This window comes from Paraburkholderia sprentiae WSM5005 (assembly GCF_001865575.2).
Classification (GTDB): domain Bacteria; phylum Pseudomonadota; class Gammaproteobacteria; order Burkholderiales; family Burkholderiaceae; genus Paraburkholderia; species Paraburkholderia sprentiae.
Map to the genome: position 1 here is coordinate 2346535 of NZ_CP017561.2, position 57671 is coordinate 2404205.

The window sequence follows — 57671 nt, forward strand, 5'->3', positions numbered from 1 at the left end:
CGTGTCGATCGGCAATAGCGCCGACAGGCGCGCCATCATTTCGCGGGCGGCTTTGTTGGTGAAGGTCACCGCGAGGATGGTCGCGGGGGACGCGAGGCCTTGCTGGATCAGCCACGCGATGCGGGTGATCAGGACGCGGGTTTTGCCGCTCCCCGCGCCCGCCAGGATCAGGGCGGGCTCATTCGGGAGTGTGACGGCGGCGTGTTGTTCGGGGTTTAGATTGGAGAGGAGGTCGGGCATTTTTTCGCGGAGCGCAGTTCGGGGGACATTATATGCCCCGGCGGGGGCGGCGCTTTTTTGGCTTTTTTCTTGTTCTGGCCTGGTTGTGTCTTTCGTTGTTCTGGCCTCGTTGGCCTTTCCTTGATTTCTTGTCGGTCTATTGGCGTTGCCCCTGTGCGGGGCGGCACCTACTTTCTTTGCTGCTGCAAAGAAAGTAGGCAAAGAAGACAGCTCACACCGCCAATTCTTAAGCGGGTCCCTCGGTCCGCCTCCGGCAGTGGTGCATCTGGAATCCGTGCTCCCGCACATTCAGCCGTAGTGACAAAGCAGTCATTCTTCCGGCGGCGCTGCGCGCGCCGAAACCCCGTTCCCAAACCATCGGTCGGTTTCCCTCGCAGACCCGTCCGCGACGCACGCAGTGCGGAGTGGGAAGGATGACGGCTTTGTCACTGCCGTGGAATGTGCGGGAGCACGGATTCCAGATGCACCACTGCCCCTTCCAAGCCAGGGGACCCGCTTATGAGCTGGCGGTGTAAAGCTGTCTTCTTTGCCTACTTTCTTTGCAGCAGCAAAGAAAGTAGGTGCCGCCCCGCACAGGGGCAACGCCAATAGACCGACAACAAAGCAAGGAAAGGCAACAAAGCCAGAACAAGGAAAAAAGCGCCCCCCAGTCCACCCCATGCCAGCCGGCAAAAAACCCCGTCCAGCTATAATCAACCATTCCCCGAATCCAAAATCCTGCCTTTAACGAGAAACATGAGCGACACCCCGAGCGACCCCACCTCGACGCTTGCAAAAAGCTTCGAACCTCACACCATCGAAGCCCACTGGGGCCCTGAATGGGAAAAGCGCGCCTACGCCGCGCCCTCCTTCGACGCGAACCGCAAGGATTTCTCGATCCAGCTGCCGCCGCCGAACGTCACCGGCACGCTGCACATGGGCCACGCGTTCAACCAGACCATCATGGACGGCCTCACGCGCTATCACCGTATGCTCGGTGAGAACACGCTATGGGTGCCGGGTACCGACCACGCGGGCATCGCCACGCAGATCGTCGTCGAACGGCAACTCGACGCGCAGGGCGTCTCGCGCCACGACCTCGGCCGCGAGAAGTTCGTCGAGCGCGTGTGGGAGTGGAAGCAGCAGTCCGGCTCGACCATCACGAATCAGGTGCGTCGTCTCGGTGCGTCGATCGACTGGTCGCGCGAATACTTCACGATGGACGACAAGATGTCGGCCGCCGTGCGCGACGTGTTCGTGCGTCTGTACGAACAGGGCCTGATCTATCGCGGCAAGCGCCTCGTGAACTGGGACCCGGTGCTGCTCACCGCCGTCTCCGACCTCGAAGTGGTCAGCGAGGAAGAAAACGGCCACCTGTGGCACATCCAGTATCCGTTGACCGACGGCTCGGGCCATCTGACCGTCGCCACGACCCGTCCGGAAACCATGCTCGGCGACACCGCCGTCATGGTGCACCCGGAAGACGAGCGCTACGCGCACCTGATCGGCAAGACCGTCACGCTGCCGCTGTCGAACCGCGAAGTGCCGATCATCGCCGACGACTACGTCGACCGCGAATTCGGCACCGGCGTCGTCAAGGTCACGCCCGCGCACGATTTCAACGACTACCAGGTCGGCCTGCGCCACCAGCTGCCGCAAATCGAAATCCTCACGCTCGACGCGAAGATCAACGGCAACGCGCCCGAGAAGTACCGCGGCCTCGATCGTTTCGAAGCCCGCAAGCTGGTGGTCGCCGATCTCGAGGCGCTCGGCGCGCTCGAATCGGTCAAGCCGCACAAGCTGATGGTGCCGCGCGGCGACCGCACCGGCGTCGTGATCGAGCCGATGCTGACCGACCAGTGGTTCGTCGCGATGAGCAAGCCGGCGCCCGAGGGTACGTTCAACCCGGGCAAATCGATCGCCGAGACGGCGCTGGACGTGGTCCGCAACGGCCAGATCAAGTTCGTGCCGGAAAACTGGACCACCACGTACTACCAGTGGCTCGAAAACATCCAGGACTGGTGCATCTCGCGTCAGCTGTGGTGGGGTCATCAGATCCCGGCATGGTACGGCGAGAACGGCGAAGTGTTCGTCGCCAGGACCGAGGAAGAAGCGCGCGCGAAGGCCGTCGCCACCGGCTACACGGGCGCGTTCAAGCGCGACGAAGACGTGCTCGACACGTGGTTCTCGTCGGCTCTCGTGCCGTTCTCGTCGCTCGGCTGGCCGAATCAAACGGAAGAGCTCAAGCACTTCATGCCGTCGTCGGTGCTCGTCACCGGCTTCGACATCATCTTTTTCTGGGTCGCGCGCATGGTCATGATGACCACGCACTTCACCGGCAAGGTGCCGTTCGAGACGGTGTATGTGCACGGTCTGGTGCGCGACGCCGAAGGCCAAAAGATGTCGAAGAGCAAGGGCAACACGCTCGACCCGATCGATATCGTCGACGGCATCGATCTCGACGCGCTCGTCGCGAAGCGCACCACCGGCCTGATGAATCCGAAGCAGGCCGCGTCGATCGAAAAGAAGACCCGCAAGGAGTTTCCGGACGGTATTCCGGCGTTCGGCACCGACGCGCTGCGCTTTACGATGGCGTCGATGGCCACGCTCGGCCGCAACGTCAATTTCGACCTCGCACGCTGCGAAGGCTATCGCAACTTCTGCAACAAGCTGTGGAATGCCACGCGCTTCGTGCTGATGAACTGCGAAGGCCATGACTGCGGTTTCGGCCAGCCGGCGCAATGTGGCGAATGCGGGCCGGAAGGCCATCTGCACTTCTCGCCGGCCGACCGCTGGATCGTCTCGCAACTGCAGCGCGTAGAGGCGGAAGTCGTCAAGGGCTTTTCCGACTATCGTTTTGACAATGTGGCCAACGCCCTATACAAGTTCGTATGGGACGAATATTGTGACTGGTACCTTGAACTCGCCAAAGTGCAGATCCAGACGGGTCAGCCGAACCAGCAGCGCGCAACGCGCCGTACGCTTCTGCGCGTGCTCGAAACGGTGTTGCGCCTCGCGCATCCGGTGATTCCGTTCATCACCGAAGCGCTGTGGCAGAAAGTGGCGCCGCTCGCAGGGCGCTACCCCGAAGGCAAGGCCGACGGCGAGGCGTCCATCATGGTGCAGCCGTACCCCGTGGCGGACCTGTCGAAGCTGGACGAAGACGCCGAGCAGTGGGCGGCCGATCTTAAAGCGGTGATCGATGCATGCCGGAATCTGCGCGGTGAAATGAACCTGTCGCCGGCGGTCAAGGTGCCGTTGTTCGCCACCGGCAATGCGCAGCGTCTTCGCACTTTCGCACCTTACGCTCAAGCGTTGGCGCGGCTGTCCGAGGTGCAGATCATCGCCGACGAAGCCGCGCTCGACGCCCAGGCGGATGGCGCGCCAATTGCTATCGTAGGAACCGACAAGCTGGTATTGAAGGTCGAAATCGACGCGGCGGTCGAACGGGAGCGCCTGTCGAAAGAGATCACGCGATTGAGCGCCGAAATCGTCAAATGCAACGGCAAGTTGCAGAATCAGGCGTTCGTTGCGAAGGCGCCGGCGGCGGTCGTGGAACAGGAGCAGAAACGGCTTGCCGATTTCGAAGCCACCGTCGGCAAGCTGAAAGCACAACTGGCCCGCTTGCCGGCCTGACCGACGCGCCCGCCCACCTCAACGGCGGGCAAGGACTTAAACCGAGGACTCAGGGTATTCACATGCTAAAAGTTACGAAGGCGGTTTTTCCGGTGGCAGGTCTTGGCACCCGCTTCCTCCCCGCCACCAAGGCTAGCCCGAAGGAGATGCTGCCGATCGTCGACAAGCCGCTGATTCAGTATGCGGTCGAAGAGGCGATGGCGGCCGGCATCACCGAAATGATCTTCGTCACGGGCCGCAGCAAGCGCGCGATCGAAGACCATTTCGACAAGTCCTATGAGATCGAGGCCGAACTCGAGGCGCGCGGCAAGGACAAGCTGCTCGAACTGGTGCGCAGCATCAAGCCGAGCCATGTGGACTGCTTCTACGTGCGCCAGGCGGAGGCGCTGGGCCTCGGCCACGCGGTGCTATGCGCCGAGAAGCTGGTCGGCGACAACCCGTTCGCGGTCATTCTCGCCGACGACCTGCTGTACGGCACCCCGCCCGTGATGACCCAGATGATCGAGGTGTTCGATCACTATCACAGCTCGGTGATCGGCGTCGAAGAGATCCCGCCCCAAGACACGAAGTCGTACGGCATCGTCGACGGCAAGGAATGGGAGGATTCGATCATCAAGATGTCGGGCATCGTCGAAAAGCCGGAGCCGAGCGTGGCGCCGTCGAACCTCGGCGTGGTGGGCCGTTATGTGTTGAAGCCGCGCATCTTCGATCATCTGCGCTCTATCAAGCCGGGCGCGGGCGGTGAGTTACAGCTGACGGACGCGATCCAGTCGCTGCTCGCCGACGAACAGGTGCTCGCATACAAGTATCACGGCACCCGTTTCGACTGCGGCAGCAAGCTCGGCTATCTGAAGGCGACGGTCGAGTTCGCGCTGCGTCACCCGGAAGTGGCCGCCGATTTCGAAGAATATCTGCGCACCCGCTCGCCGGTGCTCGAAGGCTGAGACCGAAAGAACGGCTGAAACGAAGAAGGCGCTGTCCCCGCTTAAAAGGGGACGGCGCCTTCTTTTTTACATCGGACGGACGGTTTTACCGACTGCCGTTCACCGGCGCCGCATCAGGAACGTGAACACCTTGTCGTGCGCGGAGCTTTCGACGATCTCGTTGCCGGTCTGCTTCGCGAACGCGGCAAAATCGCGCTGCGAGCCGGGATCGGTGGCGAGCACCTTCAGAATCTGGCCGCTTTCCATGTCGGCAAGCGCCTTTTTGGCGCGCAGGATGGGCAGCGGGCACATGAGCCCGCGCGCATCGACTTCCTTGTGAATCTGAATTTGCATCGACGATGACCTTCGGGACGAGGCGTCGCTGAAGACGCCGGACAGAGGGTCAAATTCTACCGCAGACCGGGCGCCGCCGCCGGGCAGCGCGCGGCGGCGAGCGCCGCTACAGCGTCACCGCCTCGCCGCTTTGCAGTGATTGGCGCAGCGCCAGGCCGATGCGCGTCGCTTCGAGCGCATCGGCAAGCGTCGCGCCGCTCGATGCCGCATCGCCCTTGCCTGCCCCGTTTTGCACCGACGCAACGAACGCGCGTGCCTCGTGCAGAAACGCGTCCTCGAACCGGTCGAAAAAGTTCGGCGTGCATTCGTTGCGAATGCCGCTCGCGTCGTAGATCTCGACGCGATTCGCGCGCGGATTGCGGCCGACCGTCAGTGCGCCCGCCGTGCCGATTATTTCGCTATGCGTGTCGTTGCCGTGCGCCTGGGTGCGCGAGGCGTAGAACATCGCGAGCTTGCCACCCTCGAACTCGCAGATCGCGACGCCGTTATCGACGTCGCCGAATTCGCGCAGACCGTCGTGCAGCGCGACCGTTCCCGCCGCGAACACGCGCGTCGCACGCGGCTTGCCGAGCAGCCAGCGGGCGACGTCGATGTCATGCACCGTGCAGTCGAGAAAGATGCCGCCCGAGGTCGCCGCGAAGCGCACGAAAAAGCCGTCGTTGTCGTTTTGATCGGTGGTTTGCGAGCGCACGAGGAACGGCAGGCCGATCCGACCGGCGGCGATCTTCTCGAACGCGTCGCGGTAGCTCGGATCGAAGCGGCGCATGAAGCCGATCGTCGCCTGCAAGTGCGGATAGCGCGCCGCTTCGGCCAGCACGCGCTCGCATTCCGCGATCTCCAGCGACAGCGGCTTTTCGCAGAACACATGCTTGCCTGCCTGCAACGCGTCGACGATCTGCTGCGCGTGCAGCGACGACGGCGTGACGAGCCACACCGCGTCGACGTGCGGATCGGCGAGCAGCTCCGTGTAATCGGCGTACAAACGCGGCGCATCGAGCGACTGATGCAGCGCATCGCGCGCCCAGGCAAGCTCGTCTTGCAGCGGACTGCAGGCGGCCGCGAGCGTCGCGCCCGGCACCCGATAAGCGAGATTCTCCGCATGCCGCTTGCCGAGCCGCCCAAGGCCGACCACGCCGATCCGCAAACGCTCCGTGGCGGGCTTCATCGCGCTGCCTCGCCGAGTTTGATCGCGCGGCCCTCGCGCCAGGAACGCGTCGCGGCTTCCGCGAGTTCCAGCGCTTTCAGGCCATCGGCGACGGTCGTGCGCACCGGCTTGCCGTGCGTGAGCGCGTCAAAGAAATGCGCGATTTCGAGCGCGTACGCCGCGCGATAGCGTTCGAGGAAGAACGCCTCGGGCACGTCGGTCGAAACTTCCGTTTTCGAGTAAGCGGTGACCTCGGTCGGCCGCACGTTGCCCGCTTGCAGCATGCCGGCGCTGCCGAGCACTTCGAAGCGCTGGTCGTAGCCGTAGGCCGCGCGGCGCGTGGTGTTGATCTGACACAGGCGCCCGCGCTTGGTGCGGATCGTCACCGCGGTCGAATCGATGTCGCCCGCGTCGGCGATCGCGGGATCGGTGAGGCAACTGCCGGTGGCGTGCAGCGTGTCGGCTTCGTCGTCGAGAATCCAGCGGAAGATGTCGAAGTCGTGAATCAGCATGTCCTTGAAGATGCCGCCCGAGTGGCGGATGTACTCGAGCGGCGGCGCGCCCGGATCGCGGCTCGTCACGACCAGCATTTCCGGCGTGCCGATCTCGCCAGCGTCGAGGCGCGCCTTCAATGAGGAAAACGTCGGATCGAAGCGCCGCTGAAAGCCGATCATGCAGACGACGCCCGCGCGCTCCACGGCCTGCGCGCACATCCGCGCACGCTCCAACGTCAGATCGACCGGCTTCTCGCAGAAGACGTGCTTGTTTTGCGCGGCCGATTTGACGATCAGGTCCGCATGCGTGTCGGTGCTCGAACAGATCACGGTCGCGCCGATCGACGCGTCGCCGATCGCGCCGTCGACGTCGGCGACCTGCGCGCCATGCTGCGCGGCCAGCGCGGCCGCGGCCTCGCGATTCACGTCGACCACGTACTTGAGCCGCACACCCGGCTGCCGTGCGAGATTCGCCGCATGGATCTTGCCGATGCGTCCCGCGCCGAACAGCGCGACGTCGATCGGATTTACCGCGTCAGTCATCGTAGCCTCCAGTGTCGTTGGATTCTTCAACGTTCAGTTCGAGCTTGTACGCGAGCGCGATGAAGAGCGCCTGGCACAAGCAGATCGTGCTGGTCAGCGAGCGGAACGCGAATGCGCTGCCCTCTTTCACGTACAGCTGCGTGCTCGCGTAGCGCGCGAGCGGCGATAGTTGGCTATCCGTAATGACGAGCGTCTTCGCCTGATGATGATGCGCGACGCGCAGACAGTACTGGGTCTCCTTGCCGTACGGCGCGAAGCTGATCGCGATCACCACGTCGCCCTTTTTCACGCTGCGGATCTGCTCGCGGTACATGCCGCCGAAACCGGACACCAGATGCACGCGCTTGTGCGTATGCTGCAACGCGTAGACGATGTAGCTCGCGACCGGAAACGAGCGCCGCACACCGACCACATAGATGTTATCGGCCTGCTGCAGCATTTTTACGGCGGCGTCGAACTGCTTGTCATCGAGCCCCGCTTCGAGTTCTTCGAGTCCCCCGCGCGACGCGGCGATGAATTCACGCGCGACCGAGCCGCCCGACAAGGTGCCCGGCTTCTCGTCGATCAGCTTGCGGATGCGCTGCTGATAGCTCGGCGACGACACGCCTTGCCCGGTATACGCCTGACGAAACACCGCCTGCAGATCGGAGAAGCCGGAAAAGCCGAAGCGCTGCGCAAAGCGCACGACCGCCGACGGATGCACGCCGCAGCTCGCGGCGATATCGCTTGTGCGATCCATCATCACGCTCGAGCGATGCTGCTCGATGTACGTCGCCACGCTCTTCAACTGGCGCGGGAGCGACTCGTAGATAACCGCGATGCGCTGCATCAATTCGTCGACGCTCGGCACCGCCTCTTCGGTGATCTGTTCCGCCATGACTGCCTCTCGGGGTTTCCTGCAATGCGGCAGACGCGCCGCGAACCGCCGCAACACGCTTCGGACGTTGCCGATTATAGGCAGCGGCCTCGTCAAATGGAACGTATTTTCCATTTTTATTTATCGTGAAATTTTCTTTGCAAGGCGGCGCAAGATGACCTAATCTTGGTCGTGAGCGATGGCACCGCGGTCTCGCCAGGCGCTCCCTCAATAACGAACGACAGATCGAGAAAGGTGGAGACAATGAGACTTTGCAGAGGCAAGGCAACGCTCAGGATTCTGGTGACGGCGTTGACGTTGGCGACGGGATTCGGTGCGGCCTCGGCCGCCCGCGCGGCGGACGCCCACTTCGTGCTGATCAGCCACGCGCCGGATTCGGACTCGTGGTGGAACACGATTAAAAACGCGATCAAGCAGGCCGACGAGGACTTCAACGTTCAGACCGACTACCGCAACCCGCCGAACGGCGACATCGCCGACATGGCGCGTCTCGTCGAACAGGCGGCCGCGCGCAATTACGACGGCGTGATCGTATCGATCGCCGACTTCGACGTGCTGAAGAGTTCGATCGGGAAGGTCACCGAGAAACACATTCCGCTCGTCACGATCAATTCGGGCACCGAGGAGCAAAGCGCGAAGCTCGGCGCGATCATGCACGTGGGCCAGCCCGAATACGCGGCCGGCAAGGCCGCCGGAGAAAAGGCGAAGGCCGCGGGGATCAAGTCGTTCCTGTGCGTGAATCACTACGCGACGAACCCGGCTTCGTTCGAACGCTGCCGCGGTTTCGCCGAAGCGATCGGCGCCAACTTCAAGACCTCGACGCTCGACACGGGCCAGGACCCGACCGGCGTGCAGTCGAAGGTCAGCGCGTTCCTGCGCAATCACCCGGACACCCAGGCGGTGCTGACGCTCGGTCCGCTGTCGGCCGATCCGACGCTAAAGGCGCTGCAACAGATGGGCCTCGCGGGCAAGATCTGGTTCGCGACGTTCGACTTCGACAGCGACATCGCCAAGGGCATCCAGGACGGCACGATCCAGTTCGCGATCGACCAGCAGCCGTACTTGCAGGGCTATATCCCGGTTGCGGTGCTCGCGATCGTGAAGAAGGACCACACCACCGACCCCGCCAAGATCCGCGAGATCCTGCAGGCGAATCCGAAGTTCAAGGAGCGTCTTGCGACCTATGGGCTCGCGCCGTCGTATGGGCCGCGCAATATCGGCTCGGGCCCGGGCTTCATCACGAAGGCCAATGTCGACAAGGTACTGAAGTACGCGGGCCAGTACCGCTGAGCGCGCGCCAACGCATCGCATGAGCACGCCGCCGCGCCGGCGGCAAGGCTGAAACGGCGGTGACCGGCCAGACGCATTCCGTCTTGTCGGCACTCGCTCGCTCAGCGGATTCGCAAACGCCCACGGCATCGTGCCGATCCGCCGGTCGCGGGCGTATCAAGGAGAGCTTCAATGGGTGTCGCCGACCTGTTTCATCCCCATCACCGCAAGCAACCGCCGCCCGATCCGCAGGATCCGGCACAGTCAGGCTCGCTGTCCGCTTCGTCGCCGGCCAGCGCCGACGAACGCGTGCGCGAGGAATCCTGGTTCCGCCATCTGCTCGGCCGGCCGGAATTCGCGGCGCTCGCGGGCACCGTGATGGTGTTCATCGTGTTCGGCGTGGCCGCGGGCAACTCGGGGATGTTCAACCTCGACGGCGTGATGAACTGGTCGCAGGTCGCCGCCTATCTCGGCCTGATCTCGGTCGGCGCTTGCCTGCTGATGATCGCCGGCGAGTTCGATCTGTCGATCGGCTCGATGATCGGCTTTGCCGGCATGATGGTCGCGCTGCCGACCATGTACTTTCACTGGCCGATCTGGCTCGCGATCGTGTTCGCATTCGTCGGCTCGATGCTGCTCGGCGCGCTCAACGGCTATCTGGTGATGCGCACGCGCCTGCCGTCGTTCATCGTCACGCTGGCATTCCTGTTCATTCTGCGCGGTCTCACGCTCGCGCTGTCGGTGATGTTCGCCGATCGCACGATCATCTCCGGCGTCGGCGACGTCGCGCGTCAGGACTGGTTCGCGCACACGTTCTTTCAGGGCGTCGCGTTCCGAGGTCTGTTCGTGTGGCTTGGCCACCTCGGCCTCGTGAAGATGCTCGACAACGGCACGCCGCTCGTGCCGGGCATTCCGAAGGTGCTGCTGTGGTGGCTCGTGCTCGCCGTGGTGTGCGCGTTCACGCTCGCGAAGACCCGCTTCGGCAACTGGATTTTCGCGGTCGGCGGCGATGCCAACGCGGCCAAGAACGTCGGCGTGCCGGTGCGTCGCGTGAAGATCTCGCTGTTCGTGCTGACGGCGTTCTGCTCGGCCCTGTATGCGGTGCTGCAGGTGTGTGACATCGGGTCGGCCGCGGCCGACCGCGGTTTGCAGGCGGAGTTCGAGGCGATCATCGCCGCGGTGATCGGCGGCACGCTGCTCACGGGCGGCTACGGCTCGGTGGTCGGCGCATGCTTCGGTGCCCTGATCTTCGGCGTCGTGCAGATCGGCATCACGTACACCAACGTCGATTCCGACTGGTTCCGCGTGTTCCTCGGCGTGATGCTGCTGTTCGCCGTGTTGTTCAACCACTACGTGCGTGGCCGCGTCGCGGCGTCGCGCTAGAAGGAGGTTCACGATGAGCACCCCCGAGCAGAACGCGGACGACATCATCCTGTCGCTGGAAAACGTCAGCCGTTACTTCGGCAACATCATCGCGCTGAACGACATCACGCTGCGGCTCAAGCGCGGCGAAGTGCATTGCCTGCTCGGCGACAACGGCGCCGGCAAGTCGACGCTGATCAAGACGCTCGCGGGCGTGTATCAGCCGAGCAAAGGCACCTACCGGGTGGACGGCAAACCGGTGCGCTTCACCTCGCCGAGAGACGCGCTCGATCTCGGCATCGCAACCGTCTACCAGGATCTCGCGCTGGTTCCGCTGCTTTCGGTTGCGCGCAATTTCTTCATGGGCCGCGAGCCGCAGAGAAAGCTATTCGGCTTTCTTAAGGTGATGGACCTCGAAACCTGCGCGAGCGCCGCGCGCGACAAGCTGGCCGAAATGGGCATCAACGTGCGCGACCCGCATCAGCCGATCGGCACGATGTCGGGCGGCGAGCGTCAATGTCTGGCCATCGCGCGTGCGATTCACTTCGGCGCGCGCGTGCTGATTCTCGACGAACCGACCGCCGCGCTCGGCGTCAAGCAGAGCTTCAACGTACTGAAGCTGATCCATAAAGCGCGCGCCAAGGGCATCTCGGTGATCTTCATCACGCACAACGTGCATCACGCGTATCCGATCGGCGACTCGTTCACACTGCTCAATCGCGGCCGCTCGCTCGGCACCTTCACCAAACAGACGATCAGCAAGGACGAAGTGCTTGACATGATGGCCGGCGGCGCCGAGATGCAAAAGATGATCGGCGAACTCGAAGGCGCGACGATCTGACCGATTCGCGCGGCACGGCCGGCCTCGATGTGGTGCGCCCGGCCGGCCACCGCGCACTGTTACTCAGGACTATTCATGGCTCACTCCAGCACCTCTAGCGGCATCGCAGCAAGCGGACGGTTCGCGCCGGGGCGTGCGCGCGACATCGTGTGCCTCGGCCGGCTGGCCGTCGATCTTTACGCGCAGCAGGTCGGCGCGCGGCTCGAAGACGTGTCGAGCTTCGCGAAGTATCTCGGCGGCTCGTCGGCGAACATCGCGTTCGGCTGCGCGCGGCTCGGGCTCGACGCGGCCATGCTCGCGCGCGTCGGCAACGATCACATGGGGCGCTTCCTGACCGAAACGCTCGCGAAGGAAGGCTGCGACGTCAGCCACGTGCGCATCGACGACGAACGGCTGACCGCGCTCGTGCTGCTCGGGCTGAAGGATCGCGACACGTTTCCGCTGATCTTCTACCGCGAGAACTGCGCGGACATGGCGGTCGACGAGGCCGATTTCGACGAGGCGTTCATCGCGTCGTCCAAAGCGCTGCTGATCACCGGCACGCACTTCTCGACCGAGCAGGTCAATCGCGCGAGCCGCCGTGCGCTCGAATACGCGCGCCGCAACGACGTGCGCACCGTGCTCGACATCGACTATCGGCCGGTGCTGTGGGGACTCACGGGCAAGGCCGACGGCGAGACGCGTTTCGTGGCGAGCGAGGGCGTGAGCGCGCATTTGCAGCGGATTCTGCCGCTGTTCGATCTCGTGATCGGCACCGAGGAAGAGTTTTGCATCGCCGGCGGCAAGACCGAACTCCGCGACGCGCTCGCGATGGTGCGCGCCGTGACGCCGGCCACGCTGGTGCTCAAACGCGGGCCGCTCGGCTGTCAGATCATCGACGGCGAGGTGCCTGCATCGCTCGACGCCGCGCCGATTCATGGCGGCGTCGAAGTCGACGTGCTGAACGTGCTCGGCGCTGGCGACGCGTTCGCTTCCGGCTTCCTGTCCGGCTGGCTGCGCGATCAGCCGCTCGACGCCTGCGCGCGCGCCGCGAACGCGAGCGGCGCGCTGGTCGTGTCGCGGCACGGCTGCGCGCCGGCGATGCCGACCCCGGCCGAGCTCGACTACTTCCTGCGCGAAGCGCAAGCCGATCCGCAGCGCATGCGCCGCCCGGATCTCGACGCGAAGCTCGCACGATTGCATCGCGTATCGCCGGCGCGCAAAGCGTGGCACGAAGTGCTCGGTTTCGCGTTCGATCATCGCAACCCGTTCTTCGAGCTCGCGCAGCAGACCGGCGCCGACGAAGCGCGCATCGCCTCGTTGAAGTGCCTGTTCGTCGAAGCGGTCGCGCAGACCGAACGCGCGCTGAACCTGCAGGGTCGAATCGGCGTACTGATCGACGACCGCTATGGTCAGGACGCGCTGAACGCCGCGACCGGCCGCGGCTGGTGGATCGGCCGCCCGGTCGAGTTGCCCGGCTCGGTGCCGCTCGTGTTCGATCATGGCCGCTCGATCGGCACCACGCTGATCGCGTGGCCGCAGGAACACGTCGTCAAATGCCTCGTGCAGCTTCATCCCGACGAGCCGATCGAGCAGCGGCTCGAACAGGAAGCGCAACTGCGCGCGCTGTACGACGCGACGCAGGCAAGCGGCCACGAGTTGCTGCTCGAAGTGATCCCGCCGAAGCATGCGTCGCTGCCACAAGGACCGGACCTCGTGTATCGCGCGCTCAAGCGCATCTATAACCTCGGCATCTACCCCGAGTGGTGGAAGCTCGAACCGATGGACCGCGCGCAATGGCAGGCCGTCGATGCGCTGATCGCCGAGCGCGATCCGTATTGCCGCGGCGTCGTGCTGCTCGGTTTGTCGGCAGCGGTCGAGCAGTTGAGCGAAGGCTTTCGCGCGGCCGCGCAAGCGGCAACGTGCCGCGGCTTCACGGTCGGCCGCACGATCTTTCACGAACCGAGCCATGCGTGGCTCGCCGGCGACATCGGCGACGACGAATTGATCGCGCGCGTGCGCCAGACCTTCGAAACGCTGATCGCCGCGTGGCGCGGCGCGCGCGGCGAACCGACGGCGCACGGCACGCCTCGTCACGTTCATCAGGAGCAGGCCGCATGAACGAGCGCATCATGCAGGACGACACCCCATCCGCCGGCGGCGCGACGCAAGCTCATGCGCCTGCGGGGAGCGGCGGCACGATTCGCCTGACGATGGCGCAGGCACTCGTGCGCTATCTGGCCGCGCAACGCGTCGCGAGCGAAGACGGCCACGGCGTCGAGCCGCTGTTCGGCGGCGTATTCGCGATCTTCGGCCACGGCAACGTCGCGGGCATCGGCGAGGCGCTGTATCAGCATCGCGACGCACTGCCCACCTTGCGCGCGCACAACGAGCAGGCGATGGCGCACAGCGCGATCGCTTACGCGAAGGCGCACTTTCGCCGCCGCATGATGGCCGTGACGACGTCGATCGGTCCTGGTGCCACGAATCTGCTGACCGCGGCCGCGCTCGCGCACGTGAACCGGCTGCCGGTACTGCTGCTGCCCGGCGATATCTTCGTGTCGCGCGCGCCCGATCCGGTGTTGCAGCAGCTCGAGGATTTCAACGACGGCGGCGTGTCCGCGAACGACGCGTTCAAGCCGCTGTCGCGCTACTTCGACCGCATCGTGCATCCGGCGCAATTGCTGAGCGCGTTGCCGCGCGCGCTTCGCGTACTGACCGATGCCGCGTTGTGCGGCCCCGTCACGCTCGCGCTGCCGCAGGACGTGCAGGCGCAGGCGTGGGACTTTCCGGAGGACTTCTTTACGCCGCGTGTCGTGCGCTTTCAAGCGCCCGCGCCCCGTAGCGACGATATCGACGCCGCGTGCGGGCGCTTGCGGCACGCGAAGCGTCCGCTGATCGTCGCGGGCGGCGGCGTGCTGTACGGCCGCGCGGCCGACGCGCTGCACCGCTTCGCGAGCGCGCATGGGGTGCCGGTCGCGGAAACGCAGGCCGGCAAAAGCTCGCTCGCATGGAACGATCCGCTGAATGCGGGCGCGCTCGGCGTGACCGGCTCACCGGCGGCCAACGCGCTCGCGCATGACGCCGACTGCGTGCTCGCGCTCGGCACGCGACTGCAGGACTTCACGACCGGATCGAATACGCTGTTCACGCAAGCCGACGTGATCGCGATCAACGCGAATGGCTTCGACGCGCTCAAGCATCGCGGTTTCGTCGTCGAAGCGGACGTGAAGCTCGCGCTCGATGCGCTCGCCGGGCCGCTGCAAGGCTGGCACGCGGAGCGCACGTGGACCGCGCGGGCGCACAAGCTCGCGGCGAGCTGGCGCGACTCCGTGCAAACGCTCACGCATGCGCCGCAACGCGACGGGGTGCTGCCCTACGAGGGCGACGTGATCGGCGCGGTGCAGCGTTCGAGCGCGCACTCCGCGACCCACGACATCGTCGTCTGCGCGGCCGGCACGCTGCCCGCCGAACTGCACAAGCTGTGGCGCGCGGGCCGGCCCGGCGCGTACCACGTCGAATATGGCTACTCGTGCATGGGCTACGAGATCGCGGGCGGCCTCGGCGTGAAGCTCGCGCGGCCCGAGCGCGAGGTGATCGTGATTCTCGGCGACGGCAGCTATCTGATGATGAACAGCGAGATCGCGAGCTCGGTGATGCTCGGCGCGAAGCTGATCGTCGTCGTGCTCGACAATCGCGGCTTCGGCTGCATCAATCGACTGCAACAGGCGTGCGGCGGCGCACCGTTCAACAATCTGCTCGACGATTGCGCGCACGGACCGGAAGGCGTGCCGCGCATCGACTTCGCCGCGCATGCGCGCGCGCTCGGCGCGCAAGCCGAACACGCGGGCGATCTCGCGGAGTTCGAAGCGGCGCTGCAACGCGCGCGCGCGGCGATGGGCACGTATGTGATCAGCATCGATACCGACCCGGCTCGCACCACCGAAGACGGCGGCTGGTGGTGGGAAGTCGCGGTGCCCGAAGTGTCGACGCGCACCGAGGTGCGCGAGGCCCGCGCGAAGTACGACGCACAGCTCGCCGCGCGCGCGGCGCCGCCCGCAACACCTTCGCCGTCACCAGGCACCGATCACGAGTGAGAACCACGAGGACTCCGGCATGACTGCTTTCGACATACGCATCGGCATCAACCCGCTATCGTGGATGAACGACGACCTGCCGTCGCTCGGCGGCGAGACGCCGCTCGAAGTCGCGCTGACCGAGGGTCGCCAGATCGGCTATCAGGGCTTCGAACTCGGCAACAAGTTTCCCCGCGAGCCTGAAGCGCTGAAGACCCTGCTCGCGCAATACGACCTCGCACTCGTGTCCGGCTGGTACTCGGGACAACTGGCTCAACGCAGTGTCGCGCAGGAAATCGACGCGGTCGGCGCGCATCTCGAGCTGCTGGCGCGCAACGGCGCGACGGTGATGGTGTATGGCGAAGTCGCCGATTCGATCCAGGGCGCGCCGCGCCCGCTGTATCAACGGCCGCGTTATTTCAGCGACGCGCAATGGGCCGCGTACGCGGCACGCGTCGATGAATTCGCACGCTATACGCTGAGCCGCGGCGTTCGCCTCGCCTATCATCATCATATGGGCGCGTACGTCGAAACGCCGGCCGACGTCGATCAGTTGATGGCGCGCACCAGCGACGCCGTCGGGCTGCTGTTCGATGCCGGGCACATCACGTTCGCGGGCGGCGATCCGGTGGCGGTGCTCGACAAACACATCGCGCGCGTCTGCCACGTGCATTGCAAGGACGTGCGCCCCGCCGTGATGAAGCTCGCGCGCAATCGCAACTGGAGTTTTCTCGATGCAGTGATCGCCGGTGCATTTACGGTGCCCGGTGACGGCGCGGTCAATTTTCCGGCGCTGATCGAGCGTTTGAAGCGGCATGGTTATTGCGGCTGGCTCGTCGTCGAGGCGGAGCAGGACCCGGTGGTCGCGCCGTCGTTCGAGTATGCACAGAAGGGCTATAGAACGTTGCGGGCGCTCGTCGATGCGCCGCTCGGCAAGGAGGCAGCATGAGCTTATTGGTGAAGGCAGAGCGCGAAGGCCAGACGATCGCGCGCGTGACGCCGCAGTCGGCCTGCTGGCGCTATGTGGGATTCGCCGCGTACCGGCTCGGCGCGAACGAACTCGTGTACGTGTTCGAGCCGGCGCGCGAAACCTGCATCGTCGTGCTGAGCGGCGCGGTCGACATCGAAACCGCAGACACGACTTGGCGTTCGCTCGGTTCGCGCGATAGCGTGTTCGAAGACGCGGCGCCCTACGCGGTGTATCTGCCGCCGAATCTGCGCGCAACGGTGCGCGCGTGCCGCGACGCGGAGCTGGGTGTCGCGAGCGCGCCGGCCAAAGGCGAGTATCCGGCGCGGCTGATCGAACCTGCGTCGATGAAGCGCTCGACGCGCGGCAAATCGCTGAATACGCGCTACGTGTGCGATATTCTTCCGCAGAGCGAACCGGCGGAATCGCTGCTGGTGGTCGAAGTGAGAACGCCGGGCGGTCACGCGTCGAGCTATCCGCCGCACAAGCACGACACCGACAACGTCCCGCACGAAAGCTCGCTCGAAGAAACCTACTACCACCGGCTCGATCCGCCGCAGGGCTTCGCGTTCCAGCGCGTGTACACCGACTCGCGCGATATCGACGAATCGATGGCCGTCGAGGATCACGACGTCGTCATGGTGCCGCGCGGCTATCACCCCGTCATCGTGCCGTATGGCTACGATTCGTATTATCTGAACGTGATGGCGGGCAGCCAGCGGGTCTGGCATTTCCATAACGATCCGGTGCACGAGTGGATCATTAATAAAGATGCTTGACTAGCCTGGTGCGTGTCGCGCGTCAGCCAACCCCGAGCCACTCGCGCATCACATCGTCACGCGCCAGAAACGACGCCAGCGCGCCGTCGAACACGATCTTGCCATGCCCCATCACCGCGACACGGCTCGCGATGTCCCGCGCGATCGCGAGACGCTGCTCGATCAACAGTATCGCGACGCCTCGCTCGCGCAACGCATGAAGGCAGCCGGCGACCTGCTGCATCACGAGACTCGCGAGCCCTTCGCCGGGCTCGTCGATCAGCAGCAGATCGGGATCGCCGAGCAGCGCCCGCGCGAGCGCGAGCATCTGCTGTTCGCCGCCCGATAGCGCGCCGGCGCGTGTTCCCTTGCGCTCGGCGAGCACGGGAAACAGCGCGTAGGCGTTCTCGAGCGTGAAGCGTGGCGCGCGGCCGCGCGCACGTGAGCCCGCACCGGGTGCAATGCCGAGCAGCAGGTTTTCATGGACGCTCAGTGTCGCGAACACGTCGCGATGTTCGGCCACATAGCCGATCCCGAGCCGCGCGATCTCGAACGTGCGCAGACCGGCGAGCGAACGCCCCGCGAAACGCAGCTCGCCGTCGCAATGCACGAGGCCCATGATCGCGCGTGCGAGCGTCGAGCGGCCCGAGCCATTGCGACCGACGAGCGCAAGCACTTCGCCGGGCTCGATGCGGAGTGTGACGCCATGCAAGGCCTGGCTCGCGCCGTACCAAGCGTTCAGGTCGCGAACATCGAGCAGCGCGCTCATCGGCGTGCTCCATCGTCCGCTGCATCACCAGCCCTTGCTGCTGATCCCTGCTCCAAGCGCTCACCGAGGTAGGCGGCACGCACGCCCGCATCGGCGCGAATCGTGGCCGGCGATCCGCTTGCGATGATGCGCCCCTGCACCAGCACCGAAATGCGATCGGCGATCGCGAATACCGCGTCCATGTCGTGCTCGACCATCAGCAGCGTGCGGCCCGCGGTGGTGTCGCGGATCAGCTCGATCGCGCGCGCCGCCTCCGCGCGGTTCATCCCCGCGGTCGGTTCGTCGAGCAGCAGCGTGTGCGCGCCGCCCGCCAGTGCGATGCCGAGATCGAGCGCGCGCTGCTCCGCGTAGCTGAGCGTGCCGGCCGCGACGTCGCGGCGCGCACCGAGGCCGACCGCGTCGAGGACCTCGGCGGCGCGCGCATCGATCGCGGCCGCGCCGCTCAGACGCTGCCACCAGCGCGTGCGATCACGCTCGGTCAGTTGCGCCGCGCAGCGCAGGTTGTCGAATACCGACAGCCGCGCGAACACGCTGGTGCGCTGGAAGCTACGTGCGAGGCCGCGCCGCGCGATCGCGGCCGGCGCGAGCCGCGTGATGTCCGCGCCGAACAGATGGATACGCCCCGCGTTCGGCCGCGCGCCGCCCCCGATCAGATTGAACAGCGTCGACTTGCCGGCGCCGTTCGGGCCGATCAGCGCATGCCGCTCGCCGGGTTCGATCGCGAGATCGACGCCGCGCAGGATCGGCGTCGGGCCGAAACGCTTTTCGATGCCGTAGAGCGCGAGTGCGGGGATCATCGTGCGGCCCCGGGCGATCGTGCCGCGCGCGCGTCGATGGCGACGCGCGCATGGGCGCGCAGCGCGCGGCGGGTGCTCAGCGCGGCCAGTGCCGCCAGCGTGCCTAGGGTAAGCGCGAGATGCAGCGGCGAGGCGGCGACCGGCGCTGGCAGCGGCGCGCCGGTGACATAAGGGGCCGCGCTGGCACCGGCGCCGAACAAGGTCCCGAACGCCGCGCCCTCATCCGCGCCGAACTGCGCCGCATAGGCCCACTGCACCGCGAACACGACGGCCGCGAGCCACAGCGCCACGGCCGTCGTGCTCCACAGATACGCGGCGCGACAACGTCGCCAGCCATAGGCGGCGATCCGCGCCGTCTGCCGCGCGCCAAAACCCGCGAGCCCGTCCGGCGCGACCATGACCACGACGACAAACAACAACCCCAGATAGAACAGCCAGGCCCGCGTGACACTCGCGACCACCACGCTGAAAAACGTCAGCACGATCGCGCCCGCGACCGGCCCGAAAAAAGCCGCCGTGCCGCCGATCACGGTCGCGATCAGCACCGCCCCCGAGCGCATCATGCCGACGCTCTCGCTCGACACGAGCTCGATATTGATCAGGCCGAGCGTGCCCGCAACGCCCGCGAAAAACGCCGACAGGACCACCACGCCATAGCGAACCCGCCGCGGATAACAGCCGATCGCCGCCGCCCGCGCCGGGTTGTCGCGCACCGCCTTCGCGAGCCGCATCAACGGCGTGCGCGACAGCGCGAACATCGCGATGCACGCGATGACGCACCACAGCGCGATCAGCGCATAGGCCTCGCGCGCCGGTCCGAAGCGCCAGCCGGCCAGAGGCGGGCCGCTTGCGCGATCGATCGCGACACCCGCCTCGCCGCCGAACCAGCCCGGCAGCGTCCATGCGGCCGCGACGACGAGCTCGCCGAGCCCGAGCGTAATCATCGCGAACGCGGTGCCGGCGCGGCGCGTCGCAATGAAGCCGAACAGTACGCCGCACAGCGCGCCGCCGATGCCGCCGACGAACGGCAGCAGCACCAGCGGCATGCCGCTCGCGTTGAACACGCGCGCCGCGATCAGCGCGCCGAGGCCCGCATACGCGGCATGCCCGAACGACAGCAGCCCGGTCTCGCCGAGCAGCAGGTTGTACGACAGCGCGAACACGATCATCGTCGCGCTTTGCGCGAGATAGGCGAGCAGCCAGCTATGCGGCCAGATCAAAGGCGGCACGGCGAGAAAGGCGACCAGCGCGAGCCATGGCGCGAGCGCGCGGCTGGGCCCGCGAGGCGGCACCCCGCTTTGCACCGTGACCGGCGACCCGCTGCGCCTACGCATGGTCGTCGCGCTGTCCGAAGAGCCCGCGCGGCCGCAGCGCCAGCACCGCGACGAGCAGCAGATACGGCAGCAGCGGCGCGAGCTGCGAGAGCGTCAGCGCGTCCCATTCGGGCGGCAGCGCCGCGCCGGCGAGCGACATCACGTCGCCCAACGACAGATCGCTCGCGACGGCCAGCGTCTGCACGCATCCCACCAGCAGCGATGCGGCCAGCGCCCCGCTCAACGAACCGAGGCCGCCGATCACGACCACGACGAACCCGATCGAGCCGAGCGACTCCGCCATCGCGGGCTCGATCACGAACAGGGGTGCGCCGATCACGCCAGCCAGCGCGGCGAGCGCAGTGCCGGCCGCGAACACGCCGGTGAACACGCGCGGCACGTTATGGCCGAGCGCTTCGACGGCCTGCGCATGCGTGAGCGCGGCCCGCACGATCAAACCCGTCTTCGATACGCGCAGCAGTGCGACGAGCGTCGCGAGCATCGCGAGCGAGACGGCCATCATGAACGCGCGATAGCGCGTGAAGACCGCGCCGTACAGCGAGAACAGCGGACCGTCGAGCGCGGCCGGAATCCTTGCCGACAACGGACCGAGCCCCCAGCCGAGCTTGACCAGTTCGCCGAGCAGATACGCGGCGCCGAACGTCAGCAACAGCTCGGGTAGATGACCGTGCCCGCGCACGCGCCGCAGCAGCCAGCGCTCGAGCGCCGCGCCAAGCAGACCGACGACCAGCGGCGCGACCACCAGCGCGCTCCAGAAGCCGGCGCGCGCCGCCACCGAAAAGCCGACGTACGCGCCCAGCATGTAGAAGCTCGCATGCGCGAAGTTGAGCACGCCGAGCATGCTGAAAATCAGCGTCAGCCCGGCCGACAGCATGAACAGCAACAGGCCGTAGCTCAGGCCGTTGAGCAGAGTGATGATGAACGACTGCACGCGACTATTGCGCCGGCCCGGCGACGCACAGCGGCTCGAGCGCCGCGCGCAGTTGTGCCGGCAGTCTCACCGGACGGCGCGTCGCGCGATCGACGTAGACGTGCACGAAATGTCCCTGCGCGGCGGGCGCGGCGTCAGCGTCGCGGAACAGCCCCACCTCGTAGCGCACGCTCGACGTGCCGAGCCGCGCGACCCGCAAGCCCGCATCGATGCGATCGGGAAACACGAGCGGCGCGAAGTAGTTGCACTGTGTCTCGACGACGAGACCGATCGTCGTGCCGTGCTCGACATCAAGCACGGCCGCGCGGATCAGATACTCGTTCACGACGGTGTCGAAATAGCTGTAGTAGACGACGTTGTTCACGTGGCCGTAGACGTCGTTGTCCATCCAGCGCGAGGTGATCGGCAGAAAGTGCGGATACGCGGCGCGGCCGGCCGGGGCGGGTTTGTTCATCGGACGTGGCGGTGGGTGGATGCGGGAATGCGGGTAGAGGGGCCCGGCGGCCCCTTCTCGTTAGCGTGCTCGGGTCATGGTGCTGCCGTCACAGCGACTCGCTCAGCATGCGCCGATAGTCGTCGGCGCTTGCCTCGCGCGGATTCGTGCGATGGCAATGGTCGAGCAGCGCGCCCTGCACGACCTTGTCGAACATGCTTTCGTCGACGCCCATCTGCGTCAGGCCGGTCGGCAGACCGAGCCGCGCCGTCATGTCGAACAGCGCCTGCGCGAGATCCGCATGCTCGGGCAGAGCCATCACGCGACGCATGCGCGCATAGCGGCGCTCGGCCACCACGCTCGGCGCGCGCTCGTTAAAGCGCAGCACCGCGGGCAGCACGACCGCGTTCAGCGTGCCGTGATGCAGCGAGGTGCGGCCGTTCACCTTCAGGCCGCCCAACGGATGCGATAGCGAATGCACGCAGCCGAGGCCCTTCTGGAACGCCATCGCGCCCTGCATCGAGGCGCTCATCATGTTCAGGCGCGCGTCGCGATCGTTGCCGTCCGCGCACGCGCGCTCGATGCTGGCCCATGCGCGCTCGAGCCCGTCGAGCGCGATGCCGTCGGCGGGCGGATTGAAGGCCGGCGCGAGGAAGGTCTCGATGCAGTGCGCGATCGCATCCATGCCGGTCGCGGCGGTCAGCCCCGGCGGCAGGCCGAGCGTGAGGCCCGGATCGCACAACGCCGATTTCGGCAGCAGATTCCACGAGTGAAAGCCGAGCTTGCGGCCGTCGTTCAGGATCACGATCGCGCCGCGCGCGACTTCGCTGCCGGTGCCGGCCGTGGTCGGAATCGCGATCAGCGGCGCAGCCGCGTCGGTGATCTTCGCGCTGCCGCCTTCGATCGTCGCGTACTGCGCGAGCGGCCCCGGATGCGTGGCCGCGATCGCGACGCCCTTCGCGAGATCGATCGACGAACCACCGCCGACCGCGATCAGCCCGTCGCAGCGCTCGTCGCGATACATCCGGGCGGCCGCGAGCACCATCTCCTCGGTCGGGTTCGACGGCGTGTCGTCGAAGAGCGGCACCTCGCCGAGCTTCAGCGCGTCGAGCGCCTGCCGCGCGATGCCGGCGGCGACGACGCCCTTGTCGCTGATCACCAGAGGCCGCTTGATACCGATGCGCGTGCACTCGGACGACAGGTGCGACAGCGCTTCATAGCCCAGCTGAATATGGGTCAGGTAGTAGATGTAGGCCATGCCGTTTTCTCCCTGAGCGTGCGCTCATTGACCGCTGGTTGACGTGGATGATCGGTTCGCCGGGCTGTCCATGCGATGGCCGAGTTTGCCGCTCGCCCGGCCGAGCGCGTCACTGCCCCGGTCGCTCGACGAATTCGAACGGCAAACCGCGCCGCCGCATCCATTCGCCGAGCGCCTGGCCGGTGCCCGCGCGCCACGGCCGCAGCTTCGCGGGCTCGACGAGCCGGTATTCGAGCAGTTCGGGCGACAGTGCGATCGCCCCATGCGCCTTCACGTGATACGCGATGATCAGCTCGTTCTTGCGAATGAATTCATACACGCCGATCAATTCCACCGACTCCGCGTGCAACGACGTCTCCTCGAGCACTTCGCGCGCGATGCCCTGCTCCGGCGTCTCGCCATTTTCGAGGAAACCGGTGATCAGCGCGAACATACCTTCGGCCCACGCGGCATTGCGCGCCAGCAGGATCTTGCCTTCGTACTCGACGATTGCGGCGACGACCGGCAGCGGGTTATTCCAATGGACGTAGCCGCATCCGGCATCGGGACAGCTCTGACGGACGCGGCCACCCTCATGCTCGGGGTCGGTGCGTTCGGTCAGAGGCTTCGCGCAGCGGGGGCAGAAACGGTACTCGGTCATGGCGGGGGGACGTCTCTTTTATCTCGTGTTTTGTGGCGGGGCGTGATCACGCGGCGCACGGCACGCCCATCGCTTTCGCTGCAAGCGGCGGCAACGGCGCGAATGCTGCGCTACATTCTAGTGCGCTGGTGCGAGATGTGTTTCGACGTGGTTATTTGCAACCGCAATCCGGCATGCGACCGCGGCTGGGGCCACGCGGCACGCGCGTCACCGCGATCAGCCCCGCCGCCCCCGCCAGCAGCGCGCCCGCGGCGAGCCACAGCGCCAGCGAAAACGATCCGGTGTGGGCCGCAATCGGCGCGGCCACCAGCGGACCGGCGATCTGACCGATGCCATAGGCCGCCGTTGCATAACCCATCAGTCCGGCCGCGTCGTCGCCGCGCAGACGCCGCGCCTCGCGCATCGCGAACAGCGTGATCGCGGTAAAAGGCAGGCCGATCATGATGCTGCCGAGCGAAAAGCCTGGCGCCGTCGGCCACACGATGCCCAGCGCAATGCCGAGCGCCTGCAGCACATACGAACCCGCGAGCAGCGCGCGGTTGTCCCAATGCACGGGCAAGCGCGCGGCGAGCAACGCGCCGACGATCAGCGCGGCACCGAACATCGGCCAGAACAGGTCCGGCCACGCCGAGCCGGGCAACGCGTGGCGCGCGATAACCGGCAGAAAGGTCGCGGTGATGATGTAGCCGAAGCCCGGGATACCGTAGAGCAGGACCAGCCAGAAGGTGTCGGCGCGGTGTACGGCGCGGCTCGTCCGAACGCCGGCGGTGCGGGGCGGCTGGTTTGCGCCCGCGCGTGATCCGGCGGCGGGTCTGGGGACGGCTGGGCTTTCAACAGCGGGGGCCGCAGCCCTCGCACGCGGCGCGTCGCCAAACACCGGCCACACCAGCACCGACAGCGCCGCGCCGATCACCGCGAAGCCAATCCATCCGACCACCGCGCCATAGCCGCCCGCGACGCTGACGAGCAAACCGGTTCCGACGATCCCCACCCCGGGCCCCGTATAGATGACCCCGCTCCACGCATGCGCGCCGAGTTCGGCGAGCCGCCGCAAGCCCCACTGCGACGCGAACACGAAGGTCCATGCGCTGACCGCGCCGGCGAAGAAGCGCACCAGCGCCCACATCCAGAACTGGCCAGTGACGCCCATCGCGAGCGTCAGCAGCACGGTCGCGACGAGCCCGGCGCGCACGACGCGGGCGGGCTCGAACCGCAGCGCCGCGCACGTGATCGCACCCACGAAATAGCCGGCGTAGTTGAACGACGCGAGCCAACCGCCGTGCTGGATGTCGAGCTGCGGCTGACCGGGCGCGGCGCCGTGCAGCATCAGCGGCAGCAGCGGCGTGAATGCGAAGCGCCCGATGCCGAGCGCGACGGCCAGCGTCACCATGCAGGCGAGCGCCGCGCGCCGGGCGGCATGGGGTTCGTGGAAGCGCTGGGATGCGCGCGAGGCAAGGTCGTTCATGATCGGACGTCCAACGGCGACGATAGGCATTCATCTTAGCTTGACCTTCTGATCACGAAAAATGAATAATTAGAATGCCAATCATCGCCAGGGGAGAATCATGGATCTGGCCGCTTTGACCATCTTTCGCGCGGTCGTGCGCGAAAACGGCGTCACGCGCGCCGCGGCGAAACTCAATCGCGTGCAATCGAACGTGACGACGCGCATCAAGCAGCTCGAGGAGCAGCTCGGCACCGAACTGTTCATCCGCGATGGCCGCCGCCTCGTGCTGACGCCCGCCGGCGAGACGCTGCTGCCCTACGCCGAGCGACTCCTCGCGCTTGCCGACGAGGCGCGTCACGCGGTGCGCGAGGATCGTCCGAGCGGGCGTCTGCGTCTGGGCACGATGGAAAGCGTCGCGGCGACGCGTCTGCCGGGCCTGCTCGCGCAATATCACCAGCAATGGCCGGCGGTCGCGCTCGAACTGGAGACCGGCACGACCGGCAAGCTGATCGAGCGGGTGCGCGAATTCGAGGTCGACGCGGCGCTGGTCGCGACGCCGCTCGATCCCGCCGCGCTCGGCGATCCGTTCGAGACCGTGCCGATCTTCCGCGAGGAACTCGTGATGCTGACGCCGCGTGGTCATCGGCCGATCCGCGAAGTGCGCGACATCGCGCTATCGACACTGATCGCGTTCGAGCGCGGCTGTGCTTATCGCACGTATATCGAGAAGTGGTACCTGGAGCACGGCATGCGGCCGCAGCGGGTGCTGGAACTCGGCTCATATCACGCGATCGTCGCGTGCGTGGCGGCCGGCGCGGGCGTCGCGGTCGCGCCGCGCTCGGTGCTCGATCTGCAGACCGACACGAGCAATATTGCGGTGCACGCGTTGCCCGATATCGGCGTGATCGACACGCTGCTGGTCTGGCGACGCGGGCATTTTTCGTCGGCGCTCAATGCGCTGCGGCGCACGCTGGTGGCATCGCAGGAAGGAACGGCCGAGGCGGATGGGGTGACGTCAGTGGACGCGGATGCGGTCTGACCGTTGAATCCGCGCCGGCAACGCGGTCCGGCGCAACCCGGCCGGCCTCAGCAAAAGCGAAGGGGCCACGCAACGCGCCGATCCTGCTGGCGCGCCGCGTGGCCCCTTCGTCAAACCCGGCTCGAGTTCGGATGAGCCGAACTTAGCCGCCCCTCGAAATCAAAGCTGCCCTTCGACCCAGGCCTTGACGCCCGCGAGCGCCGCCGGCAATTTCGCCGGCTCGGTACCGCCAGCCTGCGCCATGTCCGGACGACCGCCGCCCTTGCCGCCCACTTGCTGGGCCACGAAGTTGACCAGTTCGCCCGCCTTGACTTTCTTGCTGGCGTCGGCGGTCACACCGGCGATCAGGCTGACCTTGCCACCTTCGACCGACGCGAGCACGATGGCCGCGCTCTTCAGCTTGTCCTTGAGCTTGTCGACCGTTTCGCGCAGCGTCTTCACGTCCGCGCCTTCGAGTGTCGCGGCGAGCACGTGCACGCCGCCGACCTCGATTGCCTGGCCCGCGAGTTCGTCGCCCTGGCTCGACGCCATCTTCGACTTCAGCGCGCTCAGCTCCTTCTCGAGCGCCTTCACCTGGTCCTGCACCTGGCCGATGCGCTGAGTGAGTTCCGCCGGTTGCGCCTTCAGCGCCGCCGCGGCCGCGTTGATGCGCGTTTCCAGCTCCTGCACGTAGCGCACCGCGTTGTCGCCCGTGATCGCTTCGACGCGACGGATACCCGCGGCGACGCCGCCTTCCATCACGATCTTGAACAAGCCGATGTCGCCCGAGCGATTCACGTGCGTACCGCCGCACAGCTCACGCGAGAAGCCGAGGTCGAGCACGCGCACTTCGTCGCCGTATTTTTCGCCGAACAGCGCCATCGCGCCGCCCTTCACCGCGTCGTCGTAAGACATCACACGCACGATGCCGGGCGCGTTCGCCAGTACTTCGGCATTGACGATTTCCTCGACGCGGCGGATCTGCTCGTCCGTCATCGGCGCGTTATGCGCGAAGTCGAAGCGGGTCTTCTCGGCGTCGACGAGCGAGCCCTTCTGCTGCACGTGCGAACCGAGCACCTCGCGCAGCGCCTTGTGCATCAGGTGCGTGGCCGAGTGGTTGCGCGCCGTGCGGGCGCGGCGGACCGCGTCGATTTCCGCTTTGACGATGTCGCCGACCTTCAGCGTGCCTTGCTCGAGCGTGCCGTGATGGCCGACCACGTCGGCCTGCACCTTCAGCGTATCGACGACCGCAAAGCGCGTGCTGGCGTTCGCGAGCACGCCCTGGTCGCCGACCTGGCCGCCCGACTCCGCGTAGAACGGCGTGTGATCGAGCACCACCACCGCCTGCTGGCCGGCCTGCGCCTGCTGCACCGACGCGCCCTCCACGTACAGCGCGACGACCTTCGCGTCGTCGAAGATGATGTCTTCGTAGCCGTGGAACGTGGTCTTCGCGCCCGAGTATTCGAGGCCCTGCGCCATCTTGAACTTGCCGGCCGCGCGCGCCTGCTCGCGCTGACGCGCCATCGCTTCGTCGAACGCGGGTTCGTCGACCGTCACTTCGCGCTCGCGGCAGACGTCGGCGGTCAGGTCGAGCGGGAAGCCGTAGGTGTCGTGCAGCTTGAACGCGAGTTCGCCGTCGAGCGTCTTGCCACCCTTGGCGTCGAGATCGGCCAATGCCGCCTCGAGAATCGACATGCCGTGCTCGATCGTCTCGAAGAAGCGCTCTTCTTCCTGACGCAGCACGTCGGTCACACGCTGCTCGGCCTGCTTCAGTTCAGGGTAAGCGTCGCCCATCTGCGCGACCAGATCCGCGACGAGGCGATGGAAGAACGCACCCTTCTTGCCCAGCTTGTAGCCGTGGCGGATCGCGCGGCGCACGATCCGGCGCAGCACGTAGCCGCGGCCTTCGTTGCCCGGAATCACGCCGTCGACGATCAGGAACGAGCACGCGCGGATGTGATCGGCGATCACCTTCAGCGAGTTGTTGCCCAGATCGGTCACGCCGGTTTCACGGCCAGCGGCTTGAATGAGCGCCTGGAACAGGTCAATCTCGTAGTTGCTATGCACGTGCTGCAGCACGGCCGCGATACGCTCGAGGCCCATGCCGGTGTCCACGCATTGCTTGGGCAGCGGCGTCATGTTGCCCTGCGCGTCGCGGTTGAACTGCATGAACACGAGGTTCCAGATTTCGATGTAGCGGTCGCCGTCTTCGTCGGGCGACCCCGGCGGCCCGCCCCATACGTCCGGGCCGTGGTCGTAGAAGATTTCCGAGCATGGGCCGCACGGGCCGGTGTCGGCCATCTGCCAGAAGTTGTCCGACGCGTAGCGCGTGCCCTTGTTGTCGCCGATGCGGATGATGCGCTCGACCGGCACGCCCACTTCCTTCGCCCAGATGTCGTGCGCTTCGTCGTCTTCCTGGTAGACGGTGACCCAGAGCTTGTCTTTCGGCAGCTGATAGACCCCGGTCAGCAGTTCCCACGCGTAATGGATCGCGTCGCGCTTGAAGTAGTCGCCGAACGAGAAGTTGCCGAGCATCTCGAAGAACGTGTGGTGACGCGCGGTGTAGCCGACATTCTCGAGGTCGTTGTGCTTGCCGCCGGCGCGCACGCTGCGCTGCGCGGTGGTGGCGCGCGAATACGGACGCGATTCCGCGCCGAGGAACACATCTTTGAACTGCACCATCCCCGAATTGGTGAAGAGCAGTGTCGGGTCGTTGCCGGGCACGAGGCTCGACGAACGGACGATCGTGTGGCCCTTCGATTCGAAGAACTTGAGGAATTTCTCGCGGATTTCGGCGGCTTTCATAGCGTGCGGGGGAAGGTCCTGACGGGTCCTGACTGAGACTGGCGGTCGGTGGGAGGCGCCAACTGTCTGTTTCTTAAACGGCTGATTATACGGGATCGGCAAGCGTGCGAGCCGCGCTATGACGTTCGGCTGACTGCGCCCGCGAGCGCGAATCGCTTAAGATGGCTTGCACGAAACTTCGCGCGAAATAACGCCTGACAACTCGCGCGCCGCCTGCATACATCAATCAGGAGACGTTGAAGAATATGGGCGCTCTCAGTCACATCCGCGTGCTGGATCTCACCCGCGTGCTCGCTGGTCCGTGGTGCGCGCAGACGCTCGCCGATTTCGGCGCCGACGTCATCAAGATCGAACGCCCCGAGGTCGGCGACGACACCCGCCACTGGGGGCCTCCCTATCTGAAAACGCCGAACGGCGCGGACACGCGCGAGGCCGCCTACTACCTCGCGGCGAACCGCAACAAGCGCTCGGTCACGCTCGACATCGCGTCGCCCGAGGGCCAGCGGATCGTGCGCGAACTGGCCGCGCAAAGCGACGTCGTGCTCGAGAACTACAAGGTCGGCCAATTGAAGAAGTACGGCCTCGACTATGCATCGCTCAAAGACGTCAAGCCCGACCTGATCTACTGCTCGGTGACGGGCTTCGGGCAGACCGGCCCGTATGCGCAGCGCGCCGGTTACGACTTCATCGTTCAGGGCATCGGCGGCTTCATGAGCATTACCGGCGAGCGCGACGCTCAGCCGGGCGGCGGTCCGCAAAAGGCCGGCGTCGCGATCGCCGACCTGATGACCGGCATGTATGCGACGATCGCCGTGCTGACCGCGCTCACGCACCGCGACCGCACCGGCGTTGGCCAATACATCGACATGGCGCTGCTCGACGTGCAGGTCGCGATGCTCGCGAACATGAATACGAACTACCTCGCGAGCGGCCAGCCGCCGGCGCGCTGGGGCAACGCGCATCCGAACATCGTGCCCTACCAGACCTTCCAGACGAGCGACGGCTGGATCATCGTCGCGGTCGGCAATGACGGGCAGTTCCGCAAGTTCGTCGAGGTGGGAGGCCGCCCGGCGCTCGCCGACGACGACCGCTTCGCGACCAACCCCGCGCGCGTACGCAACCGCGAACTGCTGGTGCCGATTCTCGCGGACATGGTCCGTCTGCAGGGCAAGCAGCAATGGATCGCGGCGCTCGAAGCGGCCGGCGTGCCGTGCGGGCCGATCAATAACCTCGCCGAGGTATTCGACAACGAGCAGGTGGTCGCGCGCGGTATGCAGGTGGATCTGCCGCATCCGTCGGGCGGCACGGTCAAGCTCGTGCGCAATCCGATCAACATGACCGGCACGCCGCCGCAGGCGCTGAGCCATCCGCCGCTGCTCGGCGAGCATACCGAGCGCGTGCTGCGCGACGTGCTCGGCTACGACGCGCAGACGATTGCGGAGTTGAAGCGGAAATCGGTGATTTGACCGACGAGGCGGCGAGTTTCAGCGCACCGCCGCCAGCGAAGCGAGCCAGTCCCGCCCTTCGTCCCAATCGCCCAGGCCGCTCTCGGCATTGATATGGCCGCGCGCGCCGATACCGATCCAGCGGCTGCCCCACGCGTTCGCGCAGGTTCGCGAGAACGGCACGCCGCCATACGGATCGTCGCTGCTCGCCACGACGATCGTCGCAAACGGCAGGCGCGTGAGCGGCACCGGCGCAAAGCCGGTTGCATCCTGCGGGAACTGCGCTTCGGCCGGATCGGGCACGGCGACCAGCAGCGCGCCGGCCACCTTGGCGAGTTGCGCCGCGCTCGCGTACCGCGAGGCCCAGAACGCCGTGGTCAAGCAGCCGAGGCTGTGGGCGGCGAACGTGACCGGCGCGTCGAAGGCGTCAAGCGTGGCGTCAAGCGCGGCGGCGAGCGTGCGGCACCAGGCGTCGCGCGAAGGGTGCTCCCAGTCGGGCATCTGCACGCGCACGAACGCGGGGTCGAGCGCTTCCCAGCGCGTTTGCCAGTGACCTGGACCGGAGCCTAAATAGCCCGGCAGTACGAGTGTGGTTGGTTTTTGTTCGCTCATCGCGCTTCCCGTGTTCGGCATATCGCCCGCTCGCGATAGCCCGGCGGGCCGTCTACCGTATCACGCGTGCCACGCCGACACCACGGGGATCGCTGGCGGGCTCGGGCGTCGTGCCCTCCACGCGGATCATCTGCACGTCGCCGCTGAAAGGCTGCTGCTCGGTCGTATAGCCAAGCGCCTTCAGTTGCGCGGCGAGCTCATCCGGCGCGGGACGGTACGGCTCGAAGTAGATCGTCTTTTGCGGCAGCAGTTGATGATGGAAACGCATCGCGGCGAGCGCGTCCGTCGGTGACATCTCGAAGTCGTAGAGGTTCGTCATCACCTGGAAGATCGTCGTCAGGATGCGCGAGCCGCCGGGCGTGCCGATCGCCAGCGCGATCTTGCCGTCCTTCAGCAGCAGCAGCGTCGGCGTCATCGACGAAATCGGGCGGCGGCCCGGCGCGATCGTGTTCGGCTCGGCATCGGCGGCGCCGGGTGTCGAGACCGCGCCGGGTGTCGAGGCTGGGCCGGTGCCTGACGGCTTGATCACGAAATCGTCCATCGCGTCGTTCAGCAGGAATCCGCCGCCGTCCACCACGACGCCCGAGCCGAAATCGCCGTTCAGCGTGTAGGTATTCGAGACCGCGTTGCCCCACTTGTCGACCACCGAGAAATGCGTGGTTTGCGCCTTCTCGGTCGCCTCGGCGCCGTCGACAGCGGGCTTCACCGACTCGGCGCCGGGCGCGTCGTCGGCCTTGACTTCGGCCGCACGCTGCGCCAGGTAGGCGTCGTCGATCAGCTTCGCGGCCGGCACCGGCGAGGCGTCCGGGTCGGCGACGTAGCGCTGCCGGTCCGCGAATACGCGATCCTCGATCTGCGCGACCAGATGGATGTACGGCGCCGAATTCAACGCGAGGCCGTCGAACGCCGGCTGCACATCGGCCCGCATCTTCAGCATCTGGATTAGCCCGATGCCGCCCGAGCTCGGCGGCGGCGCGGTGATCACGCGGTAGCCGTGCCAGTCGGCGGCGAGCGGCTCACGCCACAGCGCTTTGTACTGGCGCAGATCCTGGCTGGTGATCAGACCGTGACCGTACATCTGCGAGGCGATCATGCTGGCGGTACGGCCCTCGTAGAACTCGCGGCCGCCGTCGCTCGCGATGCGCCCGAGCGTCTGCGCGAGCTCCGGCTGGCGCAGCGTCGCGCCCGCCTTCAGATTGGAGAAATAGGCCTCGAAATTGGTCTTGCCGGCGAAATGCTTCGCGGCCGCATCGCGCCGCTGCTGCAGCCGCGAGTCGACCTGGAAGCCGTCGGTCGCGTAATGGATCGCGGGCGCGAGCACCTGCTTCCATTTGAGCTTGCCGAAGCGTCGTTGCGCTTCCCACATGCCATCGACGGTGCCCGGCACGGCCACCGCGCGATGACCGACCGTGCTCATGCCCGGCACCACGTTGCCCTTGTCGTCGAGGTACATGTCGTGGGTGGCCTGCTGCGGCGCGCGCTCGCGATAGTCGAGAAAATACGGTTTGCCGTCGACCAGCAGCGTCATGAAACCGCCGCCGCCGAGATTGCCGGCATCGGGCCGCGTGACGGCGAGCGTGAAGGCCATCGCGACCGCGGCATCGACCGCGTTGCCGCCTGCGGCGAAGATCTGCTGCGCGGTGTCGGCGCTGTAGCTATCCGGCGCGGCGACGGCCGATGCATCGAGCGCCGGCTTCGGCGGCGGCGTTTTCGCGGCGGCGGGCAACGGCGCAGCGACGTTCACGGCGAGCGCGGCAAACCACGCCGAAGCGAGCACGCGGCGGCTTCGGCAAAAACAACGGGCGCCAGCCAAAGCGCGGGCGAAAGGCGCGCGGAACGCGCCGTGTGTCGGGACAGACATCCGAGAAAACTCCGGCAACGAGGCGAGCATGGCGCACGAGCAGCAGAGCCTCGTGCAAGATGAAGGACAGTGTGGACGGCCCGGCCAGGCCCGCCCGCGCGAAGGCCCGGCACAGGCGCGCGGGCCGCGCGTAGCAGCGCATCCTAAGTGGCCGCGCTCGGCGCCGCCAACCCGTTTTACCTCCTGTTACAGCCCCGCGCGCTCACTGCGCTGACGGCGGCGCCCGCGCCCAAGCCGCCCCGCCGTTGGCTGCGCGCCGCAAGCGCCTGCCGCGAACGGACTCGTCAGGTAGAATTGACGGCTAAGCGGGCGCACTGCGCGCCCCCACGGACTCTCATCTTCTCGCATGAACACCGAACGCAAAGACGCTGAACGCAACGACGCGCCCGCGGCATCCAATTTCATCCGCAACATCATCGACGACGACAACCGCACCGGCAAATGGAGCCAGCGCGTCGAAACGCGCTTCCCGCCGGAGCCGAACGGCTATCTGCACATCGGTCACGCGAAGAGCATCTGCCTGAACTTCGGGGTCGCGCGCAGCTACGGCGGCGTGTGCCATCTGCGCTTCGACGACACCAATCCGGAGAAGGAAAGCGTCGAGTACGTCGAGTCGATCATCGACTCGGTGCGCTGGCTCGGCTTCGATTGGGAAAAGGACCGTACGGAACATCTCTACTACGCGAGCGACTACTACGACAAGCTGTACGAGTTCGCCGAGTTGCTGATCCAGCGCGGCAAGGCGTACGTGGACAGCCAGTCGGCCGAGGAAATCCGCGCCAACCGCGGCTCGGCCACCGAAGCCGGCACGCCGTCGCGTTTCCGCGAGCGTTCGGTCGAGGAAAACCTCGACCTGTTCCGCCGCATGAAGGCGGGCGAGTTCAAGGAAGGCGAGCACGTGCTGCGCGCGAAGATCGACATGTCGTCGCCGAACTTCAACATGCGCGACCCGGTCATCTACCGCATCCGCTTCGCGCATCACTACCGTACCGGCGACGCGTGGTGCGTGTACCCGATGTACGACTACACGCACTGCATCTCGGACGCGCTGGAAAACATCACGCATTCGCTGTGCACGCTCGAGTTCGAAGACCATCGCCCGCTCTACGACTGGATCCTCAACGAGCTGGCCGAAGCCGGCATCTTCACGCGTCCGCTGCCGCAGCAAATCGAGTTTTCGCGCCTGAACCTGACGTATGCGATCACCAGCAAGCGCAAACTGCTGCAACTCGTCAACGAGGGCCATGTGGAAGGCTGGGACGATCCGCGCATGCCGACCATCGTCGGCGTGCGCCGGCGCGGCTTCACACCGGAGTCGATCCGGCTGTTCTGCGAGCGCATCGGCGTGACCAAGGTCGACTCGTGGATCGACATGAGCGTGTTGGAAGGTGCGCTACGCGACGATCTCGACGAGAAGGCACCCCGCATCGCCGCCGTGCTCGATCCGGTCAAGCTGATCATCGACAACTTCCCCGAAAACCTCACCGAGCCGTGCAGCGCGCCGGTGCACCCGCATCACCCTGAACAGGGCCTGCGCGAGTTCCCGATTTCGCGCGAGCTGTGGATCGAGCGCGAGGACTTTACGCAGACGCCGCCGAAGGGCTACTTCCGCCTGTTCCCAGGCAACAAGGTGCGCCTGCGCTACGGCTACGTGGTCGAATGCACGCACGCGGACCAGGACGAGAACGGCAACGTCGTCGCGGTGCACTGCAACTACTTCCCGGACAGCAAATCGGGCACCGAAGGCGCGAACAACTACAAGGTCAAGGGCAACATCCACTGGGTCAGCGCGGCGGCCGCGTGCCCGGCCGAAGTGCGCATCTACGACCGGCTGTTCAAGGAACCGCAACCGGACGCCGGCGGACGCGACTTCCTCGAAGCGCTGAATCCGGACGCGAAGCGGGTGGTGCAGGCCTACCTCGAAACCGGCGCCCGCCATGCGCTGCCGGAGCAGCGCTATCAGTTCGAGCGACACGGCTACTTCGTGGCCGACCGCGTCGATTCGAAGCCGGGTAAGCCGGTCTTCAACCGCATCGTCAGCCTGCGCGACAGTTGGGGCAAGCCGGCCTAAGCCAGCATTCGCGACCTCCTCGCGCGGCCTGTCCAGCCGGGTTGCGGGAGGTTCGATCGACACTCACTGCGCGCTCGCCTGGGCGCGCCGGTCCGGGAGGTCCGATGAAGGTTGCAGACCGCCGCGGGGAAGGGTCTGAGGGCACGGTTCGCGTCCCAAGGGGCGCGCGCTTTTCACGCTTGCCGAGTCTGCTGCGCGCCATGCACAGCGTGCTGCTTGCGCTGGCCGCCTGCGGCCTGCTCACGTCCGCCGGCCGCGCCTGCGCGGATGAACTGACCGGCACGCTGAGAAAGATCCGCGACGACGGCGTCGTCGTGCTCGGCGTGCGCGAGGCCTCGATCCCGTTCTCGTACTTCGACGGCAAGCGCACGGTCGGCTACTCGCAAACCATCGCGCTGCAAATCGTCGATGAAATCAGGAAAACGCTCGGCACGTCGCAGCTGCGGGTTCACGAAGTCACGGTCACGTCGTCGAACCGCACGCCGATGCTGCTGAACAACCAGATCGACCTCGAATGCGGCACGACCGCGCACACGGTCGAGCGCGAAAACGTCGCCGCGTTTTCGGACAGCTTTTTCCAGCACGCGGTGCGCATGGTCACGCGCAAGAGCAGCGGCATCACCGATTTCCCTGATCTGGCCGGCAAGCCGGTCGTGACGACCGCGGGCACGTCCGACGAGCGCCTGCTGCGCAGCCTCAACACCGATAAGCAGTTGAACATGCGCATCATCAGCGCGCGCGACCACCAGGAAGCCTTCAATGCGATGAAGGAAGGCCATGCGGTGGCGTTCGTGATGGACGAGCCGATCGTCTACGGTTTAAAGGCGACCGACCCGCATCCGGACGATTTCATCGTGACGGGCGCGCCGCTCGGCTACGAGGTGTATGCGTGCATGTTCCGCAAAGGCGACGAGCCGTTTCGTGCGCTCGTGAATCGCGTGATCGCGCACTCGCAGACGTCCGGTGACGCCGAGCGTCTGTACCGTCGGTGGTTCACCCAGCCGATTCCGCCGCACGGCATCAACGTCAATTTCCCGCTGTCGGAGCAGAACCGCGCGTTGTTCGCGCATCCGAACGACCACGCGCTCGATTGAAGGCGGCGTGCGCCGTCTATAGCGAGCGGTGCAGTTGCGCGAGCGACAGCGTCGTCTCGAAGAGCCGCGTCAGACTGCGGCTCGCATAGCGCGGGATTTCGTCGATCGACGCCCAGCGGTAGTCGTCCATTTCGGGAATCAGCGTGCCGTCCGAACGACGCGGAAACAGCGACGTGCAGGTGCACATGCTGAGGTCGAGCTCGTCAGCACTCGCGCGCGCGGCGAACAGATGCAGGTCCTTGTCGCGCCGGTAGACGAACAGGCCGAGGTCTTTCAGACGATCGGCTTCGAGCGCGATGCCGGTTTCTTCGACCATCTCGCGCAGCGCGGTCACGTGCGGCGCCTCGCCGTCCTCGCCCTGTCCTTTCGGGATGTCCCAGTGCGTCGTTTCGGTCGCGTGCGCGAGCAGCACGCGTCCGTCGGGAGCGAGCAGCACGATCCCGCACGAGACGATTCGCGGGCTCATCGTGCGGCCTCACCGCGTGCGCCGCTCTGGCCGCGCTCGCGCCTGCTCAACGCTTCTGCAGTTGCCAGGCGCCGCCTTCCTTGCAGAAGTTCGGGCGCAGGTTCATCGATTGCCCTTTCGCCCTGAGTACGACCGCGAGCGAGCGGCAGGTGCGTCCGCCTTGGGTCGAGGTGCTGTCCATCGAGATGGTCGCGTCGATCTTCACGCTATTGCCGGTGCCGTCGTTGACCCACGTGACGCTCTCGCCGTCCTTCCTGTCATTGAGCGCACTCATGACCGCATGCTTGATCGAGTCGTTGTCGCGCTGTCTCATGTAGCTGATCGGCGTGTCGCTCAGAAAGCCGAGGTTTGCCGCTTGCGCGCCGATCGCCGCGCCGAGCAGCAGGCTCGCGGCACTGAGGTGGAACAGCACACGGGTTCGCGTCGGCATGAAGGACTCTCCTCGAAGTGTGCACGGCGCGGGTTGCCGCGCGGCGGCCTTTGATCCAGACCTCAAAAGCATAGCATGCACGCTTCGGCAGGCAGCGCCCATCGATGCTCATCCATGCGCGGCGGCCGTCCCCTGCAGGCGAAACATGTTGACCACATCGCGCAGCAGTTGCGCCTGCTCCTGCATCGACTGCGCGGCGGCCGCCGCCTGCTCGACCATCGCCGCGTTCTGCTGGGTGGTCTCGTCCATCTGCGCGATCGCGAGATTGACCTGCTCGATGCCGCGGCTCTGTTCGTCGGACGCGGCGGAGATTTCGCTGATCACGTCGGTCACCCGCTTCACCGCATCGACGAGCGATTCCATCGTGCAGCCCGCCTTCTCGACGAGCGCCTTGCCGCTGCCGACGCGCTCGACCGAATCTTCGATCAGCGTCTTGATCTCCTTGGCCGCGTCGGCGCTGCGGCGCGCGAGGTTGCGCACTTCGCCCGCGACCACGGCGAAGCCGCGCCCCTCTTCGCCGGCGCGCGCGGCTTCGACGGCCGCGTTCAGCGCGAGGATGTTGGTCTGGAACGCGATGCCTTCTATCACGCCGATGATATCGACCACCCGCGCCGAACTCGCCGAGATACTCTGCATGTTCGCCACGACCTGCTGCACGGCCTCGCCGCCCTCGGCCGCGAGCCCGGACGCGGAGCGCGCCATGCGATTGGCCTGCAGTGCGTTGTCGGCGTTCTGCTTGACGGTGGCCGTCAGCTGCTCCATGCTCGCGGCCGTTTCGCCGAGCGACGAGGCCTGCTGTTCGGTGCGCGCCGACAGATCGAGATTGCCCGCGGCGATTTCTTCCGCCGCGACCGTGATGGTTTCGGTGCCGCCGCGAATGCGCCGGATCGCGTCGGCGAGGCGGCTCTGCATGCGCTGCATGGCGAACAGCATGCTGTCCCGATCGTCGCCCGCGAGGGTGACGGGGCACGACAGATCGCCGTCGGCAATCGTCGCCGCGACGCTCGCCGCATAGGTGGGTTCGCCGCCGAGGCTGCGCTTCACATTGCGGATGATGAGCACGAGCGCGATGGTGCTGAAGCTGCCGATCACCAGGATGGTCAGCAGATAGCGCAGCAGGTCGGCGCGGAACGCCGCGTTGATGTCGTTCACGTAGACGCCCGAAATCAGATACCAGTCCCACGCAGCAAAGCGTTTGACGAAGCTGATCTTCGGCACGCGCTCGTTGCTGCCGGCGAGGCGCCCCATGTAATCGACGAAGCCTTGGCCCCGCGCCTGGGCGACCTTGACCATCTCGACGAACAACAGCTTGCCGTCGCTGTCCGCGTAGTGAGACACGTCCTTGTTGCGTAGATCGGCAAGCATCGGATGCATGATCACGACCGGCGTAGCTGTCGACACGATTATGTAGCCGCTGCCCGGGTAGCGCATCGCGGACAGGCGCGCGAGCGCCTGCTGCCGCGCCAGTTCGGGCGTCAGCTCGTGCTGGTCGGCGCGCTGCGCATAGTCGGCGACGATGCCGTACGCGCTCTCGACGACGTTTTGCACCGCCGACTTGCGCTCGGCGAGCATCGTCGCGCGTGATTGCCACGCGGCCCAGCCGCCGAGGCCGAGCAGGCCGAGCCACGTAATCAGCAGCGCGAGCCAGAGTTTGGTGTTGAGGCTGAGTCGGTTCACGCGGGTCTCTCCATTGCGGCGCGTCAGACGGTTCTGTCGAATTAACGGCCTGGCGCGCGATTTCCTGAGTCGGGAAACTCCTGGAGTTCGAATGGCCAAAAACAAAAAAGGGTTACAGGTGCGAGACCTGTAACCCTTCGACGATTCTGGTACGGCAGGAGGGGCTCGAACCCCCGACCCTCGGCTTAGAAGGCCGATGCTCTATCCAGCTGAGCTACTGCCGTATGGATCGATATCTGCGTGAAACCGGCACTGGCAACGAGCCGCCCGACTTCCCACAAACACAAATTTTAACTGAGCTGCAACCGACCGGGCCCGGATTATAACCGATCGCCCGGCACGCTCAGACCGGCTGCGGATGCAGCAGGAACCAGCCGAGAAACACGATTCCCGCGATCGCGCAGTACGCGCCGAACGACGCGAGACGTCCGCGGCCTTCGAAGTAGCGCATCAGGAAACGCACGCTCAGGTACGCTGCGATCGCGGTCAGCACGCCGCCGAGCACCGCATCGGCGAGCTGGCTCGGCGCGTGAAGCAGCTTCGGCACTTCGAGCACGCCGGCCGCGAAAATGATCGGCGTGCCGAGCAGGAACGAAAACTCGGCGGCTTTCTCGGTGGTGAGGCCGGCCGCGTTGCCCGCGATCATCGTCAGACCGCTGCGCGAGAAACCCGGAATCAACGCGCCGATTTGCGCGAGGCCGACGAAGAACGCCTGCCGGAACGTCAGCTTTTCCGGCGCCTGATGCGCGCGCGCGCGCTGCAGGCGATCGCCGAACCACAACAGCACGCCGTTGACGATCAACGCAATCGCGACGATGCGCAGATCGTGGAAGATCGCCTCGAGGCGTTTTTCCAGCACGAGGCCGACCAGACCCGCCGGAATCGTACCGATGATCAGCGCCCACATCATGTGGCCATCGTCGTTGCGGCGGCCGCCGAGCGACGCGAAGAATCCGCGCACCAGCGCGTTCCAGCGCGCGCGGAAATACCACAGCAACGCGAACGCGGTGCCCAGATGCAGGGCGACGAGAAACGGCAGCAACTGCGGCGCATGCTTATCGATATGCATGCCGAACAGCGCCGGCACGAGCAGCGTGTGACCGAGGCTGCTCACCGGAAACAGTTCGGTCACGCCTTGCAGCACGCTCAAAAAAATCAGAAACGACAGGTTCACGCGGCGGTCCTTTAAGGAAAGTGTCGGGGAACGAGGCGCCGCACAAAAAAGGAAGCCGGCGCGTCAAAGGCGCACCGATTATGCCTGGCTGCACACTCAGCGCCAAGCGGTTAGGCCACATTCGGGGAAATATTGACGCGCTGCGTCACAACTCGACACCGTTGTTACGCGAGAGCAAGAAAGCGTGCAACGGATTCGTCGCGCGCGTGCTGCAAACACCGGGAATGAGACCGGCGGGATCAGCGTTTGAGCGAGTGGAAGAAGTAGTACGTGCTGGCCGTGAATATACCGAACAGGCCTACCGCCATTGCCATTGCGAGATCCATAATGCCTCCTGAGCCGTTTCGCCCGGGAGTCAGATTGACCGGACGCTCAGGCGGATTATCGGTAGGATTCGCGCTTTTCCGACACCCGCAATTTCCCGGGAAGGGTTTCCCCGTAGCGCAAAGCAGCGCAAAATCGCGGTTTCACGGCGCGCGACGCAGTCCTGGCGAATGGCGCGAAACGCCGCCTCGATGCAGACGCTGTGGCTGCCGCACAGGTCCGCTTGCGCCACCCTCAACCTTCATCTCGCTACCTACCGACATGCCTCTCTCCCCGGAACAGGACATTCTCGAGATCGCCCAGGACGCCTCCGTGCTCCGTTTTGCGCCGCAAGCCGGCGGCCGTCTGCTGTCGTGGACGATCGACGGCGAAGCGGTCATTCACTGGCCCGAGCACGCCGACTGGAGCGTGCCCGCGCGGATTCGCGGCGGCAATCCGCTGCTGTTTCCGTTTCTCGGCCGTCATCGCGTCGACGGCAAGATCGGCTATTGGCGTGACGCGCGGGGCACCGTGCGCGAGCTGCCGATGCACGGCTTCGCGCGCGATCTGCCGTTCGAGCCTCACGCCGACGTGCATGGCGCCGGCCTGCGCATGGTCCTGACCGACAGCGAAGCGACCCGCGGCTTCTATCCGTTCGGCTTCCGCTTCGAGGCCGCCTACGCGCTCATCGATCCGCGCACGCTCGAAGTAACGCTCACCACCACCAATAGCGGCGACACGCGGCTGCCCTACTACGCCGGCCATCACTTCTACTTCGCGTTGCCGCATACGCAGCGCGCCCACACGACGATCGAGCTGCCGCGCACCGAGCGGTGCCGTCAGCTCGACGACGGTTCGATCAGCCCCGCCGAGCCGGGCGAAGCGCGCTACACGCTCGACGAAGCGCGCATCCACGACCGCTTCCATTGCCTGACCGGCACGCCCGATCGACCGGTGCGGATCGTGGCGCCGGGCGTTAATCGCGTCATCACGATCGATCTGCAGCGGCCCGGCTCGGTGCCGTGGTACGCGGTGACGACGTGGACTGAAACGCCGCAGTCGGACTTCTACTGCGTGGAGCCGTGGCTGGGGCTGCCCGATGCGATCCATAACGGCCGAGGTTTGCGCTGGCTCGAGCCGGGTCAGACCGAAACGGCGGCACTGCGCATGACTGTCGAGAAAACTGCTTGATACGCCCGCTTCGACGGCGAGCCGCTCGAGGCGGTCGCCCGCCGCCGCCTCGTCCCCCTCGCCGGGGGGCGCAACGCAAAACCGGTAGAATCGAACGCTTTGTCTGACTGTGCCGCGTGATCGGGATCGGCGCGCGGCAGCGCTTTGCGAGGTCCAATGCTGGAAACAACAAGAATCAAACGGCTCGGCTGCGCGGCGTTGCTCGCGCTGCTCGCCGCGTGCGGGTCGGCGCCGGTGGGGCCGGGGTACTACCGGGTCGAACGGGGCGACACGCTGTCGAAAATCGCGCGCGGCAACCGTCAATCGGTGCAAAACATCGTGCGCTGGAACAAGCTGACCAACCCCGACAGCATCGAAGTCGGGCAGGTGCTGCGGGTCACGCCGCCGGGCGGCGCGGCGTCGAAGAGCGGCGCGATCCGCAGCGGCGGTAGCAGCGCGAGTGCGTCGGCCGCGCCGCGTCCTGCGCCCGCCGACTCGGCGCCGGCCAGCGCGCCCGCGCCCATCTCGCTGGTATGGCCGGCCGACGGCACCGTGTTCCGCCGTTTCGACGGCGGCAATTCGAAGGGTATCGATATTTCCGCGGCGGCCGGCACGCCCATCGTCGCGGCGGCGCCCGGTACGGTCGTCTATGCGGGCAACGGCCTGCGCGGCTACGGCAATCTGCTGATCCTCAAGCACAACGCCGACTACCTGACCGCCTACGCGCATAACCGCGCGCTATTCGTGAAGGAAGGCGAATCGGTCCAGCGCGGCCAGAAAATCGCCGAAATGGGCGACACCGATACCGATCGCGTGATGCTGCATTTCGAGCTGCGCTACCAGGGCCGTTCGATCGATCCGTCGAAGGAACTGCCGCCGCGTTAAGCGGCGCGGGCGCGGGAGCCCGCCGTGCTATAAACGCTCAATTCGAAGCGGCGTGGCGGCGCGCCAGGCCGCTTCCGTTATTTGCAAGGAATCTGAAATGAAAAGCTCACTGGCGCGCGTCGCGACGGCTGCAACGATCGGTCTTGGCCTGCTGACGCTCGGCGGCCTCGGCGGCTGCTCGACCACGACCACGATGACCTATCTGCCCAGCGGCGACACCGGTTTCGCGATCAACTGCAGCGGCAGCGACGCCAGCACGAGCTGGGGCGAGTGCTACAAGCGCGCGGGCGAAGCCTGCGGCAACTACGGGTACGAGGTGGTGTCGAAAGACGTCGACAACGGCGCGACGTCGGGCGGCACGATCGGCGGCATTTTCGGCGCGAATGTGAAAAACCGCTCGATGGTGATTCGCTGCAAACAGTAAAGACAGCAGCGCTGTACGGCGCGCAGGGCCGGAAAGCCAGATAGCGTCGCCGATCAGCGGCGTCGCCAGCGGCCCGAGCGCGGATCGATGCGCGCGGCGAAGCGCAGCAGCAACGCGAGCGCGATCACCCACACGCCGACAAAGATGATCACCCAGGTCATGAGCCTCGCGCCGCCAAAATAATCCGCCATCATCGGCCGCATATGTGAATTCGCGGTGAAGATCGTTGCGACGGTTAAACATCCACGTAAATCCATTCAAAAAAAAGCCCGGCACGAAGCCGGGCTAACGGGGGTTCGGCGCATATCGGCAAAGGACCGGTTCACCATGCGCCAGAACGGAATCTAACAATCCGCATTTACAAGTGCAATCCATTAATTTCGCGGGCAATGTTGCACGGCGTACGGATTCCGCGATCCGTGAATCGGAAATGTCCGAACGACACCGGCTTAATGCGCCGCTGCCGAAATACTCAAAGCGCTGATTCGTCCATCCGGAATGCGTGAGCATCGCACCAGCCAATGTTGTCCGGGATCGGCCGGAAGGCCCGCCAAAACAGCAGACGAAAGATGTCTGGCCGAATAACACTAACTCGTTTGGCGTTAAGGTCGCTTTACGTTGCGGATATTAACTTGGTGCGGAAACGCACGCAGCGCATCGAATAGTCGCGGCAGCACTTCCGAATAAGCGTCGATATCGCTTAACAACAATTCGCGAATAGTGAAACAAGATTAACATCGGCAATTCCGCCGACAATCCACACCCGTATTCCAGCCGCGCTTCATTTTCGAATATTCGGACGATTAATCGCGGCGCGCGCGCGCGAGCGTCGTTGAATCTGCCGGCATCCAGGTTCAGAATCCGACTGAGGCCGGCCATGCACGAAGGAGCGGCCGACGGGTTGCGCCAAGCTCGCCGCGCGGCCCGCCGGTTTGAGCCGATAGTTTATAGTGACGGCCCCGTCCGACCCCGCCCACGATGACTTCCCACGACGCCTCCCAAAGCCCCCTCTACGCGAAGCTGCTCGGCGAAACCGCCAGGATCGGCTGGAGCGAACTCGAACGTTTCTTTGCGCGCGGCATACTCCTGCGCGTCGCGCGCGACCTCGATCTGGTGAGCGTCGCCGAAGCCATCGCCAACGACGACACGACCCAGGTCGCGCAATGGTTGTCCGCCGGCCTGGTCGAGCGTGTACAGGCCGAGACGGCCGCCGATTTCGCCGCGCGCGACCCTGAACTGTGGGCGGTCGTCGTCTCGCCGTGGGTTTGCGTGCAGGAGCGCTCTTGAGCGACGCCGTGCCCGAAGCCGGGGCGCCGGCCGCCGGGACGCCGGCCGCCGGAACGCCCAGCGCCCCCGCGCTGCCGGGGCGCTGGCATCGCCGGGTGCTCGGGCTCGCGTTCCCGATCGTCCTCGCGAATCTGACGCAGCCGATCCTCGGCGCGGTCGACACCGCCGTCGCCGGTCATCTGGACGGTGCCTCGTACCTGGGCGGCGTCGCGCTCGGCGGGCTCTTCTTCAACTTTGTGTTCTGGGGTTTCGGCTTCCTGCGCATGGGCACGACCGGCCTCGTCGCGCAAGCGCACGGCGCGGGCCATCGCGACGAGCTGCGCAACACCGTCGTGCGCGCGCTGCTGATGGCGGCCGCGATCGGCGCGCTGGTGCTGCTCGTGCAGCAACCGCTGATCGGCTACGCGCTGCGGGCGATCGGCGGCAGCGACGCGGTGCAGCGGCACGCGCAGGTTTATTGCCACGCGCGCATCTGGGCCGCGCCGCTCGCGCTCGGCAACTACGTCGTGCTCGGCTGGCTGCTCGGCACGCAGCGGGTGCGGCTGGCGTTGCTGTCGCAGGTGTTCATCAATAGCGTGAACATCGTCGCGGTGCTGCTGTACGTGTATGCATTTCATTGGGGTGTGGCCGGCATCGGCGCAGCCACCGCGACCGCCGACGCGCTCGGCTTCGTGCTCGGCCTCGCGCTGTTATGGCACGGCAGGCCGCGCGGCCTGCCCCCGCTGAATCGCGCCGCCTTGTTCGATGCCGCCGCGTTGAAGCGGCTCGTCGTGCTCAATCGCGACATCTTCGTGCGCACGCTGTGCCTGCTATCGTCGTTCGGCTGGTTCGCGCATCTCGGCGCGCGCCAAGGCGACGCGACGCTCGCCGCGAACGCGTTGCTGCTCAATTTCCAGACCTTCATGGCGTACGGGCTCGACGGCTTCGCGCATGCGGCCGAAGCGCTGGTCGGCGCGGCGATCGGCGCGCGCGACCGTCACGCGTTCGCACAGGCGGTCAAGGTCACCGCGCTGTGGTCGGTGCTCGGCGCCACGGGATTCTCGTTGGTGTACTGGAGCGCGGGCGCATGGATCATCGAACGGCTGACCGATCAGCTCGCGGTGCGGGCCGCGGCCGAGGCCTATCTGCCGTGGGCCGCGCTGTCGCCAGTGATTTCGGTGTGGGGCTTTCTGCTCGACGGCGTGTTTATCGGCGCAACGCGCACGCGCGAGCTGATGATGGCGATGGTGATGTCGCTTGGGGTGTTCGTGGCGGCGTCGTCGGCATTGCTCGCGTTGCACGGCAATCATGGGCTGTGGATCGCGCTGCTGATCTTCATGGCTGCGCGCGGCGTGACGCTCGCGCGTTATTTGCCGGGGCTGTCGCGAGGGATTGCGGCGGCTTAGCGCGCTGCGCAGCGCTTCGTTGGCTGTGCGCCGAACGACAGGCCGTTACGGCTTGAAACAAGCGCATACACATCGCACAACGGGCGCGTCCTAGAATCGCGTTAGCCCGTGCTCTCCGCGCGAACAGTCGGCGCGGGTCAGAAGTGCCGGCGTGCCCGCGCCGGTGCTTCGCCTTCCCACCTCCGCCCTTTCCCGGTCGTTTTCACTGCTTCAGCGCTTGCACCTCGCAGGCGCTTTCGCGGCACGGCGTCATCACAGGCTGCGCTCTTCGCTCCTGGCTGAAACAGCGCTCACTGTGCGACGGGCGCCGGCACCATCGCAGGCGGCCGATCGTCGGTGGGCACGCCGTGGTAGTCGGCGGGATCGCGTGGCGGCTTGCCGCGATGCGCTGACGGATTGTCCGCACAGCCGGCAACGCCGGCGCACAACAGTAACGCAAAAGTCAGAACGCGGGTCATTTTGCAATCGTCTCCGGGACAAGGATGGTCGACGGAGGTCCGTCGGCGCGCCGAGAGTCTACCCGCAAAGGGCGTTCCGCGACGCGATCACACCCGCTTGCGCCTCACTCTTTCCATTTCGTGAGATTTCGCGGGACGTGAGCTACTATGGGTTCATGGCTGGACCTACCGGGAGACTGCCATGGACAGTGAATCGATCGCGGGCCTGATCGGGCTCGTAATAGGCCTGCTCGTGCTGTTGGCGTTGTCGATTTTCGAATCGCGAACTTACCGGCGTGAACACGATGGCGAGGGCATGCTGCATCACTGGACGCATCAGCATTTGCATATGCCGCATTGGAGGCGCCCACGGCATTGATCCGGGTGATCTTCCGCCCGGACCTAATGACGTCTAGTCGCGGCACCGGCATGTCACGGTGGCTCGGTTGCGCGCCCGCTCGGTGACGCGATGGCCGCCGTTGCGGCACATGCGCGCGCGGCGCGGCTCGATATACGCTGGACGGGCGCAATGCCCGTCCAGTTCCTCTCTACGCACTCATCCAACGACGACGCTTCGCGCGCCGCGCTCTGGTAGGCACATGCGTTGCTGATCCCGATCCAGCAAGCGGCGCGCGACCCGCACGTCGATTGCCGCGGCGCACAGGCGCCGAACCAGCATGACGATGCGGCCAGCGATTTCGCGGCCCCTCAACAAGGAGAACGCCATGACCGTCGGAACCATCCTGCTAATCGTACTCATCCTGCTGCTGATCGGTGCGTTGCCAAGCTGGCCGTATAGCAGCGGCTGGGGCTATAGACCGACTGGGCTCATCGGCGTCGTGCTGATCGTCGTGATCATTCTGCTGTTGATGGGGCGTATCTAGGCCACTGTGAGCCCACCGCGGCCAACTTCGTTGCCGGGACGATTCGCTCCGCTTAGGATTGACGCTCCTGTCCGCACCCCCTATACTCTCGGATTCGTCGGAGCGTAGCGCAGCCTGGTAGCGCATCTGATTTGGGATCAGAGGGTCGTAGGTTCGAATCCTATCGCTCCGACCACGAAAAGCAATGCGAAACCCGCGGAGCCTCCGGCTTCGCGGGTTTTTTGCTTTTTCGCTCGCATTACCGCGCACGCCGACGCCGGCCAGGCACTCGGCTTGCGAACCATCCCGCGTGCATGCGACAGTGCTTACGCATCTACCTCGATCCGCAGGCACGCCAAACCGAACGCAAACCCGCCGCAACGCCATCCTAAGCCGCTCAGAAAGGAGACTCGCATGGACCTGATCCTCTGGCGTCACGCCGAAGCCGAAGATGTCGCCGCGAGCGATCTCTCCCGCGCGCTCACCACGCGCGGCCGCAAGCAGGCACAGAACGCCGCGAAATGGCTGCGCGCCCGTCTGCCCGACGACGCGGTCATCCTCGCGAGTCCCGCAGTGCGCACCATCCAAACCGCCGAAACGTTGAGCGACCGGTACCGCGTCGTGCGCGAACTCGCGCCGAACGCAAGCGCGAACGACGTCCTCGAAGCGGCCGGCTGGCCCGGCGGCATTGCACAGACCGTGGTGATCGTCGGCCATCAACCGACGCTCGGCCACGTCGCCGCGCAACTGCTCGCCGACAGCCGCGCAAGCTGGCCGTTGAAGAAAGCCGGCATCTGGTGGATCGAGAGCCGCGAGCGCGACGGCGAACAACAGGCGGTGTTGCGCGCCGCCATCAGCCCCGATCTGATCTGACCGCGCGCGTCGCGCGACGCACCCGACATGACAGGCACATACGCGAGGGCTTACGGATCGTCATCCAATCGTCACGGCTTTGCCATGCGAGCGTCACCCCGTGTTACTACATTGGCGAGAAAAGAAATCCTCACTCTTTTCGACCTGGACAGCCAATGCGAGAACTGCCGACGCCCACCCTGCCCTTCGCCTCGCTTTTCGAACCGCGCCGTCTGCCGCGCGCCGAGGAAACGGTCACCGCGCAGCATCGCCTGCAAGTGTCGTGGGCGCGTACCGACGAAGAGCTGCGCGAAGCGCAGCGTCTGCGCTACCGCGTCTTCGCCGACGAAATGGGCGCGCGCCTCAGCGGCCCCGCCGGTCTCGACGTCGATGCATTCGATTCGTACTGCGATCATTTGCTGGTGCGCGACCTCGATACGCTAAAAGTAGTCGGCACATATCGCGCACTGCCGCCGCATCAGGCCGCGCGCATCGGGCGTCTGTATGCCGAAAGCGAGTTCGACGTGTCGCGTCTCACGCATCTGCGCCCGAAGATGGTCGAGGTGGGCCGCTCGTGCGTGCATCCTGACTATCGCAGCGGTTCGGTAATCATGTCGCTGTGGGCAGGGCTCGCCGCCTATATGAAGCACAACGGCTACGAGACGATGCTCGGCTGCGCGAGCGTCGCGATGGTCGATGGCGGCCACTATGCGGCGAACCTGTATTGCTCGCTGCGCGACAATGCGCTGACCGCGCCCGAATATCGCGCGTTTCCGCATACGCCGCTGCCTGTCGACGAACTGCAGACGGGCGCCGCCGTCGCGCCACCGCCGCTCGTGAAGGGGTATCTGCGTCTCGGTGCGAAGATTTGCGGCGCGCCGGCGTGGGACCCCGACTTCAATACCGCTGACTTTCTGACCCTGTTCCGTCTGTCCGATATCAACGCGCGTTACGCGCGGCACTTCCTTGGCGATGCGTTGCCGCGATAACGTGCGCCGCCTGAAGACGAAAAAGCCCTGCAGTGCAGGGCTTTTTCCGTTCATGCGCGAACTGGAAATCGAAGCGTGCGTCGATCTACAGCGCGTCAATCGTCCGTATAAACGACGCGATACGGAATCCCAACTTTCTCCCACTCCGCCGCTTCCTGAATCAGGCTGTAGTCGGTCAACGGATTGTTGGCGACCCACTCGTTCGGCAAACGCACCTCATAGCCCCCGTTCGCCCGAGCAACCGTGATGCCCGGCAGGCCGACGTCCGCGCGTCGACGGCACAGCAACGCCGCGAGCCGCAGGCAGAACAGCAACGGCCATTCGACGTCGCGCGTCTGCGACAGCTTGCCAAGCTTGCCCGCATGGCCGAGCACGAGCGCGGCGAGGCGCGCCTGGTCGGTGCGGGAAAAGCCCGGCATGTCGGCGTTGCTTGCGATATACGCCGAGTGCTTGTGATACGCGCTATGCGAGATCGACAACCCGATTTCATGCAGCGAGGCCGCCCAGCCGATGAACATGCGGTTCTCCGCGCGGCGTTCTTCGTCCGGCTCGGCGAACTGGTCGTAGAAGCTCGTCGACAGATCGCCGATACGCGCCGCCTGCGGACGATCGACGCCATAGCGGCGCATGAAGCCCTCGACCGTCACCGTGCGCATGTCCTCGTGCTGCGAACGGCCGAGCAGATCGTACATGACGCCGAGGCGCAGCGCGCCGTCGGTCGTGTCGACATAATCGACGCCGAGCTCGTCGAACACCGCGATCATGATCGACAGGCCGCCCGCGAGCACCGGCACGCGGTCGCTCTTGAGCGCGATCAGTTTCAGCCGGTTCACGTTTTCGGCCTTGATCAGCGCGCGCTTGAGCCGCTCGAGGCCGCCGCGCGAAATGCCGTGCGTGACACCCGCATCGTTGAAATTGTTCGCCTCGACCAGTTCGGCGAGCGCGCGCGCGGTGCCCGACGAGCCGATCGCCTGCTCCCAGCCCGTCTTCTTGTACTCGGCGGAAATGATCTGGATTTCGCGGCGCGCCGCGAGCTCCGCCTGGCGCATCGTGTACTCGTCGACGTTGCCGGCCGGGAAAAACGCGCGGCTATGGCTCACGCAGCCGATATACAGGCTCTCCATCTTGATCGGCGTGTAGTGCGAGCCGATGATGAATTCCGTCGAACCCCCGCCGATATCGACGACGAGCCGCTTGCCCGCGCTTGCCGGCACCGAGTGCGCGGCGCCCGCATAGATCAGACGCGCTTCCTCGCGCCCCGCGATCACTTCGATCGGAAATCCGAGCGCGGCTTGCGCCTCGCCGAGAAACTCGCCCGCGTTCTTCGCGATGCGCAGCGTATTGGTCGCGACTGCGCGCACGTGGTCCGGATGAAAGTCGCGCAGGCGCTCGCCGAAGCGCTTCAGCGCATCCCAGCCACGCACCTGCGACGCGCGATCGAGCATCTTGTCGCGCGATAGCCCGGCCGCGAGCCGCACCGGCTCGCGCAAGGCGTCGACCTGATAGATCTGGCTGCCCGCGTCGGTTTCCTCGACCCGGCCCACGATCAGCCGGAAGCTGTTCGAACCGAGATCGACGGCGGCGAGGAGATGAGGGGTATTGGCCATCGGATAAGCGTACTCCATGCGCGCGAGCGCGGCGGCGGCGGGCGGGGCGGCGGCCGCTGGCGGCGCCACGCGCCTGCCCGGCGCCTTCGGCGCATGCTGCGCGTCGCGGCCGGCCGCACTGTTCAAAGACGCCATTCTAAGCGTAGCAGCCTTCACAATGTCACCTCGCGGCGCAGGGAGTTCGGTATCGTCGCATATGCAGCGCGTCATATTGACGACAGAAGACGATTGCGGCATAAAATGTTAGAAACCCTGCCGATGTCATCAGGACGTCATCAAACCGTGAGAATTTCCGAGCGTCTTTCCGTCTCCATTTCAGACATTCCAATCTCGCAACCGATGTCCGTCCGCTATCCCTTATTGAATCGCGAGCTGGGCATTCTGGGTTTCAACGAGCGCGTGTTGGCGCAAGCCGCCGACCCTGCCGTCCCCTTGCTCGAACGTCTCCGCTTCATCTGCATCACCAGCAGCAACCTCGACGAATTCTTCGAAGTCCGCATGGCCGGGCTTCAGGAACAGATGCGCGACAATCCCGGTGGCTTGTCGCCCGACGGCATGTCGCTGCAGCACGTCTACGACCTCGTGGTCGAACGGGCGCAGAAGCTCGTGCATCGCCAGTACACGATGCTGCATGACACGGTGCTCAGCGCGCTCGAACAGGAAGGCATCTATTTCCACGGAACCGAAGCATGGAGCGACGCGCAGACCGAATGGGCGCGCAACTACTTCTTCGACGAACTGCTGCCGGTGTTGACGCCGATCGGTCTCGATCCCGCGCATCCGTTTCCACGCGTGCTGAACAAGAGCCTGAACTTCGTCGTCGAACTCGAGGGCAAGGATGCGTTCGGCCGTCAGGCGATGATGGGCATCGTGCAGGCGCCGCGCGCACTGCCGCGCCTCGTGCGCATGCCGCAGGAACTGTCGGGCTATCCGCATGGGTTCGTACTGCTGAGTTCGCTGCTGCAACACTTTGTCGGCGAGCTGTTTCCGAATCTGGTCGTGCGCAGCTGCAATCAGTTTCGCATCACGCGCAACAGCGAACTGTTCGTCGACGAAGATGAAATCACGAATCTGCGCGTCGCGTTGCAGGGCGAACTGCCGGCGCGGCATCTGGGCAATGCGGTGCGGCTCGAAGTGTCGGCGGAAACGCCCCCGCACGTAGTCCGGCGCCTGCTCGACGAAAGCGGTCTGTCGAACAAGGACTGCTACTACGTGAACGGCCCCGTCAATCTGGTGCGGCTGATGCAGCTGCCCGAGATGGTCGACCGGCCGGATCTGAAGTTCGTGCCGCATATTCCGTCGACGCCGAGGCAGATCGCCAACAGCGCAAGCATGTTCGACGTGATCAATCAGGGCGACGTGCTGCTGCATCATCCATACGAAAGCTTCCAGCCGGTGCTCGAGCTGCTGTTGCAGGCGGCCAAAGACCCGAACGTGGTCGCGATCAAGCAGACCATCTACCGCACCGGCACCGACTCGCCGCTAATGGACGCGCTGATGCAGGCCGCGCGCAACGGCAAGGAAGTGACGGTGGTCGTCGAGTTGCTCGCGCGCTTCGACGAGGAAACCAACATCAACTGGGCCTCGCAGCTCGAAGCGGTCGGCGCGCATGTGGTCTACGGCGTGGTCGGCCACAAGTGCCACGCGAAGATGATGCTGATCGTGCGACGCGTATTGGCGGGCGGCAAGTCGACCCTCAAGCGCTACGTGCACCTCGGCACCGGCAACTATCATCCGCGCACCGCGCGCCTCTATACCGACTTCGGTCTGATGACCGCCGATCAGAAGATCTGTGAGGACGTACACCATGTGTTCCAGCAGCTGACCGGAATCGGCGGCGAACTGAAGCTGCACGAGCTGTGGCAATCGCCGTTCACACTGCATCCGAAGCTCGTCGAGGCGATTCGCAAGGAAGCCGAACATGCGCGCGCGGGCAACAAGGCGCGCATCGTCGCAAAGATGAACGCGCTGCTCGAGCCGACCGTGATCGCCGAGCTATACGAAGCGTCGCAGGCCGGCGTGAAGATCGATCTGATCGTGCGCGGCGTGTGCTCGCTGCAGCCGGGCGTGCAAGGGCTCTCCGAGAACATCACGGTGCGTTCGATCGTCGGGCGCTTTCTCGAACACCATCGCATCTACTACTTCTACGACGGCGGCAAAGAGCAGGTCTATCTGTCGAGCGCCGACTGGATGGATCGCAATCTGTTCCGGCGCGTCGAAGTCGCATTCCCGATCAACAACCGGCGGCTGAAGCGACGTGTGATCGCGGAAGGGCTATCGGCGTTTCTCGGCGACAACCAGTCGGCCTGGCTGATGCAGAGCGACGGTCACTATCGCCGGCGCCGGCCGGGCAAGGCGTCGCGCAATGCGCAGATGAGTCTGCTTGGCAAGTTCTGCGCGTAGCCGCTCGCGCTTCGGGTGCTCGCCGTGACAGCGCGCGCTTCAGCTTCAATAGGCGCGCGCATAAAAAAACCGCCCTTTTTAGGCGGTTTTTTTCATGGATCGACCGGTCGGCCGACTGCCGCGTTCAAACCTGCGCAGTTTGACAAAGCGCGGTCCGATACAGCGGAAAGCGCACCGTGAACGTGCTGCCGCGCCCTTCTTCGCTCTTCACGTCGAGTTGCGCATCGTGCCGTTGCAGAACGTGCTTGACGATCGCGAGACCGAGCCCGGTGCCGCCGGTGTCGCGCGAACGGCTGCGGTCGACGCGATAGAAGCGCTCAGTGAGCCGCGGGATATCGGTGGCCGGAATGCCGAGTCCGCTATCGGTGACCGAGAACACCGCATGGCCGCCCTGCGCACGCCAGCTCACCTTGATCGAGCCGCCATCGGGCGTATAGCGGATCGCGTTGGTCACCAAATTGCCGAACGCGCTGAGGATCTCGGTTTCGACGCCGGTGACGGTGAGCCCCTCGTCGGCATCGAAAACGATCTTGTGATGATCGCTGGACAGGCTTTGAGCATCGTCGTGCAGATGCCGCAATACCGCGCGCATGTCGATCATCTGATCGCTCGGCTGCTTGTTGTCGCCTTCGAGCTTCGCGAGCACCAGCAGATCGCTGACGATGTGACGCATGCGCGACGCTTGTTGCTCCATCAGCTCGAGATAGCGTGCGCGCTCGGCTTCGCCCAACGGCAGCTCGCGCATCGTCTCCAGAAAACCGGACAGCACCGTGAGCGGCGTCTTCAATTCGTGCGACACGTTGGCGACGAAGTCACGCCGCATCGCATCGGTGCGCTCGAGTTCGGTGATGTCCTGCGACAGCACCAGCTTGCGATTGTCGCCGTATGGAAACACCTGCACCGACAGCACGTTCTGGCGCTTGTCGCCCATGCCGCGCATGATCAGCATTTCCTCGTAGCGATGCGAATTCAGATAGCGCACGAAGTCCGGATGACGCACCAGATGCGTGATGTGCTGACGCAGATCGCGCTTTGCATCGAGCCCGAAGTGGCTTTCGGAAATCGCATTGCACCACTCGATCTGATCGTGATCGTCGAGCATCGCAACGCCGTTCGGCGATGCCTGGATCGCCTGGATGAAACGCGAATGCTGCTGCTCGACCTGACGCACCTGTGCGTGCCAGCGCTTCGCGAGCTTGTGCAGACGGTAGTAGATTTCGCCCCAGATGCCGGGGGCGCTCGGCACTTCGCCGTACACCGGCGCGTCGAGCAGACGCCACAGACGCTGCTTGTGAAAGGTACTGAAGATGCTCTGCGCGAGCAGCAGGACGATGGCGAGAGCGAGCCCTGCCTTGACGTTCACCAGTGCGCCGACCACCGCGCACAGAACAGCAAGCAGCACGACCGACACGATGGAGCGCGCCCAGATGATGTTCATGATCTAGCGATCGAAGAGAAAATACAGCGCAGTAAGGAGGTGGCGGCACCGCGCAACGGTGTGCCGTGCGCCGCCGACGGCTATCAGGCGCTCTTCGCCAGCCGGTAGCCGCTGCCGCGTACCGTTTCAATCATAGCATCGCACCCGGCCGGCTTAAGTGCCGCGCGCAGACGCTTGATATGCACGTCGACGGTACGCTCCTCGACGAATACGTGATCGCCCCACACCTGATCGAGCAATTGCGTGCGGCTGTGCACGCGCTCCGGATGAGTCATGAAGAAGTGCAGCAGACGGAATTCTGTCGGGCCGAGATCGAGCTTGATGTCGCTGCCTTCCGCATGCGCGGCGACGCGGTGAGTGGCCGGATCCAGCTTCAGACCGTTGATCGCGACGACGTCTTCGGTCAACTGCGGCGCGCGGCGGCGCAGCACCGCCTTGATGCGCGCCATCAGTTCCTTCGGCGAGAACGGCTTCGTCACGTAGTCGTCCGCGCCGATTTCGAGACCGAGCACCTTGTCCTGCTCGTCGCCGCGCGCGGTCAGCATGATGATCGGAATATGCTTGGTGCGCTCGTTGTTGCGCAGATCGCGCGCGAACGAAATACCCGATTTGCCCGGCAACATCCAGTCGAGCAGCACGAGATCGGGCAGCACGTCGCTGATCAGGTTGTGCGCCTGCTCCGCGTTGTACGCGCGAATCGGGCAGTGCCCGGCGTGTTGAAGATTGACCGAAATCAGTTCGGAAATGGCGGGCTCATCTTCAATGACGAGAATGCTGCTGGGCATCGGCACCTCTGTTCCTTATCTCTGGATTAGCTGAGCGCTTCGCGCTCGAGCGCGTCGCGCGACTGGTGCCGCACGTCGGTACCCTTCACGATGTAAATGATGAATTCAGCGATGTTCTTCGCGTGGTCGCCAATCCGCTCGATCGCCTTGGCGATGAACAGAAAGTCGAGGCCCACCGAGATCGAACGCGGGTCCTCGGTCATATACGAAATCAGCTTGCGCACGAACGCGCGGAATTCCTCGTCGATCGCCTTGTCGTCGCGCACGATTTGCGCGGCGGCGACCGTGTCCAGACGCGCGAACGCGTCGAGCGCGCGACGCAGGATCGACACGGCCATTTCACCGGACAGCTTGATCTCGGCGATGTTGATGGTGCGCGATGCGCCGTCTTCCATCAGACGCTTGGTGCGCTTCGCGATCTTTTCGGCTTCGTCGCCGGCGCGCTCGAGGTTCGTGATCGTCTTCGAGATCGCGATCAGCAAGCGCAGATCGCGCGCGGCCGGCTGGCGGCGCGCGATGATGTTGCTGCACTCCTCGTCGATCTCGACTTCCATCTTGTTCAGACGATCTTCGGCGACGATCACCTGCTCGGCGATGTCGAGGTCGAATTCATTGAGTGCCTGCATCGCGTTGACGATCTGCGATTCGACGAGGCCGCCCATTTCGAGCACCTTCGACGAAACCAGATTCAGATCGGCGTCGAACTGGCTGGACAAATGTTTATCGGACATGTCGTACTCCGTTGTATTGCCCGGCGGATCAGCCGAAGCGGCCTGTGATGTAGTCCTCGGTTTCCTTGCGGACCGGCTTGATGAAGATCTTTTCGGTGTCGCCGAATTCGATCAGTTCGCCGAGGTACATATAGGCAGTGTAGTCCGAACAGCGGGCCGCCTGCTGCATGTTGTGCGTGACGATCACGACCGTGTAGTCGCTCTTGAGTTCGGCAATCAGCTCTTCGATGCGGCCCGTCGAGATCGGGTCGAGCGCCGAGCACGGCTCGTCGAGCAGCAGCACTTCGGGGCGAATCGCGATACCGCGCGCGATGCACAGACGCTGCTGCTGGCCGCCCGACAAACCGTAGCCGCTCTGGCCGAGCTTGTCCTTCACTTCGTTCCACAGCGCCGCCTTCGTCAGCGCCCATTCGACGCGGTCGTCCATTTCCGAGCGCGACAGCTTCTCGAACATCTTCACGCCGAAAGCGATGTTGTCGTAGATCGACATCGGGAACGGCGTCGGCTTCTGGAACACCATGCCGATGCGCGCGCGCAGCAGAGAAATGTCCTGGCGCGTAGTCAGCAGATTTTCGCCGTCCATCACGATCTCGCCTTCCGCGCGCTGCTCCGGATAGAGCGCGTACATCTTGTTGAAGGTACGCAGCAGTGTCGACTTGCCGCAACCCGACGGGCCGATGAACGCGGTCACCTTGCCTTCGGGAATCTGCAGATTGATGTTCTTCAGCGCGTGATACTTGCCGTAAAAGAAGTTGAGGTCCTTGACCTCGATCTTCGGACGCGCCGGCGTTTGCGCGTGAGCGCTGTGTTCGGGGTCGGAGCCCGCGGGCGCGACTGCGTGCCCGAACGGATTGAGTTGGGTTTCTGCCATGTTCATCGGATTCACTCCGCCCTTACTTGTTCGAGAAGATCGTGCGCGCGAGGATGTTCAGTCCAAGCACCGCAAGCGTGATCAGGAAGACGCCGGCCCACGCGAGCGATTGCCACTGCGCGAACGGGCTCATAGCAAACTTGTAGATCGTGACCGGCAGGTTCGCGACCGGCTGGCCCATATCGAGCGAGAAGAACTGGTTCGACAAAGCGGTGAAAAGCAGCGGCGCGGTTTCGCCGGCAATCCGCGCGACCCCGAGCAGCACACCGGTGACGATACCCGCAATCGACGCCTTCAGCGTGATCGACAGTACCATCTTCCACTTCGGCGTGCCGAGTGCGAACGCGGCTTCACGCATCGCGTTCGGCACGAGTTTCAGCATGTTTTCGGTCGTGCGGATCACGATCGGAACTTGCAGCAGCGCCAGCGCGAGCACGCCGGCCCAGCCGCTGAAGTGCCCGAGCTTCGCGACGACGAGCGCGTAGACGAATAGACCGATGACGATCGACGGCGCCGACAGCAGGATGTCGTTGATGAAGCGCGTGAGGTTCGCGAGCCAGCCTTTCTGGCCGTATTCGGCGAGATAGACGCCCGCCATGATGCCGATCGGCGTGCCGACGAAGGTCGCGAGCGCGACCAGCATCAGGCTGCCGACGATTGCGTTGGCGAGACCGCCGCCATCGGTGTTGGGCGGCGGCGTCGACTGCGTAAACAGTTCGACCGACAGACCGCCGACACCGAGACGCAGCGTCGTATAGAGGATCCACACGAGCCACAGGAGGCCGAACGCCATCGCAGCGAGCGACAGCGTCAGCGCGATCGCGTTCGTCATGCGACGGCGCCCTTGCAGACGCACGCGCATCGTTTCGAGCGTCGCGGGGTCCTTCAGATCCGGCATGTTCAGAGACGGCCCGCTCATTTCGCGCCCTCCCCTTTCTCGAGACGCAGCAGCATGAACTTGGAAATCGCCAGCACGATGAAAGTAATCACGAACAGGATCAGGCCGAGTTCCATCAGCGCCGACGTGTGCAGGCCCGGGTCCGCTTCCGCGAACTCGTTGGCGAGCGCCGACGTGATGCTGTTGCCCGGTGAAAACAACGAAATATTGTCGAGCAGATTGGTGTTGCCGATCACGAACGTGACCGCCATGGTCTCACCCAGCGCGCGGCCGAGGCCAAGCATGATGCCGCCGATCACGCCGCTCTTGGTGAACGGCAGCACGATCTTCCACATCACTTCCCACGTCGTGCAGCCGATACCGTAGGCCGATTCCTTCAGCAGCACCGGCGTCACTTCGAACACGTCGCGCATCACCGATGCGATGTACGGGATGATCATGATCGCAAGGATCACGCCCGCGCAGAGAATGCCGATGCCGATCGGCGGACCGGCAAACAGCGCGCCGACGATCGGAATGCCGCCGAGCACGGCGCCGAGCGGCTTCTGGAACCACACCGCGAAGATCGGCGCGAACACGAGCAGACCCCACATGCCGTACACGATCGACGGAATCGCGGCGAGCAGTTCGATCGCGATG

At 65.4% G+C, this 57671-nt stretch carries 51 protein-coding genes and 2 tRNA genes (2 of these 53 only partly in view); 24 read left to right on the forward strand and 29 right to left on the reverse strand.

What is annotated here, in order from left to right:
* Window positions 1-240: the 5' portion of a UvrD-helicase domain-containing protein gene (locus tag BJG93_RS10685; protein ID WP_027198254.1), read on the reverse strand. 2124 nt of this gene lie to the left of the window's left edge; the window shows 240 of its 2364 coding nt (coding positions 1-240); the start codon lies at window positions 238-240; the stop codon falls past the left edge of the window.
* Window positions 241-975: 735 nt separating this feature from the next.
* Here BJG93_RS10685 and BJG93_RS10690 point away from each other — a divergent pair.
* Together BJG93_RS10690 and galU are read left to right on the forward strand one after the other, a co-directional pair.
* Window positions 976-3855 carry a valine--tRNA ligase gene (locus tag BJG93_RS10690; protein WP_027198255.1) on the forward strand — a complete coding sequence of 960 codons (2880 nt, stop codon included), beginning with the start codon at window positions 976-978 and terminating at the stop codon, window positions 3853-3855.
* Between the two features lie 62 nt (window positions 3856-3917).
* On the forward strand, window positions 3918-4799 hold the full coding sequence (galU, locus tag BJG93_RS10695) for a UTP--glucose-1-phosphate uridylyltransferase GalU (RefSeq protein WP_008921346.1): 882 nt from the start codon (window positions 3918-3920) through the stop codon (window positions 4797-4799).
* 99 nt (window positions 4800-4898) lie between these two features.
* On the opposite strand, the gene BJG93_RS10700 is transcribed toward galU, so the two are convergent.
* The 4 genes from BJG93_RS10700 to BJG93_RS10715 form a co-directional block, all read right to left on the reverse strand.
* Window positions 4899-5126, reverse strand: a complete 228-nt coding sequence (locus BJG93_RS10700; protein WP_026225937.1) for a sulfurtransferase TusA family protein — start codon at window positions 5124-5126, stop codon at window positions 4899-4901.
* 112 nt (window positions 5127-5238) lie between these two features.
* Entirely contained in the window at window positions 5239-6297 is a 1059-nt protein-coding gene (locus BJG93_RS10705) for a Gfo/Idh/MocA family oxidoreductase (RefSeq protein WP_027198256.1), read from the reverse strand.
* Window positions 6294-7313 (reverse strand): inositol 2-dehydrogenase, encoded by a 1020-nt coding sequence (gene iolG, locus BJG93_RS10710; RefSeq protein ID WP_027198257.1) that lies wholly within the window; start codon window positions 7311-7313, stop codon window positions 6294-6296. Before iolG ends, BJG93_RS10705 begins: the two co-directional genes overlap by 4 nt.
* Window positions 7306-8190 (reverse strand): MurR/RpiR family transcriptional regulator, encoded by an 885-nt coding sequence (locus tag BJG93_RS10715; RefSeq protein WP_027198258.1) that lies wholly within the window; start codon window positions 8188-8190, stop codon window positions 7306-7308. Before BJG93_RS10715 ends, iolG begins: the two co-directional genes overlap by 8 nt.
* 243 nt (window positions 8191-8433) lie before the next feature.
* Here BJG93_RS10715 and BJG93_RS10720 point away from each other — a divergent pair, with 243 nt between their 5' ends.
* The 7 genes from BJG93_RS10720 to iolB all read left to right on the forward strand — a co-directional run bounded on the left by BJG93_RS10720 (window position 8434) and on the right by iolB (window position 17463).
* A complete protein-coding gene (locus tag BJG93_RS10720) occupies window positions 8434-9480 on the forward strand; it encodes a sugar ABC transporter substrate-binding protein (protein ID WP_027198259.1) in 1047 nt (348 codons plus the stop codon).
* Window positions 9481-9651: 171 nt separating this feature from the next.
* The gene (locus BJG93_RS10725; RefSeq protein ID WP_027198260.1) at window positions 9652-10842 is read left to right on the forward strand and encodes an ABC transporter permease; all 1191 of its coding nucleotides are present in this window, start codon (window positions 9652-9654) and stop codon (window positions 10840-10842) included.
* A 13-nt stretch (window positions 10843-10855) separates the two neighbouring features.
* Complete coding sequence (locus tag BJG93_RS10730) at window positions 10856-11662, forward strand: ATP-binding cassette domain-containing protein (RefSeq protein ID WP_027198261.1); 807 nt, start codon at window positions 10856-10858, stop codon at window positions 11660-11662.
* Between the two features lie 75 nt (window positions 11663-11737).
* Window positions 11738-13762, forward strand: a complete 2025-nt coding sequence (locus BJG93_RS10735) for a bifunctional 5-dehydro-2-deoxygluconokinase/5-dehydro-2-deoxyphosphogluconate aldolase (protein WP_027198262.1) — start codon at window positions 11738-11740, stop codon at window positions 13760-13762.
* On the forward strand, window positions 13759-15738 hold the full coding sequence (iolD, locus tag BJG93_RS10740; protein ID WP_027198263.1) for a 3D-(3,5/4)-trihydroxycyclohexane-1,2-dione acylhydrolase (decyclizing): 1980 nt from the start codon (window positions 13759-13761) through the stop codon (window positions 15736-15738). Before BJG93_RS10735 ends, iolD begins: the two co-directional genes overlap by 4 nt.
* A gap of 19 nt (window positions 15739-15757) precedes the next feature.
* Entirely contained in the window at window positions 15758-16666 is a 909-nt protein-coding gene (gene iolE, locus BJG93_RS10745) for a myo-inosose-2 dehydratase (protein ID WP_027198264.1), read from the forward strand.
* A complete protein-coding gene (iolB, locus tag BJG93_RS10750) occupies window positions 16663-17463 on the forward strand; it encodes a 5-deoxy-glucuronate isomerase (protein WP_027198265.1) in 801 nt (266 codons plus the stop codon). The genes iolE and iolB overlap by 4 nt, the downstream gene beginning before the upstream one ends.
* Before the next feature lie 22 nt (window positions 17464-17485).
* Here iolB and BJG93_RS10755 read toward each other — a convergent pair whose 3' ends face one another.
* From BJG93_RS10755 to BJG93_RS10790, 8 genes are all read right to left on the reverse strand, one after another.
* Window positions 17486-18211, reverse strand: coding sequence for an ABC transporter ATP-binding protein (locus tag BJG93_RS10755; RefSeq protein ID WP_027198266.1), 726 nt, complete (start codon window positions 18209-18211; stop codon window positions 17486-17488).
* Window positions 18208-19008, reverse strand: coding sequence for an ABC transporter ATP-binding protein (locus BJG93_RS10760; RefSeq protein ID WP_071336510.1), 801 nt, complete (start codon window positions 19006-19008; stop codon window positions 18208-18210). Before BJG93_RS10760 ends, BJG93_RS10755 begins: the two co-directional genes overlap by 4 nt.
* A complete protein-coding gene (locus BJG93_RS10765) occupies window positions 19005-20342 on the reverse strand; it encodes a branched-chain amino acid ABC transporter permease (protein ID WP_167544143.1) in 1338 nt (445 codons plus the stop codon). The genes BJG93_RS10760 and BJG93_RS10765 overlap by 4 nt, the downstream gene beginning before the upstream one ends.
* A complete protein-coding gene (locus BJG93_RS10770; RefSeq protein WP_027198269.1) occupies window positions 20335-21273 on the reverse strand; it encodes a branched-chain amino acid ABC transporter permease in 939 nt (312 codons plus the stop codon). Before BJG93_RS10770 ends, BJG93_RS10765 begins: the two co-directional genes overlap by 8 nt.
* A gap of 4 nt (window positions 21274-21277) precedes the next feature.
* Window positions 21278-21727 carry an acyl-CoA thioesterase gene (locus BJG93_RS10775; protein ID WP_027198270.1) on the reverse strand — a complete coding sequence of 150 codons (450 nt, stop codon included), beginning with the start codon at window positions 21725-21727 and terminating at the stop codon, window positions 21278-21280.
* An 88-nt stretch (window positions 21728-21815) separates the two neighbouring features.
* Window positions 21816-22964, reverse strand: coding sequence for an iron-containing alcohol dehydrogenase (locus BJG93_RS10780; RefSeq protein WP_027198271.1), 1149 nt, complete (start codon window positions 22962-22964; stop codon window positions 21816-21818).
* A 109-nt stretch (window positions 22965-23073) separates the two neighbouring features.
* Entirely contained in the window at window positions 23074-23604 is a 531-nt protein-coding gene (locus BJG93_RS10785; RefSeq protein ID WP_027198272.1) for an NUDIX domain-containing protein, read from the reverse strand.
* A gap of 151 nt (window positions 23605-23755) precedes the next feature.
* The gene (locus tag BJG93_RS10790) at window positions 23756-25069 is read right to left on the reverse strand and encodes a YbfB/YjiJ family MFS transporter (RefSeq protein ID WP_027198273.1); all 1314 of its coding nucleotides are present in this window, start codon (window positions 25067-25069) and stop codon (window positions 23756-23758) included.
* A 100-nt stretch (window positions 25070-25169) separates the two neighbouring features.
* Between BJG93_RS10790 and BJG93_RS10795 the strand changes: the two genes are divergently transcribed.
* A complete protein-coding gene (locus BJG93_RS10795; RefSeq protein WP_027198274.1) occupies window positions 25170-26090 on the forward strand; it encodes a LysR family transcriptional regulator in 921 nt (306 codons plus the stop codon).
* A gap of 159 nt (window positions 26091-26249) precedes the next feature.
* Here the strand turns inward: BJG93_RS10795 and alaS are convergent, their stop codons facing one another.
* The gene (gene alaS, locus BJG93_RS10800; protein ID WP_027198275.1) at window positions 26250-28874 is read right to left on the reverse strand and encodes an alanine--tRNA ligase; all 2625 of its coding nucleotides are present in this window, start codon (window positions 28872-28874) and stop codon (window positions 26250-26252) included.
* Between the two features lie 245 nt (window positions 28875-29119).
* On the opposite strand from alaS, the gene BJG93_RS10805 reads away from it, so the two are divergent.
* Window positions 29120-30340, forward strand: coding sequence for a CaiB/BaiF CoA transferase family protein (locus BJG93_RS10805; RefSeq protein WP_027198276.1), 1221 nt, complete (start codon window positions 29120-29122; stop codon window positions 30338-30340).
* An 18-nt stretch (window positions 30341-30358) separates the two neighbouring features.
* On the opposite strand, the gene BJG93_RS10810 is transcribed toward BJG93_RS10805, so the two are convergent.
* Window positions 30359-30931, reverse strand: coding sequence for an RBBP9/YdeN family alpha/beta hydrolase (locus tag BJG93_RS10810; protein WP_027198277.1), 573 nt, complete (start codon window positions 30929-30931; stop codon window positions 30359-30361).
* A gap of 52 nt (window positions 30932-30983) precedes the next feature.
* Entirely contained in the window at window positions 30984-32792 is a 1809-nt protein-coding gene (gene ggt / locus BJG93_RS10815; protein ID WP_027198278.1) for a gamma-glutamyltransferase, read from the reverse strand.
* Window positions 32793-33138: 346 nt separating this feature from the next.
* Between ggt and BJG93_RS10820 the strand changes: the two genes are divergently transcribed.
* Both BJG93_RS10820 and BJG93_RS10825 read left to right on the forward strand, forming a co-directional pair.
* Complete coding sequence (locus BJG93_RS10820; RefSeq protein WP_027198279.1) at window positions 33139-34863, forward strand: glutamine--tRNA ligase/YqeY domain fusion protein; 1725 nt, start codon at window positions 33139-33141, stop codon at window positions 34861-34863.
* 200 nt (window positions 34864-35063) lie between these two features.
* Window positions 35064-35957: a transporter substrate-binding domain-containing protein gene (locus BJG93_RS10825; protein ID WP_051374481.1), complete on the forward strand. Its 894-nt coding sequence runs from the start codon at window positions 35064-35066 to the stop codon at window positions 35955-35957.
* A gap of 16 nt (window positions 35958-35973) precedes the next feature.
* On the opposite strand, the gene BJG93_RS10830 is transcribed toward BJG93_RS10825, so the two are convergent.
* The 5 genes from BJG93_RS10830 to BJG93_RS10850 form a co-directional block, all read right to left on the reverse strand.
* Window positions 35974-36423 carry an NUDIX hydrolase gene (locus BJG93_RS10830; protein WP_027198281.1) on the reverse strand — a complete coding sequence of 150 codons (450 nt, stop codon included), beginning with the start codon at window positions 36421-36423 and terminating at the stop codon, window positions 35974-35976.
* A 46-nt stretch (window positions 36424-36469) separates the two neighbouring features.
* Entirely contained in the window at window positions 36470-36853 is a 384-nt protein-coding gene (locus BJG93_RS10835) for an RT0821/Lpp0805 family surface protein (protein ID WP_027198282.1), read from the reverse strand.
* 108 nt (window positions 36854-36961) lie between these two features.
* Window positions 36962-38530, reverse strand: coding sequence for a methyl-accepting chemotaxis protein (locus BJG93_RS10840; RefSeq protein WP_027198283.1), 1569 nt, complete (start codon window positions 38528-38530; stop codon window positions 36962-36964).
* A 147-nt stretch (window positions 38531-38677) separates the two neighbouring features.
* Window positions 38678-38754: transfer RNA gene (locus tag BJG93_RS10845), tRNA-Arg, on the reverse strand.
* Between the two features lie 119 nt (window positions 38755-38873).
* The gene (locus BJG93_RS10850) at window positions 38874-39704 is read right to left on the reverse strand and encodes an undecaprenyl-diphosphate phosphatase (protein WP_027198284.1); all 831 of its coding nucleotides are present in this window, start codon (window positions 39702-39704) and stop codon (window positions 38874-38876) included.
* A gap of 585 nt (window positions 39705-40289) precedes the next feature.
* Here BJG93_RS10850 and BJG93_RS10855 point away from each other — a divergent pair.
* The 5 genes from BJG93_RS10855 to BJG93_RS10875 all read left to right on the forward strand — a co-directional run bounded on the left by BJG93_RS10855 (window position 40290) and on the right by BJG93_RS10875 (window position 45158).
* Window positions 40290-41198, forward strand: coding sequence for an aldose epimerase family protein (locus tag BJG93_RS10855; RefSeq protein WP_027198285.1), 909 nt, complete (start codon window positions 40290-40292; stop codon window positions 41196-41198).
* A gap of 156 nt (window positions 41199-41354) precedes the next feature.
* Window positions 41355-42062 (forward strand): peptidoglycan DD-metalloendopeptidase family protein, encoded by a 708-nt coding sequence (locus BJG93_RS10860; protein WP_027198286.1) that lies wholly within the window; start codon window positions 41355-41357, stop codon window positions 42060-42062.
* A 97-nt stretch (window positions 42063-42159) separates the two neighbouring features.
* A complete protein-coding gene (locus BJG93_RS10865) occupies window positions 42160-42486 on the forward strand; it encodes a hypothetical protein (RefSeq protein ID WP_027198287.1) in 327 nt (108 codons plus the stop codon).
* 978 nt (window positions 42487-43464) lie between these two features.
* A complete protein-coding gene (locus BJG93_RS10870) occupies window positions 43465-43773 on the forward strand; it encodes a DUF2288 domain-containing protein (RefSeq protein ID WP_071336509.1) in 309 nt (102 codons plus the stop codon).
* Window positions 43770-45158 carry an MATE family efflux transporter gene (locus BJG93_RS10875; RefSeq protein WP_407675275.1) on the forward strand — a complete coding sequence of 463 codons (1389 nt, stop codon included), beginning with the start codon at window positions 43770-43772 and terminating at the stop codon, window positions 45156-45158. The genes BJG93_RS10870 and BJG93_RS10875 overlap by 4 nt, the downstream gene beginning before the upstream one ends.
* A 290-nt stretch (window positions 45159-45448) precedes the next feature.
* Here the strand turns inward: BJG93_RS10875 and BJG93_RS10880 are convergent, their stop codons facing one another.
* Window positions 45449-45616, reverse strand: a complete 168-nt coding sequence (locus BJG93_RS10880; protein WP_167544142.1) for a hypothetical protein — start codon at window positions 45614-45616, stop codon at window positions 45449-45451.
* Window positions 45617-45797: 181 nt separating this feature from the next.
* Here BJG93_RS10880 and BJG93_RS10885 point away from each other — a divergent pair, with 181 nt between their 5' ends.
* From BJG93_RS10885 to BJG93_RS10905, 5 genes are all read left to right on the forward strand, one after another.
* A complete protein-coding gene (locus BJG93_RS10885) occupies window positions 45798-45974 on the forward strand; it encodes a hypothetical protein (RefSeq protein ID WP_167544141.1) in 177 nt (58 codons plus the stop codon).
* A 346-nt stretch (window positions 45975-46320) separates the two neighbouring features.
* Window positions 46321-46479 (forward strand): DUF3309 family protein, encoded by a 159-nt coding sequence (locus tag BJG93_RS10890; RefSeq protein ID WP_034479550.1) that lies wholly within the window; start codon window positions 46321-46323, stop codon window positions 46477-46479.
* A 98-nt stretch (window positions 46480-46577) separates the two neighbouring features.
* Window positions 46578-46654, forward strand: a tRNA-Pro gene (locus BJG93_RS10895).
* 218 nt (window positions 46655-46872) lie between these two features.
* Window positions 46873-47331, forward strand: a complete 459-nt coding sequence (locus tag BJG93_RS10900) for a SixA phosphatase family protein (protein ID WP_027198289.1) — start codon at window positions 46873-46875, stop codon at window positions 47329-47331.
* Window positions 47332-47486: 155 nt separating this feature from the next.
* Window positions 47487-48299 (forward strand): GNAT family N-acetyltransferase, encoded by an 813-nt coding sequence (locus BJG93_RS10905; RefSeq protein ID WP_027198290.1) that lies wholly within the window; start codon window positions 47487-47489, stop codon window positions 48297-48299.
* A 95-nt stretch (window positions 48300-48394) separates the two neighbouring features.
* Here the strand turns inward: BJG93_RS10905 and ppx are convergent, their stop codons facing one another.
* Entirely contained in the window at window positions 48395-50041 is a 1647-nt protein-coding gene (gene ppx / locus BJG93_RS10910) for an exopolyphosphatase (protein WP_034479553.1), read from the reverse strand.
* Between the two features lie 204 nt (window positions 50042-50245).
* On the opposite strand from ppx, the gene ppk1 reads away from it, so the two are divergent.
* Entirely contained in the window at window positions 50246-52309 is a 2064-nt protein-coding gene (gene ppk1 / locus BJG93_RS10915) for a polyphosphate kinase 1 (RefSeq protein WP_027198292.1), read from the forward strand.
* Between the two features lie 124 nt (window positions 52310-52433).
* Here the strand turns inward: ppk1 and phoR are convergent, their stop codons facing one another.
* The 6 genes from phoR to pstC form a co-directional block, all read right to left on the reverse strand.
* The gene (gene phoR, locus BJG93_RS10920) at window positions 52434-53747 is read right to left on the reverse strand and encodes a phosphate regulon sensor histidine kinase PhoR (protein ID WP_027198293.1); all 1314 of its coding nucleotides are present in this window, start codon (window positions 53745-53747) and stop codon (window positions 52434-52436) included.
* A gap of 83 nt (window positions 53748-53830) precedes the next feature.
* Complete coding sequence (phoB, locus tag BJG93_RS10925) at window positions 53831-54532, reverse strand: phosphate regulon transcriptional regulator PhoB (protein ID WP_027198294.1); 702 nt, start codon at window positions 54530-54532, stop codon at window positions 53831-53833.
* Window positions 54533-54558: 26 nt separating this feature from the next.
* Window positions 54559-55263, reverse strand: a complete 705-nt coding sequence (phoU, locus tag BJG93_RS10930) for a phosphate signaling complex protein PhoU (RefSeq protein ID WP_027198295.1) — start codon at window positions 55261-55263, stop codon at window positions 54559-54561.
* 28 nt (window positions 55264-55291) lie between these two features.
* On the reverse strand, window positions 55292-56140 hold the full coding sequence (gene pstB / locus BJG93_RS10935; protein ID WP_027198296.1) for a phosphate ABC transporter ATP-binding protein PstB: 849 nt from the start codon (window positions 56138-56140) through the stop codon (window positions 55292-55294).
* Window positions 56141-56156: 16 nt separating this feature from the next.
* Window positions 56157-57053: a phosphate ABC transporter permease PstA gene (gene pstA / locus BJG93_RS10940; protein ID WP_027198297.1), complete on the reverse strand. Its 897-nt coding sequence runs from the start codon at window positions 57051-57053 to the stop codon at window positions 56157-56159.
* A protein-coding gene (pstC, locus tag BJG93_RS10945; RefSeq protein WP_027198298.1) for a phosphate ABC transporter permease PstC crosses the window boundary here: on the reverse strand, window positions 57050-57671 show its 3' portion. The gene runs 380 nt beyond the window's last position; the window shows 622 of its 1002 coding nt (coding positions 381-1002); its start codon lies off the right edge, out of view; it ends in the stop codon at window positions 57050-57052. The genes pstA and pstC overlap by 4 nt, the downstream gene beginning before the upstream one ends.

Coding starts and splice junctions, on each gene's coding strand:
- ggt (WP_027198278.1), bottom strand. CDS start 32,792: ATGTCTGTCCCGACACACGGCGCGTTCCGCGCGCCTTTCGCCCGCGCT.
- BJG93_RS10835 (WP_027198282.1), bottom strand. CDS start 36,853: ATGCCGACGCGAACCCGTGTGCTGTTCCACCTCAGTGCCGCGAGCCTG.
- BJG93_RS10785 (WP_027198272.1), bottom strand. CDS start 23,604: ATGACCGAGTACCGTTTCTGCCCCCGCTGCGCGAAGCCTCTGACCGAA.
- BJG93_RS10825 (WP_051374481.1), top strand. CDS start 35,064: ATGCACAGCGTGCTGCTTGCGCTGGCCGCCTGCGGCCTGCTCACGTCC.
- BJG93_RS10885 (WP_167544141.1), top strand. CDS start 45,798: ATGGACAGTGAATCGATCGCGGGCCTGATCGGGCTCGTAATAGGCCTG.
- iolE (WP_027198264.1), top strand. CDS start 15,758: ATGACTGCTTTCGACATACGCATCGGCATCAACCCGCTATCGTGGATG.
- phoU (WP_027198295.1), bottom strand. CDS start 55,263: ATGTCCGATAAACATTTGTCCAGCCAGTTCGACGCCGATCTGAATCTG.
- phoB (WP_027198294.1), bottom strand. CDS start 54,532: ATGCCCAGCAGCATTCTCGTCATTGAAGATGAGCCCGCCATTTCCGAA.
- BJG93_RS10820 (WP_027198279.1), top strand. CDS start 33,139: ATGAACACCGAACGCAAAGACGCTGAACGCAACGACGCGCCCGCGGCA.
- BJG93_RS10690 (WP_027198255.1), top strand. CDS start 976: ATGAGCGACACCCCGAGCGACCCCACCTCGACGCTTGCAAAAAGCTTC.
- BJG93_RS10705 (WP_027198256.1), bottom strand. CDS start 6,297: ATGAAGCCCGCCACGGAGCGTTTGCGGATCGGCGTGGTCGGCCTTGGG.
- BJG93_RS10880 (WP_167544142.1), bottom strand. CDS start 45,616: ATGACCCGCGTTCTGACTTTTGCGTTACTGTTGTGCGCCGGCGTTGCC.
- galU (WP_008921346.1), top strand. CDS start 3,918: ATGCTAAAAGTTACGAAGGCGGTTTTTCCGGTGGCAGGTCTTGGCACC.
- BJG93_RS10900 (WP_027198289.1), top strand. CDS start 46,873: ATGGACCTGATCCTCTGGCGTCACGCCGAAGCCGAAGATGTCGCCGCG.
- BJG93_RS10810 (WP_027198277.1), bottom strand. CDS start 30,931: ATGAGCGAACAAAAACCAACCACACTCGTACTGCCGGGCTATTTAGGC.
- pstB (WP_027198296.1), bottom strand. CDS start 56,140: ATGAACATGGCAGAAACCCAACTCAATCCGTTCGGGCACGCAGTCGCG.
- BJG93_RS10870 (WP_071336509.1), top strand. CDS start 43,465: ATGACTTCCCACGACGCCTCCCAAAGCCCCCTCTACGCGAAGCTGCTC.
- BJG93_RS10830 (WP_027198281.1), bottom strand. CDS start 36,423: ATGAGCCCGCGAATCGTCTCGTGCGGGATCGTGCTGCTCGCTCCCGAC.
- BJG93_RS10860 (WP_027198286.1), top strand. CDS start 41,355: ATGCTGGAAACAACAAGAATCAAACGGCTCGGCTGCGCGGCGTTGCTC.
- ppk1 (WP_027198292.1), top strand. CDS start 50,246: ATGTCCGTCCGCTATCCCTTATTGAATCGCGAGCTGGGCATTCTGGGT.
- BJG93_RS10735 (WP_027198262.1), top strand. CDS start 11,738: ATGGCTCACTCCAGCACCTCTAGCGGCATCGCAGCAAGCGGACGGTTC.
- BJG93_RS10775 (WP_027198270.1), bottom strand. CDS start 21,727: ATGAACAAACCCGCCCCGGCCGGCCGCGCCGCGTATCCGCACTTTCTG.
- iolD (WP_027198263.1), top strand. CDS start 13,759: ATGAACGAGCGCATCATGCAGGACGACACCCCATCCGCCGGCGGCGCG.
- BJG93_RS10865 (WP_027198287.1), top strand. CDS start 42,160: ATGAAAAGCTCACTGGCGCGCGTCGCGACGGCTGCAACGATCGGTCTT.
- BJG93_RS10760 (WP_071336510.1), bottom strand. CDS start 19,008: ATGATCCCCGCACTCGCGCTCTACGGCATCGAAAAGCGTTTCGGCCCG.
- BJG93_RS10730 (WP_027198261.1), top strand. CDS start 10,856: ATGAGCACCCCCGAGCAGAACGCGGACGACATCATCCTGTCGCTGGAA.
- BJG93_RS10805 (WP_027198276.1), top strand. CDS start 29,120: ATGGGCGCTCTCAGTCACATCCGCGTGCTGGATCTCACCCGCGTGCTC.
- BJG93_RS10790 (WP_027198273.1), bottom strand. CDS start 25,069: ATGAACGACCTTGCCTCGCGCGCATCCCAGCGCTTCCACGAACCCCAT.
- BJG93_RS10715 (WP_027198258.1), bottom strand. CDS start 8,190: ATGGCGGAACAGATCACCGAAGAGGCGGTGCCGAGCGTCGACGAATTG.
- alaS (WP_027198275.1), bottom strand. CDS start 28,874: ATGAAAGCCGCCGAAATCCGCGAGAAATTCCTCAAGTTCTTCGAATCG.
- BJG93_RS10755 (WP_027198266.1), bottom strand. CDS start 18,211: ATGAGCGCGCTGCTCGATGTTCGCGACCTGAACGCTTGGTACGGCGCG.
- ppx (WP_034479553.1), bottom strand. CDS start 50,041: ATGGCGTCTTTGAACAGTGCGGCCGGCCGCGACGCGCAGCATGCGCCG.
- BJG93_RS10890 (WP_034479550.1), top strand. CDS start 46,321: ATGACCGTCGGAACCATCCTGCTAATCGTACTCATCCTGCTGCTGATC.
- BJG93_RS10720 (WP_027198259.1), top strand. CDS start 8,434: ATGAGACTTTGCAGAGGCAAGGCAACGCTCAGGATTCTGGTGACGGCG.
- BJG93_RS10905 (WP_027198290.1), top strand. CDS start 47,487: ATGCGAGAACTGCCGACGCCCACCCTGCCCTTCGCCTCGCTTTTCGAA.
- BJG93_RS10780 (WP_027198271.1), bottom strand. CDS start 22,964: ATGGCCTACATCTACTACCTGACCCATATTCAGCTGGGCTATGAAGCG.
- iolG (WP_027198257.1), bottom strand. CDS start 7,313: ATGACTGACGCGGTAAATCCGATCGACGTCGCGCTGTTCGGCGCGGGA.
- BJG93_RS10795 (WP_027198274.1), top strand. CDS start 25,170: ATGGATCTGGCCGCTTTGACCATCTTTCGCGCGGTCGTGCGCGAAAAC.
- BJG93_RS10855 (WP_027198285.1), top strand. CDS start 40,290: ATGCCTCTCTCCCCGGAACAGGACATTCTCGAGATCGCCCAGGACGCC.
- pstA (WP_027198297.1), bottom strand. CDS start 57,053: ATGAGCGGGCCGTCTCTGAACATGCCGGATCTGAAGGACCCCGCGACG.
- phoR (WP_027198293.1), bottom strand. CDS start 53,747: ATGAACATCATCTGGGCGCGCTCCATCGTGTCGGTCGTGCTGCTTGCT.
- BJG93_RS10765 (WP_167544143.1), bottom strand. CDS start 20,342: ATGCGTAGGCGCAGCGGGTCGCCGGTCACGGTGCAAAGCGGGGTGCCG.
- iolB (WP_027198265.1), top strand. CDS start 16,663: ATGAGCTTATTGGTGAAGGCAGAGCGCGAAGGCCAGACGATCGCGCGC.
- BJG93_RS10725 (WP_027198260.1), top strand. CDS start 9,652: ATGGGTGTCGCCGACCTGTTTCATCCCCATCACCGCAAGCAACCGCCG.